This is a genomic window from Legionella maioricensis (assembly GCF_023618015.1).
GTDB lineage: Bacteria > Pseudomonadota > Gammaproteobacteria > Legionellales > Legionellaceae > Legionella > Legionella maioricensis.
Map to the genome: position 1 here is coordinate 1 of NZ_JAJKBJ010000013.1, position 57671 is coordinate 57671.

The following is a 57671-nucleotide window of genomic DNA, read 5'->3' on the forward strand; positions in this document are numbered from 1 at the left end:
GACGCTCGAGATGACGTAGCCAGGGCTCGAGATGACGTAGCCGGGGCTCGATGTGACGTAGGGAGTGGTTTGAGGCTGGGCAACGTCATCCTGAACGCAGTGAAGGATCTTCTGATGGTGGCACGGTGCCAGTTTGAGGAGATCTCTCGCTGACGCTCGAGATGACGTAGCCAGGGCTCGAGATGACGTAGCCGGGGCTCGATGTGACGTAGTGGGGGCTCGAGGTGGCGCAGGTTTCGCGGCAATCTAGCCTTAAACTGAGCCCCGATACTGTTTAATTACATGCCGTATAAATTGTGGGCTCAGAAGATGATTCTAAATCTTCATCAGGAGCTGTTTGTTCTACTCTTCGCAGTGGTTGACTACTAAAAAATGAAATGACGCTTCTTTCTCGAGTGTCTTCGGCGTTGATGCGAGCAAAAGTTTTAAATTCTTCAAAACACTCTCCAGCCTGATGTACTGCTGCTGCGAATAAGAGAGAGGTTCCTGCCGTGACCGCGAAACCGGTAAACGGTTCAAGAAACAATAAAGGGATTCCGGTGGTGATACACCCCACATAGGCAGCCGCTGCTACAGCGGTCCAGAAAAATAATTCACATACTTTAAGAATATTGTACATTACAATATTAAATTGTCTGTCGTCAGTTGTATCCGCTATTATGTCGTTGGCTCCATCGGCTGTTAATTGTCCTAATTTTACTTCAGTAGCAGTGATAATAAATTGCTCGTATTGTAAAGCAATTCTTAGTGCATTTTTTTCGTTTGAGGTTTTATCAAAAGCGCGTTGGTAAAAATATTTGATCTGCCCTAACTGCATCTTAAGAGTGCTGTTTATATCCAAATCAGCAAAAAGAGAGTCTAATTGAACATTACAGTCCGCTATTCTTTGTGCCAGTAATTCTGCATTATTATATGAAGGCATAATTTATCTCTTTATAGATTAAGGAAAATAGATGGGCAACCATTGTAAATGATTAGCAATGTGGCGTTTTATAGCATACATTATTTTAAAAATAAAGTTGCTTTTCGCCCAACTTTTCTTCTGGCCCGGAAGCACAATGGCCAACACTGTCGCAGGAAACACTCAGAAGAAAATTATTGTCACTTCCATGTGTCGGGGGGAGGGTAGTGGAGAGACTCCGGGTTGCTTCATGAGCACTAGTCAGCGAATCTATAACCCTCCTTGTTGCCAGTGGGCAATTTTTCTTTCTTGAATATTTGCGCCCGACTGGCTTTGCTAAATCGATGCCTGTTTTATAGGTTGTGTGCATTGGCACACAACCGTGTCATTCCTCCACTAAAGCCCGTTACCACTAACACCAAAAAGAAAATTAGCGTTACCTCCTTGTGGCAGGGGCAGGGTAGTAGAGAGACTCCAGGTTGCTCCATGATCACTGGAGGTATAAGTTAAGGGAACAGGCCGACTTCCATTGTTATAATATCCCACGGCTCCACAATGGCCAGTACCCTCGCAGGAAACACCAGATAGAAAATTGGAGGTACTACCCTGTGCTGGAGGCAGAGTAGTGGAGAGGCTCCAGGTGACTCCATGATCACTGGAGGTATAACTTAAGGGAACATAACGACTTCCATTGAAATAATTCCCCACGGCTACACAATGGCCAGTACCCTCGCAGGAAACACTCTGTAGGTTATTGGAGCTACTTCCCGGTGCTGGAGGCAGAGTAGTGGAGAGGCTCCAGGTTACTCCATGATCACTGGAGGTATAACTTAAGGGGGGCGCAGCCAGACTATAATATCCCACGGCTACACAATGGCCAGTACCTTCGCAGGAAACACTAGGTAGGTAATTGGAGCTACTTCCCTGTGCTGGAGGCAGAGTAGTGGAGAGGTTCCAGGTTACTCCATGATCACTGGAGGTATAACTTAAGGGAATATTCCGACTTCCATTGTTATAATATCCCACGGCTACACAATGGCCAGTACCCTCGCAGGAAACACTATATAGGAAATTGGTGCTACTACCCTGTGCTGGAGGCAGAGTAGTGGAGAGGCTCCAGGTGACTCCATGATCACTGGAAGTATAACTTAAGGGAACATAACGACCTCCAGATGGATAATATCCCACTGTTACACAATGCCCGGAACTGTCGCAGTTAATCCCCGAAAGGGTATTAGAGGCAATACCCTGAGCCGGGGGCAGGGTGGTGGAGAGACTCCAGGTTGTCCCGTTATCGCTGGAGGTATAACTTAAGGGAGCATACCTAATTCCATTGTTATAATATCCCACGGCCGCACAATGGTCCGCACTGTCGCAGGAAATACCTTGAAGATAATTATCACTCCCTCCTTGTGCCGGAGGGAGGATAGTGGAGAGACTCCAGGTGACGCCATTATCACTGGAGGTATAACTTAAGGGAATATTCCGACTCCCATTGTTATAATATCCCACGGCGGCTAAGCGTAAAGGAATGGGAGTAATTGAAGCGGTTAGCTGCGCGGTGGGGGTATTAGTCCCTTTAGCAGTTACGGTGTTTCCTGTACTCACGACAGAAGAGGTCAATGCAAAAGTACAGGAGTCCTGAGGTAAGAGCGTGTTGCCGCAGGCATTATTGACCAACATTAAATTCGTTGAGGGAGTAAGACTAAGGCCTGTTGCGGTCACCAAGGTGGAGGTATTGGTTAAGGTAATGGTGCTGCTTATCGTGCCGGCAACAAAACTTAGATTGGTGGGGGTAAGTGTTAGTGTGGCCTGTTGTGTTGTGGTCGTTTGGCTTACCTTTAACTGCTCTTCCTGTTTTGAGGGTTGATAACACTGGTTGAGATTAGGGCTGCCATCGGCGTTTGCCTGACATACTACAGGGCCACCGCGGACACCGCCTTGCGGTAAGGCATTGCTGGTAATCAGCAGGTTGAGTGTGCAGCTGCTGCCTGGTTGACCGTTTGGCGCCATGCGACAGGGAGTGGTTTGTTGAATCCCTGCTGTGGGTAAAAGTACCACATTCTTGGATTGTCTTGATTGGTTTTGAACCACGTAGTCCACGGTGGCTGTGCTGTTTTGGGGCACTTCCTGGGTAGGATTGGAGCCTGGGGCAGGGGTTAAGGTCCACAAAGGAGCTGCTGCCTGAGCTGTTGCCGCAGTAAGCAAGGGGAACAGCAAAAAAAATTTTAGCGTGATTTTGTAGTGTTGTCTCATTCATCTTGTCCTTAAGTTACCTGAGTGAGGTTCGAAAGAAATTTAATAAAAATACCTATAGGTATAGCCGCGATTGTGCTTCAGCGAAGCCTTTTTCTGACTTTTGTCACAGTCTGCGAACTCAGCCAGATTTTCTATCCAGTAGGCTATTTTTATTTTATTGTTGAAATCGGGATGAGACAAGGATTATATTTGTAACTTTTTGAAAAATATATTTTTTTTTCGCGATTCTACCCCATGGACGCTTTCAAAATCTTCATATGCTCAAACTTTGTTGAATGGCATCGTTCAAGTGACTCAACGATAGACTGGATTTAAGGCTTTGTTTTAATCGATCTATCTGTAGACGTTTTGACCCTTGCATGAACTCACGTTTCATTGGGCTGGCTCTTTCCCATGCTTGTTCCCAAGACTCATAGGGGGCTGGCTTAATCCCCAGGGCTTTAGCTACCTTCTTCTGGATGGTTCCCATAGGTTGGGGAGCACCATCGGCAATATTATAGAGCGTGTGGGGCGTTGGACACTGTGCCAACAAGTAAGAGATGGCTGCTAAATCTCTTACATAAATATGATTAGTATAAGGGGCTTTATCTTTTTCTATTATCGGCGTTTGAGCTTTAGCTGCCTCTATAGGTAAACGCTGAGGCCCGTAAATTCCTGCAACTCGCAGCAATACTGCTTGTATTGAATTTTGGTTGCAATAACTTAACCATTGCTGTTCTGCATCAAGCCGACGCAATTGACGTGCGTTGTTAATGACGCAGGTTGATTGTTCATTCACCCAGTTGCCTTGATGATTGCCATAAACAGCACTTGAGCCAAAATAAATTACTTTTCTAGCATTAACCCTATTGTGACTGAGAAACTGACGTAAAAAAATATCTCTTTCCCCTTGTGGCTGAGGTGGAATCAAGTAATAAACAATAGTATTGGATTCAGTCCAATTGAATGGTTGGTTTAAATCATGGGTAACGTGGCTTAATCCAGGCTGCTGTAACTCAGGATTCAAATGACGGGATAGGGCGGTAACTTGCTGATCGTGCTTTAATAACTCTTGGGCTAAATAGTAACCACAATAACCATAACCCAGAATTAAATGATGCATGATTCGTCTCTATTGGTTAATTTGAAAGCGGCAAAGATTTTGAAAATCGCATTGTTGACACACAATGGAGTTAACCGGGTTTGGTACGCTGTGTCCTTGTTGAAACTCGTTTGCCAGAAGAGTTAATTGTTGTTGCCAGTGATTCCTATACTCTTCCCATGTTTCGCCTTTTTTTAATGAGGAGAGACCACTGAGATCCAGTTTTTCCTCACTCAATCCGCTACAGGTAATTTTCCCTGTTTTGAGTTGCATCAATAACAGAGTATTGATGTGCTCATCCAATAAAGCATATAGCAATAATTGTGGTTCTTTTGGTCGGTCTTCGTTCCAGGGTTTACTCGCAGGGAGACTGCTTTTATAGTCTATGACCCATTTTTTGTCTGCGACTTGATCCAGGCGGTCAACACGTACTTTAAAATCCAAACCGGCTAAATTGATGGAGTAAGATTGCTCTATAGCTGCAATGGTAAAAGGAGGGCGTTTCTTTTCCCATTCCAGGCTTGCAAGTACCAGTCGTTTTAAACGGGAGTATTCGACTTCTTCAATTAAATTGGAAAAAGAATCGCGCTGCACCTGTTTGACAGGACTTAAGGCTGCATGAATTGCTTTTTCAATAAGGAGATCTAAGTCCTTAGGACTTAGATTGAATAATTCCTCCTGGCTTTGCAGAGTTTGCCAGAGTAATTCCATTACTTTATGAATGATCTGACCTTTTTCTTTATTATTCAGGCCATCGGATGTATAGGCGGAGGGCTTTGCTTTAAGCCGATGTTCTGCAAATGCTTTAAAAGGACATTTTGCTTGATTGGCTAATAAAGCAGTACCGCCTGAAACATGTTCCTCTGAACGTAAAGGTAGATTATAGATCTCTTCTCTGGCCATTAAAAAGGATTGCATTGCTGGTTCAAAGATTGGAGGCAACGGTACGAAATTGGGAAAATCAGTAATTAAAGCACAAGGCAGATTTGGGGTGTCTCCCTGGAGCCGTGAGTAACTAAATACTGTTTCGGCACTGCCTCTTTGTAATCGTTGCAGGGTTTGTTTGGCAAATTGTAATTCACGCGCCGGAACGCTATGAGGCATAAATAATTCACGTTGCAGTTGCGGCGGAATAAAAGCAGATAATCGCGTTTTTTGGGGTAGGCATTGATCGCTTAATCCCATGACCCAAAGACTATCGAACTCACAACCGGATGCTTCCAGCAAACCTGATATTTGAATGGGCGCATTCTTTTTTTGTGCCTGAAATATGGTGTTATCAGTCAAATGAGTGAAGGCAGCAATGGCTTCTTTGATATTTAAAGTAGCGCTGATGAGACTTAATTGACGAAACTCATCAAAGACTGCGGTAAAACGATTAAAGCATTGGTAGCTTTCTGAATCCAGTCCGTAGTCTCCCGGAAAACCCATAGAATTTAAGCGCTCTTGGAATAAGGATATCCATTCCTCAGGTGATGCTTTTGGGGGATAAGGAGTGATCTTTCCTAAAAGGGCTGCGAGTTTTGGGGCTGAAGTGTTTAGATCGGTAATTAGCGTTTTTAAGGAGCACTTTTGCTCCTGCAGTAATGTACTGTCTTGTAGATAGTGTGATCTCGCTATAAATTCCTCTTTTGCATTGCCAATATAAGGAGATTGAAGAAGTAATGATGTCTGGTGGTGATTAATGGTGGTACTCTCAAGATTCAACCAGGAAAGAGCATGGGCAACCAGAGGAAACTCACTCAGTGATTGGCCCAACGATATATTAAACACAGTAGGGTTAAAATGACGCTGTAATATTCTTTGTAAAGAACGGGATTCCTGTTCTAAATTTGGAACAACAACACCAATACGCTGTTCCCCTTTATCTATTTTTAAATTCAACCAAGACATTAATTGTTGGTATTCTTCTTTATTATCTTTTGCAGACAATACCTTAGGTATATTCGAGTGTTCTTTTAAATCATAACGATATTGGGTTAGTCCTTCATTATTTAAATAGTGCTGGAGTGTCAATTGTTGGGGGTTGAACTCGTCAAAACATACCCAAATAACCGGTTGAAAAAACAGGGGATGGGCAGCATCAATCAGATAGGGAATCAATTGGCGTTCCGTGATGACATTGAGATCTTTGAGTTGACTATTAAAGGTTCGCCACCACCGTTGAAACGTTTGGGTTTGTGGTGTGTATTGGAACGCTGGATTTTCGGGGGTAAGCTGCCATTGTTGACTGTATTCCCATGCTTGCATTACTGCTTTAAGCAGGCCTTCACTGTACGTAATATGAGTATCCGATTTTATAATGGTTTGCCATAAGTGACGACATTGAGCTTCATTTAATAAGGTAGGATAAGACTGTTCAGGCGTTAAAAATTTTAATCGCTGATAGGTATTAATGATTAACGTGTTATAAGGCAAACATATGGGTTTATCCACTGTTTTTTGATTGGAATAAGTAAAAAAATACTCTAATAGAGCCGCGCTTAATCTATTATTCGGGGTTATAACTGTGGCCCCTTGAGTTAATAAATCAAGAAGTTGATTCTTATTATCTAAATACCGCATTTATTAAATTTACCTACCTACGATTTGGAAGCCGACCTTCTTAGTGATGGGTGATACGCACCCGGTCAGAATGCTCTATTTTGTTTTTTTCAACAGGGGATTCCGGCAATTTTTCTATTTCTTCATTGGGCTGATAAGTGGATAAAATATCGTATACCAATTGGCCCCGTAAATACATAGCGGCTAATCCTGCACCTATGGCCAGTGCGATTCCGAAAAGAACGTAGCTGTAGGCCAGAACGTATAGATAGAAGTAAACCATATTATGCAGCTGTGCAACGTACAATATACTCGAATTTTCATGGTACATAAAGAAAACAAGGCCTAAATCAAAAATTGGTAAAGAGGCTATCACCATAAAAAAACCCATCCAAAAAGTTTTGACTTTGTATGGTTTTTCACAATGAATAATATGTTCCCCCATTACTGCTCCTGTGCATGAAGCGATAACCATTCCTAAAATTACTGCTTCAAAAACGGGAATTTTTTCTTCGACTCCTAGAGAGGTAAGAAAAGCATTAATGAGTATCGTGCCTACAACAGATAGTAATCCAAAGTAAATGGCGGAGATTAACCGTGGATTGGGGCAAGTAAGTGCTGGATCTGGTTTTTTCATGATGCACCTAATAGATTGGGTTTTATATCTATAATTTTAGTACATTATTGGAATGACAGATAATTATTGACCGCTATTTTTCGACCAAACGTCATCTTGAACGAGGTGAGAGCTCTCCTCAAATGAGTACCGTGCCCACAGTTGGAGATCCCTCACTTTGTTCGGGATGACGTTTGACCGGAACAGGCCATCGAATGAGGATAGTGTTCTCTTTAAATGAGTACCGTGCCCACAGTTGGAGATCCCTCACTTTGTTCGTGATGACGTTTGACCGGAACAGGCCATCGAATGAGGATAGTGTTCTCTTTAAATGAGTATCGTGCCCACAGTTGGAGAGCCTTCACTTTGTTCGTGATGACGTTTGACCGGAACAGGCCATCGAATTAGGATAGCGTTCTCTTTAAATGAGTACCGTGCCCACAGTTGGAGATCCCTCACTTTGTTCGGGATGACGTTTGACCGGGATAGGCCATCGAATGAGGATAGTGTTCTCTTTAAATGAGTACCGTGCCCACAGTTGGAGATCCCTCATTTTGTTCGGGATGACGTTTGACCGGAGTACGTCATCTCGAACGAAGTGAGAGATCTCCTGACATAAGCGGGAGAACCTTCACTTTGTTCAGGATGGTGTTTAGCTAAAGATGGGGGCATACTGGCTTTTAGCCCTCAAGAATTTTTTTAATTTTTTCTAAGCCTAATTCATGAAGGGTCTCAATATTTCTTTGTGGAATCATTTCTGTGTCACCATACGCGGAAATGGCTTTTTCCAGATTGTCTTCTCTCAACAAATGTAACATAGGGTAAGGAGAGCGATTGGTATAATTGGATACGTCTTCCGGATCGGTATCGGCAAAATAATAATCTGGATGAAAGGTAGCCAATTGATAGATACCCTCATAGTCTTGCTCTTGAAGCAGACGTTCGGCTATATCGACAAAATCCAGATAAGTAAAAAAAATTTTAAAGGAATTGGTAAAAACCAGCAGGGTGGTTTCTATTTCTGGATTGTTATCTAAAAATTGAACTTCTGTCATTAAATCTTCGAGAGCCTGGGCTTTTTTGGAGGTATTCGATACCGCTATTCTTAGTTTTCCTTTATTAACGGGCCCCTTAGCAAAGGGACAAAGATTGTATTTAACGATGAATGAGCGTACCCAGTCCAGGGTTTGTTGCGCGATTAAAGAGTCAGATTGGGGCATGGGTTTTGATTTGTTTTTTACATTGACCTTATTGTACAGGTCCATTAAGAAATGACAATTGTTTTTACAGTCTCTTATTTTATAAAAACCAATATCAAATTAGCCAATAATTTGTTTATACTGAAATAAAGCAACTATAGATTTTTATTATGGGAACAATTTGTCGTTTTATTTTAAGATTAATAGGTTGGAAGATTGTTGGGAAATTACCCAAAGATAAGAAATATATGGTTATTGTGGCGCCTCATACTAGTAATTGGGATTTAATCATTGGTTTATTAGGTCGTTTTGCCGTAGAGGTTAAAATTAATTTTTTAGCCAAGCACCAATTGTTTTTTTTCCCCTTGGGTAATTTGTTAAAGGCTTTGGGAGGTACCCCTGTTGATCGTTCCAAGAGGGCTAATAGAGTAGAGCAAGTGGCTGAATTATATCGTCAAAGTGATAAATTAGTACTTGCTATCACCCCAGAGGGGACTCGTAGTGCAGTGGTTCGCTGGAAAGAGGGCTTTTATCATATCGCTTTGCAAGCAGGTATTCCGATTGTGATGATAGGTTTTGATTATTCGACCAAGGAAATTCGAATTCGTGAACCTTTTTGGCCTAGTGGGGATATCAATAAAGATTTTCCCCAATTTAGTGCCTATTTTAAAACGATTAAAGGCCGTTATCCTAAAGAGATACCTGATTATCACTCTAAAGGATAAGGAATGATGCAATTTTAAATCAGAAGTGTTTGCGCAAAATCTCAAGTTCCCTGCGCATTTTTTCCATTTCCTCCAAAAGATCCAATGCTAAAGCAACTCCTGGGAGATTAATTCCCAAGTCTCTATGGAGGCGAAAAGCAGATTCTAGTCGGCGCAAAGCTTTTTGGTCCAACACGACTTGTTCTATCTGCGTGGTTTGATTGGGAAATAAACCTTGTTCTATCATTTCAATCAGTAGTTCTTTAGGAATATGATATTTTCGGCATACTTCATTGAAAGAAATAGTAGTGGTTTCTTCAATAAGCACGCCAATTAAAAGATCGTCTTTGTTCATGCTTATACTCCCATTTTTTCACGTGGGTTAAAGGGCATAACCTGCGCCATTTTTTGATACAATTCTTTTGCTGCTTCTGTTGAGGCTGGCGGGGTAATAATTTTTAAAAGTACATATTGATTTCCCGGAGTAGGTCCTGGTAAACCGCGGTTTTTGATTCTTAACTTTTGTCCGCCCTGGGAGCCTGCGGGAATTTTTAAATCAATTTTTCCACCCAGAGTAGGCACCACTATTGTAGCTCCTAAAGCCGCTTCCCAAGGAGTAATGGGAAGAGTGAAGTAGATATCATTGTCCATCACATCAAACCAGGGGTGTTTCATTACTTCTACCGTCAAATAGATATCACCTCGTGGACCGCCACTTATGCCTGGGGCACCTTGTCCCGCTAATCTAATTTGCTGGCCTGATTTAATTCCTGCAGGAACTTTGACCTTAAGGGTTTGCATCTTGGTTTCTGTGCCTTGCTCTACAGGGACTTGCAGGCTTTTTACTGTTCCCTGAAAGGCCTCTTCCAGGCTGATGGTGATTTTTCCTTCATAATTCTGACCTGCCATCGGGGGCTGTTGGCGGCGGGCATGACCAAACAAGGACTCAAAGAAATCACTGTCGAATTGACCTCCCTGGAACTGATAGGCTCTTTCTCCATGACCAGTTGACTGTTGGGTGTTTTGTCGGTTAATAAATTCGCGATTTTTAAGGTATTGATCATATTCGGCTCTTTTTACCGGATCTTTTAACACCTCGTAAGCTTCCCCCATTTCTTTAAATTGCTCTTCTGCATTGGGTTCTTTGCTAATGTCAGGATGATATTTTCGCGCTAATTTTCGGTATGCCATTTTGATGTCTTTTTCCGAGGCATCTTGGCTAACCCCCATTATTTTATAATAATCTTTTTCCATGTTTATTCTCTCAATCTGACACGTGCAAATCTTAACCCATAGCAGAAGCTGGTTTGCATTGATTCCGTACCTTCGCTGCATACGGATTCCATTTTATTATCATATCCCAATAAGAGCTAAAGTATGCATAGCCATCATTTTTTCTTCATTAGCTGGGATAACCAGCACAGAAAATGGTTGTAGGCATTGAATCCTGTTTAAGATATTAGTTCTAACTAACTCCGAATTTTCCCCTATTCCACCAGTGAATACAATACCATCAAGCCCTCCTAGAGCAATGGCCATCATTCCTATAAATTGAGCTCCTTTAAGACAGAAATAATCCAAGGCAAAATGGGCATTCGGAGCCTCGCTGTTTTGTAATTCTTTGACGTCATTGGTTAGACCCGATAAGCCTAAAAGACCTGAATCATCATAGAGTATTTTTTCTACTTCTTCTAAGGACAAACCTAAATTGCGCAGCATATAAATAATTGCCCCTGGATCCAGACTCCCACAGCGAGTTCCCATAGGAAGACCATCCAAGGCCGTTAATCCCATAGTCGTATCAATACTTATTCCATTTTGCATCGCACAAAGACTGGCCCCGTTACCCAGATGAGCGGTAATAATCCGGCCTTTAGCCAAGGTGGGATAATCTTTTTTTAAACGATGTGCTATCCATTCAAAAGAAAGGCCATGAAATCCATAACGCCTGACTCCGCGATCGCGTAGCGATTTTGGCAGTGCATAAGCAGTAAATAAAGAGGAGTGATGGGCATGAAAGGCGGTATCAAAGCAGGCAATTTGCGGCAATTCAGGGTGAAATTGTTGAATGATTTCTACGGCTGCCAAATTATGGGGTTGGTGTAAAGGCGCCAGAGAGTTGAACTGTTTTAATTGGTTCAGAATTGAGGGAGTAATTAATGTACTTTTAGTAAATAGTTCACCGCCATGAACAATACGATGAGCAACTGCTTTAATATCCCAATTTTGATTCTGGTTTATCCAGTCCAGTATCAAGTGAATTGCCTGCTCATGATTACATTCAGGATCAAGATCTTTAGAGGGGCTTTGTAGCCTTAGTTTTTCGTTGATTGCTGAAAATAATGGCTTCGTCCCTAAATTAGATATCTTCCCTCTGGCTAACAAAGAAAGTTCAGGAGTATTAGAGAATAGTTGAAACTTCACACTGGAAGAGCCGGAATTGATGATGAGTAAGGTGGAGTCGGTCATTTAATTTTTCCAGCGTTTCGTGCAGCAACAATTTTAACTGCTAAAGCACAAGACAACAGTCGAGTTCTTAACGAATCGGCTCGACTGGGTAAGATAATAGGCACCCGGGCTCCAAGTACTATACCTGCAGCATCTGCATGGCCCAGAAAGGTTAGTTGTTTGGCCAGGATATTCCCTGATTCAATCTCCGGTACTAATAATATGTCAGCATCGCCGGCTACTGCTGAGGTTATATTTTTTTCCGCTGCGGCTTCTTTGCTTATTGCATTATCAAAGGCCAAAGGACCATCTAGAATGCCATTAATAATCTGCCCCCGGTCAGCCATTTTACATAGTACAGCTGCATCAACCGTAGCCTGCATTTTGGGGTTAACCGTTTCAACTGCCGCAAGTATTGCCACTCTAGGTTTTGTTTTATCATCGAATAAGATTCGCCAAAGGTTAATTGCATTTTGACAAATGTCGGCCTTATCCTCTGCATTAGGAGCTATATTAATGGCAGCATCTGTAATAAAGAGCGGTTTATGATAGGTAGGAATGTTCATGACATAAACATGACTAAAACGATATTTGGTACGTAATCCTGAAGCGACTGGAACTGCAGCAGACATTAATTCATCAGTATGCAGGGAACCTTTCATAATGGCGTCCACTTTCCCAGTCGCTGCAAGTTCTACAGCTTTTACCGCGGCTGCATCACTGTGTTCGGTATCAATGATTTCCCAGGAGGTTAAATTTATTGCTGCTTCTTTGGCCGCTTCTTTAATGCGTGAAGCAGGGCCGATTAAAATTGGAATAATAAGTGCTGCTTGTACTGCATCAGCAATCCCTTTAATCACGTGTGCGGTTACCGGATGCACAATTGCTGTTTTTATAGGGGGTAAATTACGACATGATGCAATTGTTTCATTAAATTTATCGTGATTATGAATTTCAACATGAGGTGGTTCGGTTCGCGCGATACGAATTTTTTTAGTAGGGGCTAATACTTTAGCAAGTCCCTCAATGACCTTTTCTCCCTTTTGATTGACGCCTACGCAATTAAATTCAACTGTTTTTGTATCTGGATTTTTATTGCTGACTGTAATGGTGATAATTAAATTATCGCCAATATGTACCGGTTTTTTAAATTGAATGTCCTGCTCCAGATAAATGGTTCCTGGCCCAGGCAATACAGTACCCAATAAAGTAGAAATCAGGGCGCCAGACCACATTCCATGACCTATTACCCCATGAAAAACATCACTTTTAGCAAAATCGGGATTCACATGAGCTGGATTAACGTCTCCTGACATTGCTGCAAATAAATCAATATCATCCTGTGTTAAAGTACGACTTAAACTGGCTTGTTGTCCCAAGGTCAATTCATCAAAAACAGTATTTTCAAGAAACTCGTCACTCATTATTGAACCCTTTATTTTTGCAGCACGTAGGTTCCAGGCGCTGCAGGTAGTTTTTTATTTAGACTCGGTGGATTAACCAGTTTAGTGGTTGAATGTTTTACCAACCATTCCTCCCAGGCGATCCACCAGGAGCCTTTTTTTGATTGTGCTTCCTTTAACCAGGTATTCGGATCGAGATAGGCTGAATCTTTCTTTCGTTCACGAATATAATAACTGCGTCCTGCATGTCCCGGTTCACTGACTATTCCTGCATTATGTCCACCATTAGTCAGAACAAAAGTGATGTCGTTATTAATTAATAAATGTGTTTTATAGACTGATTTCCAGGGCGCCACATGGTCTTTTTCCGTACTTACCACAAAAGCAGGAGTATGGATGTTTTCCGCAACAATATGGTGTCCCTCAACAGTAAAGCGCCCTTCGGCAAAATCATTGTTAAGGAATAATTTTTCCAGATATTCACTGTGCATTTTATATGGCATACGCGTTGCATCCGCATTCCAGGCAAGTAGTGCTATCATCCCTCTTTGAGTGCCATGCATGTAGTCCTGAACCATTTTAGACCAAATAAGATCATACGAGCGAAGCATTTGGAAGCTTCCTGCCATTTGTTTTGTGTCCAAATACCCCTGTTCCCACATCATACTTTTCAGAAAAGATACTTCACTTTTAGTGATAAAAAGGAGCAATTCTCCCGCTTCAGTAAAATCGCCTTGTGCGGCAAGAAGACTTAAGGTTTTCAGCCGCTTGTCCCCATTTTTTGCCATGGCTGCTGCAGTTATCATCGCCAAGGTACCACCGAGACAATAACCCATTAAATGAATTTTGGTGTCAGGAATTGCTGCTGAAACTGCATCGATTGCAGCCATAGCGCCCATTCTGTAGTAATCATCCATTCCGAGATCTCGATCCTCACTTCCCGGATTAAGCCAGGAGACTATAAATACAGTATGTCCTTGTTGAACTAACCAATTCACTAGTGAGTTTTCAGGCAGAAGATCCAGAATATAATATTTCATAATCCAGGCAGGCAACATTAATATCGGTTCTTTATATACTTTTTTTGTTTGTGCTTCATATTGGATTAATTCAATTAAATGGTTTTTAAAAACTACTTTTCCCTTAGTCACTGCGACGTGTTCTCCTGGAATAAAATTTTCAACTCCTGCAGGAGGTGCTCCAGTGATTTTTTCAACGAAATCTTGTATGGCCAGTTCTGTTCCACGTATTAAATTTTGCCCATTTGAACGAATGGTTTCTCGGAATAAATCGGGATTGGTTAGGACAAAATTTGATGGAGATAAGGCATCAAGAATTTGCCGCATGCGAAAAGCTACAGTGCGTTTTACGGGAATGGGTAAACCAGGTACTTTAGTTGTGGCTTGTGAACACCAGTTTTCAAACTGGAGAAATTGTTCCGCCCATAAACGCCATGGATACATACTCCAGTTTTCAGTATGAAAGCGAACGTCTTTTCCATCTCCGGGTTTGTCATGATTGATCAGATTAGAGACATACTCTTCTGCATGTAATAGAGGATAAGAGGCAAGTCTTGTCAGGGTTCCTGGTGATTGGAGAAGTTGTGCCATCCATGAAAAATAGGAGGTGGCCAAAGCTGCTGGACTCACTCCGGCAGTCAGTTTTCCGAGATTAGCCTGATAGAATTTATCCATAAATCGAAACAGGCTATCCGTTTCTGGCGGTTCACTTTTTTTCTGCAAGGAATCAGCAGTTTTTTCTTGTTTTCTTTTAATATCGGGATGGGGGGTATTTTTTTCAACAGGCTTGCTTTTATTCGTTTTTTTCATATTCTACATCCTGTAGGCGTTTCATATATAGAAAATAGTATAGCAGTAAATGTTCCAAGTACACTCCAGCTTTTACTCCTCGGACTATTATATTAAGTATATTAAGCAGCGAATCAGAGACTAAAATATTCAATTGACTCCTTAATGATACCTAAGTATATAAAAAATATTGGTTGTGCTAAAATTTTCCTACGTTATTAAGAGGTCATTATAAGGGATTTGAATGCTTTGGATTAAACCCGATAAACTGCAAACAAAAGCCGAGGAAATTGGCAATGCTACAACCCATGCCTTGGGTGTTCTTCTGAGTTTGATTGCGATTACGCTATTTATAGTCTTTGCCATGAATCAAGAGGATGCCTTGAAATTAATTTCGAGCCTGGTTTTTGGAAGTACTTTATTGTTGATGTATGCCAGTTCTACTTTATATCACAGCTTCAAAGATCCTAAATTGAAACATTTATTTCGTATTGTCGATCATGCGTCAATTTACCTTTTGATTGCAGGCAGTTATACCCCCTTTATGTTAGTCACTTTAAAAGGAGGGTGGGGATGGACTATGTTTATTCTTGTTTGGTCTCTGGCGCTTGCTGGTGTGGTGTTTAAGATATTTTTTGTTCATAAATTTGAACTTTTATCAACGGCAATTTACCTTTTAATGGGATGGATGTGCTTGGTTGTAGTCAAACCTATTTACGAACTGTTACCATTAGGTGGATTGGAATGTGTGGTTGCTGGCGGACTGTGTTACACTATCGGCGTTATTTTTTATGCATGGGAAAGATTGAAATTTAGCCATCTGCTTTGGCATTTATTTGTTTTAGCAGGTAGTGTTTTCCACTTTTTTGCTGTGTTATTGTATGTGATTATTATTTAACCTGAGTTCAACACATTAGTCGCTCTTAATAGATTCAACGGTCGAATTCAGATTTTAGCCAGCAGGTAATAGCTTAGGCCCTCATTAGGATTTATTTATCCGCTTTTAAGGATAATAATTTAGACTTACTCTCTATGGAGACTTTGATGCAAAAATATTTAATCAACACAACTATTGCCGGAGCCTTGCTTTTATTGGCTGGTTGTCAGACAGGTAATGGGCCTGGTTTGTTTAGTTCTTATCCTTCCTTCCCGTCTTATTCGTCTCAGATGAGTTTGGCACAGTCAGTTCAAGAAGCTTTAATGCGAAATGGGGATCCTGTTATAGGCCAAGTTCGAGTTGAAACGAATCAGAATATAGTTATTTTAAGTGGTTACGTTAAAAAAATTCGCCAAAGTGATGTGGCGGAGCAAATCGCTCGTCAAGTAGCAGGACCACAAAACGTCCAAAATAATATTATCGTACGTCCATAATTTGGGTTAGTCATGCAGCCTTAGGCGTATAGGGAGCAAATCGTCCCTATACGCTTTGCATTATTTGGCTTTAGTCGCTTTAGGCGTTTTTGTTTCTCCATTAGAAGTACAGCAGGAACAAGCACAGCAGCTAAATAAATTATATAGCCAGGCAATCAAGGCACCAGTGATGAACGCATCAACAAAGCCTATAATTCCACCGATGAAGCTGCCTTTTATTGACGGGGCATAGCCTAGGTACAAAGTACTCATTGCCTCAACAAAAGGTTTTCCATAGCTATGAAAGTAGGCTAATAATCCTAATATTAGTACGGATAAACCCCATAGTACTCCTAAAGCAAGACCTAATCCTACAGGACTTAATTTGCAACCTTTCATACTATCTCCTTATAAGAATTTATATATAAATTATAGTCCATTCAATGATTAAAAATAAAAATAAGCCTGATAATTTGTTCTATTGCCTTCCCATAGTGACATAAAAATTGAAGATGCGGTACTGTGATTTTATTTGCATTTACTCATTAAATTTGTTTTGAAGTGGATGAGAAATTAGCAGCGCGTGATGACTGGGTCTACACTTAAATCATATGGACTCTTTTAGAAAAAATCATGAATGATTTAACAAAATATTGTTTGGGGATGGTGTTTGCTACTCATTGTTTTGCTGAATCTGCAAGTCCATCTTTACCTCCTGGTTTAATTAAAGTAACCGAGGAAAATAATCCCAAGTGCGTTGAATATATAACCTATCAGGGCGAAATGTATTGCAGTCAGGTTGCTTTGGATAAAATCCCGGTTGATCCACACATACTTTCCTATGAAAAACAAAATATTATTTTTGGTCATAGGCCTTGGAAAGCTGCCTGGGGTAAAAATACCCCCCAAATCTCTACAATTGAATATATTCCGATAGGAGACGATATTGAAAACTGGAATGAACTGATTACCACACAATTTATTCCGGGTTTAATCAATATTACGCCTACCCAATTCGGTAATCGTTTTCTGGATAATCTTAAAAAATCCCAAGCCACTTTTACTGTCCATGCCATAGAAAATCAACCTGATAGTCTTATTTTCGAATTTAAGGTAAGTAAACCATCTAATTTAAAGCAAGATGAAATTCAAAAAGTGGTAAAGGGTAAAGATGGGATGTACATTCTTCATTATGCCATCAAAAAACCAGATATGGGTGAAACGGCAAGACAAAAATGGATTGATAATATCAAGAAAAGTTCTCTCAAAGAGGACTAAAAGTAATTAGGTTTTTACTCGCTGATTGAAGCCGGGGCTCGACATTTAAAATTTCTTAAGTTCTCGTTTTTATTGAGTTTAATCGCTTCTTGACAAGTTCAAATATTAATCTTTACAATGCAAAGGGGCAAATAATTTCTATTTGCTTTCTTAAAAATTTAACTAATTATCAAAGGGAATTTTAATGAACAAATTACAATTAACTGGTGCTGCTCTTGCAGTAGGCGCTGCTGCTATGTTCGCTTTAGCTCCTGCTTTTGCTGCTGAAACTACTTCTGCTCCTATGGTTCAATGCAAAGGTGGTAATGCATGTAAAGGTCAAAGCGCTTGTAAAACTGCTGACAACGCATGTAAAGGCCAGAACGCTTGTAAAGGAAAAGGCGTTGCTCAAATGACTAAAGAAGATTGTGACAAAGCAGGTGGTACATCTGAGTAATTATTATTACCTTAAAATTCATTAGTTGAATTTAAGGCAATACCTGTCTTACTCCAGGCATGAGAATCATGCCTGGTTTTATCTCTTTATTTAGGTACAATATGGAAGTTCCTCAAAATAAAATAAAATCAAAAATGCCTTTTCTGGGCTTTGGATTAGGTTTAAGACCTGATTATTATGAAGAAATTTTAACTCAAAAACCTGCTTTGGATTGGTTTGAGATACTCACTGAAAATTATTTAGTTCCCGGTGGTAAGCCCTTATATTATCTCAATAAGATACGTGAACAGTATCCTATTGTGATGCATGGCGTCTCTCTTTCGATAGGCAGTACTGACCCTTTGGATACGGAATACCTAAAACAGCTAAAAGATTTAGCTTCCTGTGTTGAGCCTGCCTGGATTTCAGATCATCTGTGCTGGACTGGCGTTCAAGGACGTAATGTCCATGATTTATTACCCATTCCTTATACTCATGAGGCAATCAGTCATATCGTTTCTCGAATTCAACAGATACAAGATTTTTTAGGGCGCCCCATATTAATTGAAAATGTATCCAGCTATCTGACCTATAAACAATCGGAAATGTCGGAGTGGGATTTTATTTTAGAGATAGTGAAACAAGCTGGTTGTTACATTTTATTGGATGTGAATAATGTTTACGTAAGTTCCGTGAATCATCAATTTAATCCTCTCGATTACATAAAAGCCATGCCTGCCGATCGCGTTGCCCAAATTCACTTAGCTGGCCATTCAAATCATGGCGATTACATTATTGACACTCACGATGCTCCGGTAATTGAACCCGTTTGGGATTTATACGCAGCTACTATTCAACATTTAGGCAAAATATCTACTATGATTGAACGGGATGATAATATGCCTCCCTTGACAGAGCTGCTAACGGAAATTAATCGCGCAAAACATATGACAGAGCAATTACTCCTTGAAGAGGTGCTTGCATGACTGAACTGCCCCATACGCAAGAACAATTTCAAAAATTCATCTTTTCAGGTCAATCTGAAATTAATGATTCAATAGTTCAAACAGAGCGAGTTTCTGTTGATACGCGATTGGCTATTTATAGAGATGCCTATAAACTGAGATTAATAGAAAGTTTAACTACTACTTTTCCTGCGGTGCATGCTTATTTGGGTACGGAGGCATTTGAGGAAGTATGTAACAGTTATATAGACGCTCACCCCTCTTCTTACCGATCCATTCGATGGTTTGGAGATGTTCTGGCTGAATTTTTGCAGAATTATTACGCCAAAAAATATTCCTTTTTAGCTGAACTGGCTGATTTTGAATGGAAAATGACTTTAGCCTTTGATGCTGCGGATAAATCCGTGTTGCACATTGCCGATATGGCTAATGTGCCGCCTGAATCATGGGCAGGCATGAAATTTACGCTTCATCCTTCAGTGCAACGAGTGAATTACTTTTGGAATGCCATTCCATTATGGCAGACTCTTATAAACGATCATGAATTACCCGAGCTAGAGAATGCTTCTGTAGCTACCTCCTGGATCTTATGGCGGTCACCAGATTATATAATTCAATTTTATAGTTTGTCTGAAGAGGAGGCCTGGGCTATAGATGCACTAATCCAGGGTTTATCCTTTGGTCAACTTTGTGAGGGATTGTGTCAGTGGATCAATGCTGAAGAGGTTGGATTGCGGGCTGCCTCCTATTTGAAAAACTGGATTCAAAATGGAATGGTGTCTGAACTGTGTCTTTAAAATGCAGTTGGGTCGCAACCTTACTTAATGACTAACAGAAAAAACAAAATCGCAGGATAATGCATTTTGGAAAGTGAATAGATCCAAACATCGTACATAAAACACAAGGATAGGTTATGTTGAATCCCAGAGAGGTTAATACTATTGAGGATGCGAAACGCATCGTTGAAGAAAGACAACTGACTCATGTGAAAGTAGGCATTTTCGATGTAGATGGAGTGATGCTCGGTAAATACATGAGTCGCAATAAATTTTTTTCTGCGTTGGAACATGGTTTTGCCTTCTGCGATGTGATTTTGGGCTGGGATTCAAAAGACAAACTTTATGATAATGTCCAATATACGGGATGGCATACGGGCTATCCTGATGCGAGCGTTCGTATTATTCCCTCAAGTTGTCGTGACATAGTCTTTGAAGAGAACCAATTGTTATTTATGGCTGAATTTTCTGGAGAGGCGGAGTCCATTTGCCCGCGTTCTGTACTAAGACGTGTCCTTAATAAAGGCTTATCCATGGGCTACGATGCTTATGCTGCTTTAGAGTACGAGTTTTTTGTTTTTGATGAAACACCAGACAGTGTTCGTGCTAAAGGATTCCGTAATTTAAAACCTATTACTCCTGATAATTTTGGTTATTCAATTATTCGTAATACAGTCCATGCTGAACTTTACCACCAAATTCTTAATATGGGAGAGAAAATGGATTTTCCCATTGAAGGATTACATACTGAAACAGGTCCAGGTGTCATTGAGGCGGCCATTGCCGTAGACTCGGCTGAGGCTGCTGCTGATAAAGCGGCTTTGTTTAAAACCTTTATGAAGGTACTTGCTCAGCGCAATAATAAAATGGCAACTTTTATGGCTAAATGGTCTCCTAATCACCCAGGGCAAAGTGGACATATCCATATTTCCCTAAAGCACCGTGAGCAGGGGCGTTCTGCATTTTATGATCCGGGGTTAACTCACAATATGAGTAGAATCCAGCGTCATTTTCTTGCCGGTCAACAAAAATTAATGCCTGAATTATTAGCCATGTTTTCACCAACAGTTAATAGTTATTCGCGTTTAATTCCTGGGTATTGGGCACCTACAGATGCAACTTGGGGTGTAGAAAACAGGACAACTGCTTTACGTGTTATTCCAGGTAGTGAGAAGTCGCAACGTATTGAGTATCGACTTGGTTCAGCGGATGCTAACCCTTATCTTGCCTTAGCTGCAGCTATAGGCTCCGGCCTATATGGAATTGAACATGAATTGGAACCAGAACCCGAAGTGGAGGGCAATTCTTATGAGCAAACTCATAATCAGGAACTTAGTTTACCACGGACTTTATGGGATGCTGCTCAAAATCTAAGATCGTCCTATGCTGCTCGTTCTTTATTTGGACCAGAATTTGTAGCCCATTTTGCCGCATCGCGTGAATGGGAAGAAAGAGAGTTTAGAAAGTACATTACTGACTGGGAGCTGGATCGCTATTTTGAGATTATTTGATAGGGGCGGGCAGGCTGTAGCCCGGCTGCTTGCAGCCGGGATCGGTTTGAAGTTGCAAATTGACAAAATCCCGGTTGCAAGCAACCAGTCTACGCTGTGAACAAGTTCTTAGGTCGGACTTTTAAGAATAACCCAGTAATTAAAATAAAATGGATTTAAAATGACTCAAACATTAAAAACGTACTCGCCAATAGATAACTCTCTGTATGTGGAGCGCCCTTATGCCAATCAACATCACATTGATAATGCCTTAACCCAAGCACAAACAGCCCAAAAATTATGGCGCTTATCTTCTCTTGCAGAACGTGAAGAATATTGCACCGCGGCTGTTGATGCGATAGTGGCAAATAAAGAGGCTATCGCCGAAGAAATTTGCTGGCAAATGGGTAGACCAATACGCTATGCACAAGGAGAGATCAAAGGATTCGAGGAAAGGGCAAGGTATATGATAGCCACGGCAAAATCAGCTTTGACTCCAGCAGCGTTACCCGAAAAATCGGGTTTTATACGTTATATTAAGCGAGAGCCTCTGGGAGTGGTTTTTGTAGTTGCCCCTTGGAACTATCCATTTCTTACCGCTGTAAATGCTATTATTCCAGCGATTATGTCTGGCAATGCCGTGTTGTTGAAACATTCGGCACAAACTCCTTTAGCCGCTGAGCGCTTTGATCAGGCTTTTAAACATGCGTGTTTACCCGAAGGTGTTTTTCAATATTTACATCTGGATCATGTTTCTACAGAACATCTATTCCAATCGCCGGCCATTAATGCCATTACCTTTACTGGTTCTGTTGCCGGGGGGAAATTGGTCGAGCAGGCAGTGGCAGGACGATTTATGCATCTCGGTTTGGAGTTAGGTGGGAAAGATCCTGCTTATATTAGAGCCGATGCCGATCTGGATCATGCTGTTGAAACCTCTGTAGATGGGGCTTTTTTTAATTCAGGACAATCCTGCTGTGGTATAGAGCGAATTTACGTGCATGAAGATGTTTACGAAGAATACGTTAGAAAAGCAGTAAATCTGGTGAAACAGTATAAATTAGGGCGTTCTGATGATCTGGATACTACTTTAGGCCCCTTAGTACGTGCCTCGGCTGCTGATTTTGTAAGAGGACAAATAAAAGAAGCCATAGAGCAGGGTGCTGTAGCGCATATTAATAGCCAGGATTTTAAAATGGATGTTCCTGGAACTCCTTATATGGCCCCCCAGATTTTAACCCAAGTAACTCATCAAATGCGTATTATGACTGAAGAAACGTTTGGACCTGTGGTAGGAATTATGCGGGTGAAAAACGATGAGGAGGCCATTCGTTTAATGAATGACAGTGTTTACGGTTTGACTGCTGCTGTGTTTACAACAGATATCGATAAAGGAATTGCTATTGGTGAACAGCTACAAACGGGCACTTTTTTTATTAACCGCTGTGATTATCTTGACCCTGCTTTAGCCTGGACTGGCGTAAAAAACTCAGGGCGAGGATGTACCTTATCGCCAATGGGCTATGAAACTTTGACTCGACCTAAATCATTTCATATTAAAATAAATAGTTAAGAAGGAAGCATGAAAATGATAAAACAAACTTTAACTGCGAACTGGAATTATCCTACTCGAATTCGCGTTGGTGCTGGTCGAGTAAGTGAATTAGCCAATGCGTGTAAGGAGTTAGGCATGAAAGCTCCTTTATTGGTGACTGATCCGGGTTTAGCCAGCTCCTTATTAGTGGGTAAAGTGATGCAGCTTTGTCAGGAAGCAGACTTAAAAGTGGGTCTATTTTGCCAAATAAAAGCCAACCCCACCGGTGAAAATGTGAGTAATGGTGTCCATGCTTTTTGTGTCGGAAATCATGACGGCGTGATTGCTTTTGGAGGCGGTTCAAGTTTGGATGCTGCAAAAGCTATTGCTTTAATGGTCGGACAAAAACGTCCACTTTGGGATTTTGAGGATGTGGGCGATAACTGGAAACGAGTTGACGTTGCCGCTATGGCACCGGTAATTGCGTTACCTACTACAGCTGGAACAGGTTCCGAAGTAGGGCGGGCATCGGTTATTACTGATTCTGAACAACAAATCAAAAAAATTATTTTTCATCCTAACATGCTGCCTTCACTCGTTATTATGGATCCTGAGTTAACCATTGGATTACCTAAGCCAATTACTGCAGCCACCGGTATGGATGCCTTATCTCATTGTCTTGAGGCTTATTGCGCGACTTATTACCATCCCATGGCAGAAAGTATTGCTTTGGAAGGAGTCAGATTAATAAAAGAAAATTTAATACGAGCTTACCAGGATGGAACTGATCTGGAGGCCCGAACAAATATGTTGGTTGCTTCAGCGATGGGGGCAACAGCTTTCCAACGAGGCCTAGGTGCCATGCATGCCCTTGCTCATCCTTTAGGGGCTTTGTACGATGCCCATCATGGTCGGCTTAACGCTATTTTAATGCCCTATGTATTAATGAGCAATCGAGCTGCTATTGAAGAGAAAATCAATCGTTTGGCGAATTATTTGTCCTTAGATAATGGATTTAATGGATTTTTGGATTGGATACTGCAGATTCGTTTAGAATTAGAAATTGAACATTCTTTAGCTGATATAGGAATAGATGATGCACAAATTGACCGTGTTGCCCGAATGGCAACAGAAGATGCAGCTGCGCTTTCTAATCCGATAATATTTACTCAGGGGGAATATAAGCATATTCTTAAAACGGCCTTAAAAGGAAGCTCAATAACTAGTTGAGAGAAGGAGCGTTAATGAATCTTGGTATTTTGAAGTGTGATAGTGTCAGTGATATTTTTGTAGCCGAACATGGTCAATATACCGAAATGTTGGCGGCTCTTTTACGACCTGTTGCTCCATCCATTAACTTTACTGTCTTTGACGCAGAACAGGGGGAATTGCCTGGTGATATCCACGCGGCAGATGCTTATCTGATTACAGGAAGCCGCCATGGAGTGAATGATGGATTCCCCTGGATAACTCAACTTGAAGAATTTGTTCGTACCTTACATGCTGCCCAAAAAAAAGTAATTGGTATTTGTTTTGGTCATCAGCTGATTGCAAAAGCATTAGGGGGCAAGGTTATTAAATCACCTAAAGGCTGGGGGGTGGGTATGTCGCAAAATACTTTAGTTCAGTTTAAGGAATGGATGATCCCCCATCAGAAAACATTCAATTTGTTAGTAAGCCATCAAGATCAAGTCGTTGAGTTACCCAAACAAGCAGAGATATTAGCCAGCAGTGATTTTTGTCCTTTTTACATGATGCAAATAGGCAATCATTTTTTTTCCATTCAAGGTCATCCTGAGTTTACCAAAGCTTATTCTCGCGCTTTGATGACATCACGAGAAGATACCTTGAGTGAAATAGAGTTTGAGCGAGGAATGAACTCTTTAGAATGGCATGAAGATGATGGCTTGATTGCCCAATGGATCATTAGTTTTTTAAATGCCTGACAAAACATTCATTGAATATTATATTGACTTGTAGAATAATATATGAACATTTGACTGCTTAAGTAAAACTGTTAAGGAAACATAAATGACTGGGGTAATTCGTGCAACCGGAGATGGGGCTAGTTTATTTAATGGACTTGCTATTGGTCTTGGTATTGAAATATTGAGCGGAAGGCTGGATGCCCAAAAAGATACCCCGGGATATCAACGATTACTTGATGAATTTGCACTTCATCATCCTAATTTTTTACCAAAAAGTTGGCTAAATCTAAAAAAATGGCTTGCCTTTTATAATGACTCAAGAGATATGGAGCTTATTTTTGCTCCTGTACTATTTCGTTTAAATCAACAATATACAGAAGCCTTGGATGAACAAATTCTACAAGAATTAACTAATCTTGTATGGAAAAATAAAGCGCGAATTGAATCAGACTATGCCTGGTACCAACTCACTATAGTTGATGAGTTAGAGGTAAATTTACTTCCCAAAATTGATAATTTGGCATTAAAAGAGAGGCAGGAATTATTAGCGCAATTAAAAGAAATTCTAAAAAGATTCGCTGGAGGTCTGAGCCGATCTAATGTTAAAGAGTTTTTGGAACAGAATGCTAATGCACTTTTGGCCTCTTTGAAAACGCAAATTAGCAACGATCCAGCTGCGTTTCAAAGAAGTTACAATTGTGACGATCTAAAAGAGATGGCTACTGCTCTTAATCTGAGTTTAGTAGAAAATGGAGTGGTATCCCCTTCAGAGGGCAGAAGACAAATTTTTTTACAAAATAAAGAAGCGTATTGGAATGTACTCAGTGATGTTAAAGCTCGCTTTATTAATCAGGGCAATCCAAAACTTAAAATGACACCTTATGAGGCCTTTCAAGGGAAAAAGCATGTTGCAGCCCCTACTCAGGAAGAAATAGAGAGTTTAGCGCAACCTGGCATACTGATTAGAGAGGAAATTATTGATAACCCTGCTCGAGGTAATTGCGGTTTTTATGCTTTTGCTATTGATTTAATTGATAAAATCCAGGAAGAAAATATTTCTAATAAAAGAGTAATCTTTAACCAATGGATTGAGTTAGATCCCTCTCTTCATGAGCAATATGAGGCTATCTGCTCCTTTGATTTAGATAATCCGGATCCTGCGTTGTTAGATCAATTACAGGCCTCTTTACGATTAATAGTTCATCATGGTCAATTGGTTGAATTAAAAAAAGCGTGTGCTAACCCGGCAAATGATTATCAAGAATTAATTGGAAATGCTACTTATATCAAGTTTGCCGAGTTTTATCATAACCGGGAGGTAGACAAACATTTTAACGAGTTTGCTGCTTCGCCAGAAATTAGCATGGCTCTTGGGGAGCTTCAACTTAAGGTGATATCTAATTTTGAGCATTTGACTCTGGTCCCATTATTCCTGTCTTTAATGTATGGAAAAGATGTTGATCCTAAATCCATCACTTTAGAAACAAATCCAACTGAGCAATCGCCTGTAATTGCTGCAATGGCAAATATAACCCAGGATTATTTCTGGGGAGCTCACCACGACTTGAATTTTTTAGCCAGTATATTTAAAGTTAATTTACATTGTTTGCAATATGGCAGTGCTGCTTATGCACCTGTCGATCTTCCAGATCGCTATATAACCAAAATTAATCATGAAGGCATTCATTGGACAACTTCAATGGCTCGTGCCAGGGTAAGACCAGCTATTTCTTTTAATGAATCGGGCGAATCATTATTCCAGGAACCTTTAATGGATGATAAACCTCCAGCTACCGCTTCTAAGAAAAAAAAGAGAGCAAAAAGGAGCGCTAAAGAAGAGCTGAGTACTAGTGCACTTAAATCTTCCTCTTTAACCTCTGTAATTGATGAGCCATTAACTTTTACTTCAGAGGGGCATGACATTGTGCCTAAATTACCACCTGTTGTTGAACCGTCGCCATCTCCTACAAATGTAGAGCCACGTAAGAAGGCAGTAAGGTTTTATTTCTCTCCTTCCCAATTGGAGGGCCAAAGAAAACATAATCTGGAATTATTAGAGCAAGAGTTAGGTCAGGTTTCCAAAAAAACAAATAAACCGGATGAGGACATACAACAGCTTGAGTTTTTACGCGGGGCTGTTTCACGAGCTACCATTGCTTATACCGAGTATAGTGAGAGTATATGGTTTTCCTTGTTTCATCGACACGGAAACACAGGGAGAGTCAGAGCCAGGACTTTTCATGAGAGGTTCTTGGACATCGAAAATTCTACTGATGCCAAGAAGAATTTAATTTGCTTTTTATCCAATGATGATAACAATGGGAACACCCATCCCCATTCTTTTAGAACGATGCTTTTGCAAGAACTTCAGACAGAACCTAAAACACTACAATATACATCGGAACATTTTGATGACATGCTTGAGGAATTAGCTGCGGCTTTACGTGTGAATATAGATACGGTAAGACCTCAATGGTAATAGATTCTGTTTTGAGAACCAGACACAAACAATCGTCTTAAGGAAAACTGTAGCCTGGATGGAGCCAAGCGTAATCCGGGATCCAGGCTCGAATTAGTTTCGTCCTGGGTTGCGGCTGCGCCTTCGCCCAGGCTACATCCTCCATCACTGCAGTTGACGCCATTGTGTGAATACTTCCTGCTATTTTTTTATAGCTGGGGCCTTCTGAAGCACAAAAGTGAGTATTGGAGGTAATAAAGAGATAAAAACAACGCCATATATCATTAATGAAAAATGTTCTTTGATTATTGGCAGTGAACCTAAAAAATAACCGAGACTTAAGAGACTACCGATCCATAATAAAGCACTAATCAGATTATATAGAGAGAAGTGAAGCAACTCCATTTTTCCAATGCCTGCTATAAAGGGGGCAAAAGTCCGAATGATAGGGATAAATCGTGCAAAAATTATAGTTTTCCCCCCATGTTTTTCATAAAAGGCATGGGTTTCTTGTAAGTGTTTTTTATTAAAAAGCCTGGATTTTTTTGCTGTAAATATGCGCGGCCCTATTGCTCTGCCGACCAAAAAATTAATTTGGTTTCCTAATATTGAAGCCAGTAAAAGTAATACAAATAAAACTAAAATTTGCAATGAATTTCCTGGTTGCGCTGCAATACTTCCCGCAGCGAAAAGCAAGGAGTCGCCAGGTAAGAAGGGTGTTACTATGAGTCCCGTTTCGCAAAAAATAACCGCAAATAAAGCCAAATAGGTCCAAAATCCATATAGTGAAACAAAACTGTTTAAGTAAACATCTATATGGAGAATCATATCAAGAAGATGGTTTAAGTAATGCATTTTACCTCTGTTAATCTATTTAATGGATGAAATAAAAATACCAGGCATGTTGATAATTGCCTCACAAGCCCATGTGTCGCAACTTGTTCGCGGCATCCATTGCCGATCTGGCTAACTGTTCATCATTTCTGCTTTAATCGGGTATCTCCTAGATCCCGTAAACACGTCGCGGGACGTCGAATAGTAAATAGGCCTTAGTATTTTTTAAACCATAAGTGCGCTTATTTATTAGTTATTATTAACGAATTTTCTTAATAAGTCTAAATAAAATAAAAAAACTTGGCAAAATAGTTGTACAAACTATACAATTAAGGTACATGATGTGTCTGGCGATAGAGAATTAATCATTAGTAATGAATTCAGGGAGGAGGCAAATGGGAATTTGGAAATCAGTGACCCTGGGGGTTTTATTATCTTTATCCATAAACAATGCTAATGCTCTTGCCACAACGATAATTAACTTTCCTCAATTAGTCAGGGCTGTTGAGAATGGTGATGATGTTAAGGCAATTATTCATTTTGATAATTGTGACTTTATTGAAGGATCTCTTTCGAGTCAATTTCAGGGACAAATAAGAAGGACATTAGAAGGGGCTACTACTCGGTTTAATTTTACCACATATCTTCACTTTAAAGAGAGAATTAACGATCAATTAAAGGATACAGTCACAACCTCCATGATAGTTCATGTAGAGCAACCTTTAGGAGTTGGCGAATTGTGGACTATATTCGGGCGTTTGAGTGTCTTTGACGACAATACGGCGACCCTCCATATCAATTTATTTGATCCTCACCATAAAAACCGACTGGGTCTTGATTGGCTTTGTAACATTAGTAATGGCAGAGATGACAATGGCTTAGTATTGTTTGATTTTCCTTAACAACAATCAAGTGATTGGAATGTGAATCGAAAACAAAATCTCAGCCCCGGGTTTAGTAGCCTCGGGGCCAGAGCTATCCATTAGATACCGCGAGGCTTTTTATTCAGTGGTAGGCCAAACAATTCTTCTTCTGTTTCCTCATCAGACATTTCTTCTGTTTCCAGAGGTAGTGAAATGGGTTCAAATTTTCGTTTAATGCCTTGAGTAGATGGGAAAAACTTAAATCGATTCATAGAAGCGTCTGCTGCCAGGCTTATTGGAGAAGGGTAGCGACTTATTATTAGGTCACTCAGATTATCCCAACCAGTTTCTCTATAGTGTTTAAAAAGCACGACAGGATCGATAACAGGCGAGCGCTCATTAAGATCCAATAACAGCCCAAGACTATTATGGGTGAGCAACATCGGCTCCATACATAATTCACTAAATATTTCAGTAGACATATCCAATTCATTATTCAACGCGCACTTCAACAGTATATTAATTAATTCGCTCGATCTAAATTTGAAAGCCAGCTCAAAAAGATCCTTCGCCATTTTTGGTGTTTGACGGAAAGGGAACTTTTGGAGGATGTAAATACATTCCCAAGGGTTTTCTAATTCGATAAACGCTTCCAAAATCTTTTCAGTTGAAAATACTCTTTTTTCTAAAAGACTATGCAAACTATGGCGATGCGCTCTTTTATAGTGTTCCAACCAGGTATTTGTACATTTGAAAGACGCAGCCGCTAATAGTGGATTTTTTTCCAAAACTGAGGCATTTAAGATTTGGTATGCTGATAAGAATTTAATGGTCAAACCAGATTGTAACAGGAGCAATGCTGCTTCAGAGGATGCGGGTCTTCCTCTTAGAGGGAGTAAAGCTATTTCAAAGGGAGAATAAGATTTCATTTGAGGAAGATTTGAAGGGGGGCAAAATCTCCAGAAATGTATTTCTTGTTGCAGATTGACTCCGTTGTTTGCAAGTACTAGGAGGAGTTGGGGCCTAAACATGATCGCAAGTTTAATGACTTGTGAAAAATCGGTAGTGAGCACCTCTTCAGGAAAAAGTGACATCCATGGCTCAATGGAATCAAGAAATTGATTTATAGCATTAAGATCAATAAAATTCTCGGGCCAGCATTCAATGCGGGAAAAAAGTTGTAATTCCGATTCAATAAGGCGCGATAGTTTACCTGGCTGGTTGAAATAATTACACCTCATTTCTTTTCTTTCCAATAAAGAGGTTAATTCATGGACAAAATTGAGGTACTGCTCGGGATGAGTTATGTGCACCTGCAGTAACACTTCATGAATAACAGAAGAGAGATTAAATATTCTGTTTTTTGGCTTTTTGATTTTATCAATCAGGTAGGAGGCGACTTCATAATGCCCCCTTTGAAGGGCAGTTACTAAAGGGGTGTGAAATCGAAGAGACGGAGGCTGCTTATCTGTCGGAGTTGGATATCGCATTGTGTCATAATTATCATAGGGACAACCCAAGTCAACTTTAGCGCCGCAATGTTCTATAAGATATTTCACCGTAGCAAGATTACCTTGCCTGGCCGCTTCAATAAGTAATGTGGTTTCAGGCAGGTGTTTATTATCGACTCTATAAACTTGATTAGCGGATTTCTTTAAATCCAATTCTGTTGAGAGGTGAGTGAGTTTATCTAAGAGCCAAAAGGTGCATTTTGAGCCAGACCTTACAGCATCTAAAAGTAAGCTTTTAATCCTGACAATATCCAGTTCTCGTATACTACAAAGGTATTTCATGCAACGAAGGCTATTACTCTTAATGGCCAGTGCGATTAGTTCGTCAATGACTTGTTCATTCAAGAGTCCTTCATCTGATTTCATCCTTTCTTGTTCCAGGCTTTCTTGCAATAAAAGCAGTCTGTCATGACGTACAAATGCCATTTGAGCTGCCTTTAATTCGACCTGATTCAGGGCTGCGAGTTTATTCGGTAGTAAACTATTTGATCGTCTATTGCTTACGCTAAAAGACCGGGAATCAATTAAGCTAAAATTGTAAAAAAACTTTGCCTCGTCCGCTGGTTTCGGGCCTGATAGGCCTTGTAAAAAAATGGCGTCAATTACTTCAGCAGGCATAGTATTAAAGTCAGCAACCATTGATTGATCTGACTTTCCATGAATCAAAGAGCGTATGGACTTGATGTCGGAAAAAATAGCGCGTATCTGAGGAGTTAGTGCCTCCATAAAAAAACTCTCGTCCAATAATAAGAGATTTGAAAGACTAAACTCTATCAGTTGGATATGGCTGGTCAATTGCAGTTGCACTTCCTGATCAGCAATGTTCTGCATGTCCCTGACCAAATCGGTGCATTTCTCTAGCATGCCATGGATGTGTTCAACGTATTGTTCACGATTATAGTCATGATTGTTAGAAACCATCGTTTTTAAATCTTCTTCCAAAAGAGCAAGCTTTTGCTTTATCTTTAGATATTGTTGCAAATCAGTTTGATCCATTTGGTCGGTGTTAAGTTGGCTTCTAACCTGTTCTTCGGAGAGCATAGATAAACCTTGTATTAGGGATCCAGTTAGATCGAAAAAGGTGTTATCATAACACTTTTTATACAGAGCGGCAAGAAATGGACCATAAGATCCACTGCTCAGCAAAATTCCCGATTTCTCTTGGTGAATTTAAACGATAGTTTTCATAACCAGAGTGACAGTCTTTAGAGGCAAATCATTACACCCAATACAGGTATAACCTTGCGCAGGGTAAATCTGGTACTCTGTTGATGCCGATTTCGTTGGTAAGAAATTATATAATCAGACTTAATTTTATCTGAACACCTAGGCCGCGCATAAAACGCGGCACTTAGGAGGCGGGGGAACACCTGTCATCAGCCCCTAAAACTTGTTACAAGAGGAGTGATTCAATTTGGGTATTTTAATGATCTAATTTAGTACCATAGAGTCTATCACCAGCATCCCCCAAACCTGGAACGATGTATCCTTTATCATTCAATTCTGTATCGACCGCTGCGGTATATATAGTGACGTCGGGGTGTTCTTCATGAAATGAGGAAACTCCCTCGGGGGACGCCAGCAAACAGAGGAACTTTATCGATTTGGGATTCATGGCTTTGATTTCTTTGACCGCTGCTATGGCTGAATTGCCCGTTGCCAACATGGGATCGACTACAATGACATCGCGATCGTGCGTATGTTCTGGTAGCTTAAAATAGTATTCAACAGGTTCTAATGTTTTCGGATCACGGTACAGGCCAATGTGTCCTATTCGCGCTGTAGGAACTAATTGTAACATTCCATCCACCAGACCATTTCCGGCCCGCAATATGGAAACAAAAACCATTTTTTTACCTTTTAATACCGGGGACATCATGGTTGCTAGCGGGGTTTCAATTTCTTCATATTCAACTTCTAAATCACGAGTTACTTCGTAGGCTAATAGCATACTGACTTCATGCATTAAAGCGCGAAATTTGACCGTGCTGGTTTCCTTTTTGCGCATAATCGTTAGTTTATGTTGAATTAAAGGGTGAGTGACGACAACAATTTGAGACATATCCATTATCATTCCTTATTAAAAGACAGTTCCATCACTAATAATTTGGATGGGGGGAGTTCCTTGTGTTCGATTTCTTTTTGCAATTCTTCGTCCAGCTTCCCAGGTACCACCTTGTAAAATTTTAGCCAAAGGGAGGGAGGTCGTATCTTTATGGAGTTGTTTTCTGATTAATTCAGCAAGTTCATCCAGAAGGGCTACAGTCAAAGCTCGCCATTCGACTATGGCTTCAGAGCCTGGATCCTGCGGTTGTAATAAAAGATTTTTATTTTTTATCTGTAGTAATTCAGTATCGATCAACAAACCACCATTTCTATATTCGGGTAGTCCTGTAAGCTGATCTAAATCAGTTACAGTAATTCCTGCTTCCTCAAGCGGTTCAATTAAGGAATAGGATAGCCATTGTGACAATTTATGGAAAGGGATGTATTCAGACCCTGGACTGTTTGTTTTTAATGCATTATGAATCCATACATCGCCTAATGAAACATTATGCAGTAACAATCTTACTGGCCATACATCACTGAAACCATTTAGTACAGCCTGGAAAATTGTTGTTGCTGAAAGAGTGTTACTTATTTTTAAAGAACTGAGGTAAGAATAAAAGTCACCCAGACGGCCATGAGTACCAAAGTATTGAGTATTTTGGTTGATGGCAGTACCTAATCGGTTGAGTAATGCGACGCGTCCTTTAACGCCTTCAAGTGAATTAGTTGGCGTGACTTGAAATCCTTTTAATAAATCTTCTTCGGTAAATTTTAGCAAACTTCGGGCATCAACGCGCAGAGGTTCTTGGGGATTATTACTAAATGTCCCATTTTGATAAAGAGCTAAACTGGCGAGTGCCAATCCTTCGGAGCGACTGTACTCTTTCCTTGTATCTGTATCCATATAACGCCAGGATGAGCCAGCACCAGCATCCAGAAAAACACTAATAATAACCAGTTCATAAAGAATTTTTCCTTGCTCCTCAGGAGAAAGTTGAACCAGTTTTTTTTTCATGTTGTTAATCCGGTCAATACCTCCGACCTCGAAATGTCGCCATCGACTGTGATAAGGAATATTGAGATCAGGATATTGCTCTCTAATCACATTAATGACAAAAGAAGCAGTTGATGTCATTTTTTCGGGATCGAGGGCAAAATGTTGCAGACGATCTTGCTTTGCCAGATTTAAAAGACGATGGGCCTGTAAACGAATAGTGGCTGGATCACGAAGCTTTATTATTATCTGGTCTTCTTGTTGTTCTTCGTTATTCATGAAGCCCCCGTCCTTTGGGCTGAGCCAGTTCGTTAATGTCGAGAATGCCATCAGGAGAGTAGTAACCTGCTGCACGTTTGGCGTCCATCTCCACCTTAGCATCAAGAGGAATCAGCTCGTCCGGAATTTTGACTCGTTCTACAACATTTATTCCTGATTTTTGTAAGGATTCAAATTTCATGTTGGACATGGAAACAAAGCGATGAATTTTGGTAATTCCTAACCAATGCAATATATCAGACATTAATTCCTGAAAGCGCATGTCTTGTACTCCAGCAACGCATTCAGTCCTTTCAAAATATTTTGCAGCAGTATCACCGCCTTGTTGCCTTTTACGGGCATTATAAACCAGGAACTTGGTGACTTCTCCCAAGGCTCTTCCTTCTTTACGATTATAAACGATAAGGCCTGCTCCCCCTCTTTGAGCGGACTCGATACACAGTTCAATTCCATGAGCGAGATAAGGTCTGCAAGTACAGATATCTGAACCAAAGACATCCGAACCATTGCATTCATCATGAATTCGGCAGGTTAACTCGATTTTAGGATCGTGAATGGTGGTTACATCACCAAAAAAATAAGCGGTTAATCCTCCTATAGGAGGTAAAAAGACATCCAGATCGCTGCGGGTGACTAATTCGGGAAACATGCCAGCAGTTTGTTCAAATAAGGTTCGTCGCAATAACGACTCTGAAATTTGAAATCGTTCTGCAATACCCGGTAAATACCAAACAGGCTCTATTGCCGCTTTGGTTACTACGACGTCCCCTGACTCACTCAAAATTTTCCCATCGGGTTTTAACCGTCCTTTTTGCATTGCTGTATGCAATTCAGGAATATTAATATGGGCTCGAGTCACTGCTATGGTGGGTCTAATGTCATAGCCTGCTTTTATTTCATCGGCGAACACCTCTGCGACAAGATGTCCCCAGGGATCAAGGGAAACAATTTTACCGGGTTCGCTCCATTGTTTATGAGGACCTATGCTTACTGGGGGCGTCGTGTTTGTTAAATCGGGTACGTGTTCGGGATCAAGTACGCCTGCAGCTACTGCAAGAGCGCGATAAACAGAGTAAGAACCCGAATGGGTACCTATCGCATTACGGTTTTTAATATTGGTAAGAGACGCTATCACCGGACCACGTTCTTTAGGATTCTCCTCACCCCATTTAATTTTTAATGGTGCGGCAGTATGGCCTGCAGGATGGGAGGATAAAATGATATGTCCTTTGGATTTTTTCTTTAAATCATCTGGTGTCATAGTACTAATCCCTTTAGTTTCAATGAACTTGGAATACTTGAATTCGGAGTTTCTAATTTAATCATAGCAGAAGAGTTTGGGGAGAAGATAGTCAATGTCCCTGTTTTGAAAGACGCCGTTTATCGAAGACAGTCGTCTAAGAATTATAAATTGAACTGGATTTGGATTCTCGTTATCATAGCTGAACCAAAGTGTGCCATTCGTCAGGAAGATTCGTATCATGACTACTCTAATTATTTGTTTGCTTATTGCTATTATTTTGCCTTATCTGGCCAAGCTGCCCGTGGGATATGCGATGCAAAAAGCAAAAGGGGGGTATGATAATAATCATCCACGTGAACAACAGGCGAGTTTGAAGGGATTTGGGGCTCGTGCCGTTGCTGCGCATCAAAATTGTTTTGAATCATTAGCTATATTTTCTACGGCAGCATTAACTGCTTTGGTAACCAATCATGTTTCTCTAATCATCCAGACTCTAGCGGTTATTTATATTGTTTCTCGTTTTATTTATGTTGTTTTGTATTTAATGAATTTGGCTGCTTTAAGATCAACTATTTGGTTTGTTGGAATTATCTGTTGTCTTTCCATTATGTTTTTATGCCTTTCTTAATCCCTGGTCAGATATCGATTTTCCAGTTTAGCGCACTGCCATTTTTTAGGCTTGGTCTGGGTGAAAGCGAATGCTGTAACTCGGGGATCTGATAACACATCATCTCGAGTTACGACTGCGTCTCTACCCAGGCAAATATCATATTATTTATTCCCTGAGCGAATTACGTCATCTCGAGCACCGCCAGAGATCTCATGGTTAGGGCGCATCGCCATATTCCGGAGATCTCTGGCGGTGATCGAGATGACGGTATTCTGATGAGCTCAAGAGAGCCTGGGGGAAAACGCGAGCTGTAACCAGGGACTTGTGGTACTTATACCGAGTTACAAATGCGTCTTCACCCAGGTGACTGAGTTTAAGAAATATCATCTTGATTTCTACATAAATCAAAAAGTTATGTTAAATTGGAACACTCCAATTTTAAAAAAGGAATCAACGGATGAAATATCTTTTATTAGGAGTAGGAGTTTTAACGCTAATGTCGCAGGGAGTCGTCGCAAAAACGTCACAACTCCCCCATATTCAATCGCCTGCTGTCGCCCAACCCACTGCTTGTATTGGTTCGCAATTTAGCGCAACAGGAGATGAATATTGGAAGTCAGTTACTTTAAAGTTAACTAATAATTGCGATAAAGCGGTTGATTTTCAAAATGCCACGATATCTTTTAAGAGTAATACTGCAATAAGTACCGCATTTTGGGGTGATTTTTCCCCATTATCCTATCCGGATAATGCCTTAAACATTACTTCGCAAACACAAACGGATGGAACTTTTTTAGCTACCCTGAATCTGCATTTTCCTTCGTATCCTGGGGCCAATAGTAAATTGCCAGTCGGGAGTTCGTTTCAAATACAATATGGAGTCAGTTCTGATGATCATATCTCAGGCAGTCTTAATGTTTATCTGAGCACCCCTGTAGCCACAGGTACTATCACTTTAAGCAATACCTCGAACCAACCAGTCAATGTGACTCAAAACTATGCTCTTGTTCATTTAACGATGAATGGTCAGCCGGTAAATGATGTGCAAGTACCTTGGAAAGGCACCATGATTTTAACCGGTTTAGCCGCAGGCAATTATAATGTAACACCGGAAAACATTTCAGATAGCAATGGTAATAGTTATCAAGGAAATGCAGTTCCTAGTTCTATAGCCTTATCTGCAAATCAAACAGTTACTTCCAATTTGACTTATACTATGGTAAATCCGACAGGTAACATTAGCATTAATCTGCAGGCCTTGCCCGGAGTCTTAAGCGGATACAGGAATAATCCAATGGTTCTTGTATCGCAAAGCCCGAACGGAAGTTCACTTTCTAAGTCCTTAGCCTGGAATACGTCTACCACCATTTCTAACCTGGTCAACGGCAGCACGTACAGTTTTTCTACGCCATCGATCAGTTACAATGGTTATAATTGCATGCCCACTTTTAATCCAACAACTTTAGTGGCGAGTGCAAAGAGTACTCCATTGACTCACTTGACTTATCAATGCGTGCAAAGGCAGCAAGACTCAGTGACTTTGGATGTTCAGGGAGCTCCCTCAACACTGACTTCTTTAAATGTTACTTTGACACCTAATGATAATTCTGCCCCAATAACTCAAACCATCAATTTAACCAATGGCGCCGGATCAAGTATTATTTCTTTAACTGACGGAGTTATTTATACGGTTAAAGCCGATGCTGTTGCTGGTTATGCAGCTAGTTTCTCACCGCAGCCATTGACTGCAACTGCCAGTGCTGTCGAGACCATTACTTTATCCAAAACAACTCAAAGTAGCGGTCGTATCATTGGTTATGTACCTGGCTGGAAAACTCCGCCGACAGCCCAATCCCTGGCCAATGCAGGTTATACTCATGCTTTAATTGCCTTTGGAGTGTTTAGCACTACTTCTCCTGGAGCAATCACTCCGGCTTTTGATACCATCACTCCAGCCTATATTCAATCTCTGCACCAGGCGGGGATTAAAGTCCTCCTTTCTCTGGGCGGTGCATCAACCAGTATTGCTAATACCACAGTTGATTTTCATCAGGTTTTAACTGCGGCATCTTCTCCATCTGTTTTCCAACAAACCTTTATTAATTCCTTACAGGGGCTAATCACTCAATATGGTTTTGATGGTTTTGATATTGATATTGAAAGCGGTCTTACTGCAGGGGGCACTTTTGCTCAACCCAAAGGAGATATTGCCGTATTAGCCAACATTATCAATACTATGTATAGCCAAAATCCGTCGTTGCTTATTACTATGGCTCCGCAAGTTGCCAATGTTGCAGCGACCAGCGGTTTTGATCAAACCTGGGGTAATTATGCTTCTTTAGTAATGCAAACTCATAATTCTTTAGCCTGGGTAGGTATCCAGCTTTATAATACCGGTTGTGCTTTTGGTATTGATCAGATTTGTTATGGTCCCACTCCAACGACTACTCCTGATTTTACTGTGGCTATGGCGACTGATTTGTTAGCGGATTGGCCTGCAACCGTCAATGGTCGTGCTACTGGGTTTCAACCTTATATTAGCTATCTCAAACCCTCTCAGGTCGTCATAGGTTATCCTTCACCCAGTGCAAATGGAGCCAGTGATGGAGCGCCAGTTACTCCGACAACAACTATTATTCGTGCTCTTCAATGCTTAAAAACAGCAGTTGCCGGAGCTAGCAGTTGCGATACCTACATTCCACCTAAAGCTTATGGTTCTATTGGTGGCGTGTTTAATTGGGAAGTAACTTATGATCAGAATAATAATTTCAAATTCGCTACCGATCTCAAAAATTGCGTTATAAATGGAATCTGTAGTTAAGCTGTGTCCTTAATATTAGATTAATGTAGCCCACATTACGCTTCGCTAATGTGGGCTACGGTTTTCTCGCAAAGACGATATTGTTCCCTTAAGTAAGCCATGTAGCCTTGATGCAGCACAGCGAAATCAAGGTCTCTGCCCTGAAAAACCTCTTCTTTTTTACATCGCTAAAGAAGGCGAAGTCCTTGATGAACCAATATTGAAAAGCAAGTAATTACTTGCAAAAAATAACAAGCCAGCACTTAGGGCTAATAGCGGGTTATTCGCTAATAACTCCAAGCTGGTTATCACTACAGTAGTTCGTATTATTTCAATCAGCCGTATGTTTAGATTGCCATTGGCAACCCTTCCAAGACCATAGATAGTAAGCAGAATTAATGATCCTGTCATCCAGGAGCTCAGTGAATGATTATTAAAAGTAAAAGATACGTAGACATATAAAACAATAATCAGGGCCAGATTTAAAAGCATATATAATTTGGGGGAATCACTATTTTTTTTACAAACCTGTTGTTTTGCAAAAATAGCACCTTCTTTTTTTAATTGATGAACAATCCATTCTGGCGGCATAAAGAACGCACGAAGCAGATTTAATTTATTTTTTAGATGCCTGCCATAATAGAAAAGATCTTTAATCACTTTAATATTGGCGTAGAAGGGATTCCATGAATCCAGAGGCTCTGTTACTCCATATTCAACAGGAGTATTTTCTGCTTCAAAAGTACCAAATAACTTATCCCAAATAATCAAGCTTCCCGCATAATTTTTATCAATATACTGCGGATTTTTACCATGATGCACTCGATGATGAGAGGGGGTGTTAAATACGTGTTCAAACCAACCCATTTTCTTAATGGTTTGGGTATGGATCCAGAATTGATAAATGCTGTTTAAAGAAGCCATAGTGACAAACATTGTGGTTGGAAAACCAATCAGGGCCAAGGGTAAATAAAATATCCATGAGGTTAGCGTTTGTAAATATCCCTGACGCAAAGCTACTGACAGATTATAGAGCTCACTTTGATGATGAACTGAGTGACCGATCCAAAAGAAATTAACTCTATGACTGGAACGATGAAACCAATAATAACAAAAATCCACAGCAAGCCAGAGCAGAATCCAGGAAATGATGGAAAATGGGCTGAAGTGGAAAAAGGCATGATGTTCATACAAATAGTAATAGCTATAAATAAGGAGTCCTCTTATTGGAAGAGCGCCGATTTGTTCAAGAATACCACTGCAAAAATTATTTATTGAATCATTAAAGTAATATAAAGAGGCTCTTTTGTATCGAGATATAAAATATTCGAGTACGATTAGAATAAGGAAAACTGGAGCAGCTAAAACGATAAAATTAATGCTCATAACATCCTTTTAATAAATTTTAATGAAAGTTTTTATACTGATTTTTATACAATAACAGATGATTTGTAAATGTAGCGATTGATTTTTAAACTCAATTTAAGGATAGGTGATGCACCAGCAAAAAGATGTTCAGCAAAACAATCAAGTAGTCCAGCCTCTTGTAGTTTTTGTTATTTTACTGCTCATGACTTTGATGCAAATGACTACAGATCAATATGTTCCTTCGCTGCCTGCGATCACGAAAATCTTTCATAGTAATCCTGCATCCATTCAATTAACACTTTCGATTTTTATGTTGGGCTTGAGTATTTCTCATGTTTTTTACGGGCCATTATCCGATAAGATTGGTCGAAAACCACCACTAATGTTTGGCGTGGGATTAAGTGTGTTTGGCACTCTGTGTTGTTTCCTGGCCCCCTCGGTGAGTGTGTTGATTCTAGGGCGATTTTTACAAGGTTTTGGTATTGGTTGTTGTAATTCTGTAGGGCGCTCCCTGGTTCGTGATTTATTTACAGATAGAGTGTTGGCTAAAATTGGTTCCTATGTAGGCATCATCAGTATTTTTATAATGGCTGCTTCACCTACCTTGGGTGGATATATTCAAGAACAGCTGGGGTGGCGTGCCAATTTTTTATTTTTACTTATCTTTGGCATCATTGTTTGGCTTTTAGCGTTTGCTATTCTTCCGGAAACGAATAAAAACCTTAATCCTGATGCAATTAAAATGAGGGTAATGGGCCGCAATTATTTGAGTTTATTACGCAGCAAGATTTTTTTAGGTTACACCCTCTGTGCTTGTTTTGCTTGTGCGGGTTTAGTTTCTTATCTCACTATTGCTCCTTTTTTATTTCAAGATATTTTAGGCTTAACACCGCTGGAGTTTGGGCAATTAACCTTTTTTATTGCAGGGGCTATTTGTTTTAGTGGGGCTCTTAATAGCCAATTAGTCATGCATAAAGGCGTTTCTTATATGGTATTTATTGGCGTATTGTTTATGATCGTGGGCGGTTTCAGTATGCTCATTGCGGCTCTATGTGGAGTAAAACAAATTCTGTATATTATGATTCCTATGGCTTTGTTTAGTGTGGGCGCTGGTTTTACTTTTATCAATGCATTCGCCGGAGCTTTTCATCCTTTCCCCCAAATAGCGGGCACTGTAGGTGCTTTATACGCCAGTATGCAAGATTTAAGCGCAGCATTTGCTAGTGGTATTATTGCCTTGTGTAAAGACCACGGACAGTATTCGTTAGCTATAATATTACTTATTTTAGGTTTAAGTTCCTTGGCTGCATGGTATTATCTGGTTTTTAGAGAAGAGAGAGGAATTGATGAAAATAACAGATAGTGAATTAAAAGATATCGTTTGCAAATTATCTGGCTCAAAAATAGATGAAATCCAGGGTGACACGGCACTTATTGAAGATTTGCATCTGGACTCTCTAAAGATTGTAGAATTATTAGCCATTCTCAGTGAAGAATATAATTTGCCGGTGACTGAAGAGGATGCAATGAATTTTCATACTTATAAAGATTTGTATGATTTTACCCAGGCCTAAGTCAGTAGGCCAGGCAGGGCAGAAAAGATGTAGGTTGGCTCTGAAGCATCGCGAAGCCCAACAGCAAAGCTATCATCTACTACACGCCAAGATAATGCCACGATTCTAATTTGTTGTTGGGCTTCGCCTAAGCTCAGCACCAACCTACACTCCATTCTGCACTCAGGGCAGAAAAGATGTAGGTTGGCGCTGAAGCACCGCGAAGCCCAACAGCAAAGCTATCCTCTACTACACGCCAAGATAATGCCACGATTCTAATTTGTTGTTGGGCTTCGCCTAAGCTCAGCACCAACCTACACCCCATTCTGCATTCAGGGCAGAAAAGATGTAGGTTGGCGCTGAAGCATCGCGAAGCCCAACAGCAAAGCTATCCTCTACTACACGCCAAGATAATGCCATGATTCTAATTTATTGTTGGGCTTCGCCTAAGCTCAGCACCAACCTACACCCCATTCTGCATTCAGGGCAGAAAAGATGTAGGTTGGCTCTGAAGCATCGCGAAGCCCAACAGCAAAGCTATCTCTACTACACGCCAAGATAATGCCACGATTCTAATTTATTGTTGGGCTTCGCCTAAGCACAGCGCCAACCCACACTATTTATTTAGATAACCTCTAATAAAGCACAGGCGGCGATACCTCCACCTCCTGCTGCAACTAGAAGGACTTTGTCTTTAGGCTTTAGTTTGGCGTGTTGTCTTAGATTATCTAGAGCAATGCCAACACTGGAACCCGAAGTGTTACCTGTTTCTTCCACTGTTTTGACTACTTGCTCATCAGAAAAACCTAATTGTTTTGCTACGGATAATACTAAATTTTTATTGCCTTGATGGGGCACAAGCCATTGAATATCGGCAGGAGACATATTTAATTCTTTTAAGAAATCCAGGGCTGTGTCTACCATGCCATGCACTGCTTTAACAAATAACGCGGTGCTTTCTTTAATAGTGATGTAAAATTGTTCGGGGTTAGTGCAATGTGCGGCAGGGAGGCGGGAACCACCTGCCGGAGTAGAAACCGCATCACTGACCTCTCCATCGGCAAACAAGGAAGAGGCGATAAAACGAAACTCTGCTTGTTCCGGATCTTGAGATACAATGCAGGCTGCTGCGCCATCGCCAAATAACACACTGGTGGTAAAATTGTTTTTATTTAAAAATTTAGAACGAATTTCACTGGCTATGAGTAATACCGAACCTAAACTTGCTTGGGCAATTGCAGCACTGGTATGTAAGCCGACTACAAATCCTGCGCAGGCCGCGCCTATATCAAAAGCGCCAGCATTTTGCAGTCCAAGACGATATTGGATTAAAGGACTGGTCGGTGGCGAGATATAATCTCCAGAAATCGTCGCGAGAATAATTTGAGTTATTTTATTTTTTTCCCGGGATTTTTCAGCAAATAAATTTTCGGCGGCAAGAACAGCAAGATCACTACATGCTTGATCTTCATTAACCCAACGCCTGTTCTTAATACCTGTTGAAAAACCAATCACTGCAGGATTTTGCGAGCTATTCATCCAATCCAGTACGTCCTGATTACTCATAATTTTTTCAGGAAGAGCGATGAAGGGACCTTTAAGATAAATGGGTTTTTCTGCACGTAATAAATTCACGATAATAATCCTTCTGAACGCATCAAAGGTAAACCTCCACTGACTGTTACCACTGAGCCGGTCATAAATGAACTTTTAGAAAGAAGGGGATCTGTTGTTTCAGCAACTTGCTCTGGTTCTCCCATAGCGCCTTGAGGGATAATTTGTGCCATTTTTTCTTGATAGAGTGGTTTTGTCCAGAACTGTTCTGTTCTGGAGGTTTTGATCAAACCGACGCGAAGAATATTGGATAAAATATTGTTGGCACTATAATCTACGGCCAAATTGAAAAATAAGCCTTCCAACGCTGCCTTAGCCGTGCAATAGGCACTATATCGGCTGGTTCCGGTGATGGATGACAGGCTTGAAATTAATATCAATCTACCAAATTTATTAGCCAACATGCCTGGTAGTAAGCGATGAATCAGCCAAATATTGCCGTGAAGATTATTATCAATGTAGGTACGCACTGCATTATAGGGCAGGGCGTGCAATTTACGCAGTTGAGTCACTCGAGTGAATGCATTGAGAATTAAACCGTCTATCGGTTCTTGCATTATTTTTGCCAAATTCTCTTCACAGGCTTCGGGCTCAGAGAAATTATAGACAAAACCGGTTACTGCCATCTTTTGTTGTTGGTAGTGTTCCAGAGTCTGCTGGAGACTTTGTTCACTGGAGCAGGTAATGATGATTTGATCGCCTGCGTGAATACGTCTTTTGGCTATTGCCTGGGCAATGTCGGATGAGCCACCGGTAATTAATAGATTCATTTTGCCCCCAATTCAGTCAAGTGTTTTTCTATGGTATCAATAGATTCATAATGTTCTTTAACTAAGGGCATTACAGGGATTTTAATTTTGAACTCTCGTTCCAGCTCTATAATTAACAGCGCCAGCATCAGGCTATCCAGTCCTCCTTGTTCGAGGGTCACATGCTTGTCTTGAGGCAAGTTAATGAGTCCCACACGCTCTATAGCATTGCGAATTCTTTGAGTTAATGTCATTTTTTTTCCTTATGGTCATCGCTGCGAATAGTTAAAAGCAGTGTTTTCCTATCCGGTTTGCCATGTTGATTACGAGGTATTTTTTCAAGAAAACGAACTGAAATGGGTAGTTTTCTAGGTAATAGGTGACGTTGTATTCTCTCCAGTAATTGTTGTTCAGTCACAGAAACCGCGAGCATATTCTTTTCAAGACAGGCTAATAAACGAACGCCATAAAGTGCATCTTCTAAAGGCAAAAGAACAATTTCCTTAATCTCATCGAGAAGACACAGTTTTTGTTCTATTTCAGTAAGATTTACTTTTTCCCCACCTATATTGATCAAATTATCACGGCGTCCTTTAATGGCAACCAACCCTGAGGGTAATATCTCCGCTATATCACCAGTGTATAACCAGCCATTTTGCACCTTTGAATTTTCTTCTTCGCCAAGATAACCCAACATCGTTTGACTGCCATGGATTAATAGTTCTTGATCTTCTGATAGCTTTATCTGCCAATCTCCGACTGGATATCCGGCATACTGTTCCATAAAAAGAGGATCGTCACTTGAATAGGTAAGTACTCTGGGGGCGGCCTCGGTTAAACCATAGTTATTATAAATAATTGCATTGGGAAAAGTATGTTTTAAATCAGCACGTAAAGAAGTAGATAGCGGCGCGCCAGCAGAAATAATGGCTTTGATTTTGGCGGCGCTGTCAGGATAGAGGCTTGCCATTTTATTGATTGCTACCCAATGAGAGGGTACTCCGCTCCACATTTGCGGAACCTGATTTGTTTCCAACAGAGTTTTAATATCAGTAAACTGGGTAATCAAGTGGGTCGTTAGCCCGGTCATTAATCCCGGTAATAGTTGTCCGAGAAGGCCAAACGAGTAGGAAAGAGGCAAAAATAATAATTGCTCTTGAACTTTGGAAAAGTCTAAGGCCTTAATCACTGCCAGGCAATTTGCTTTAATATTTTTTTCAGACAATTGAACGGCTTTTATTTGGCCAGTGGTTCCTGATGTGAAGAGGACCAACGCTAACTGGGGATGATGTTTAAGCTCATTATTTTCATAGTGCTCTAACAATTCCCCCTGAGCATTAACGGTCATGGCATGACCCAAAATGGCGATTCTGGTTTGTTTTTCTTCCTCAGACCACTGATTGGCAAAAAGAGCCACGGGGATCTTGTTTTTTAATGCGGCTAATAATTGAATAATGAATTCGATGTCAGGAGTTGCCTGAAGGATGAGTATGGCTTTGGGCAGCATTTGCAATTGATGAGAGAAGCGCTCAATTTTTTGCTCCAGGAGAGCATAGGTAATGGAGAGGTCTCCCAGTTTTATGGCTATTTTTTCAGGAACATCATTGGATAGAAACTGCATCATTTATTCCTTACTTTTATCTTCCAGTTTCCAGATAGCAACTACAGGTAATGTACTATCTAATAAATGGCTGCGGCAAAAATTTCTGCGTATTTTACCACTGGTGGTATGGGGCATTGCTTTCAGGGGAATGAACACTATAGTATGCACTTCCAATTGATGAATTTGATAAATAAGCTCAAAAATGGAGTTGAATAATTCTTCTTGCGTGTCCTTGTCCATAAACCTGTCTTTTACTTCGCACATTACCGTGAGCTTGTATTCATGATCCACTTGCATCACAAAAGCGGCGCATTTACCCAGACGATGATGAAGTGGTGAATGAAGTACACTGTATTCAATGTCTTGAGGATAATGATTTTTCCCGTAGAGAATAATTAAATCTTTGATACGGCCTGTAACATAGAGTTCTCCTTCATGGATAAAGCCTAAGTCTCCGGTTCTTAAATATAAAAGGTTACTTTTATCCCCTTTGATTTTACCATTAAAAGCATGCTTTGTTTCTTTATCTTGTTGCCAGTATCCCTTGGGTACACTTTCACTACGCACCCAAATTTCACCTACCTGATCGCTATCACAAAGAGTATGTGAATCCGGATCAACAATCTTGATCGTTTGAATCATCTTGCCACTACTGACCAGACTATGGCTGTCCGGGCTTTTTTCCTCAGCAAAATGAACCCGATGATCTTGATACTCATCTTTAGCCAGAGTAACCGTGCGATAAAGTGTTCCTGGGGTTCCGCCGCTAACAAGTAGCGTGGCTTCTGCCAAACCGTAACAGGGATAAAAGGCTTCTTGGCGAAATCCATAGTCTTTAAACGCTTGATAAAAATGCTCCAGAGTTTCTTTTCTAATCGGTTCCGCACCATTGAAAGCGACGAGCCAGGAGCTTAAATCCAAACCTTCTTTCTTTTCTTCTTTAATTCGTTTAACACAATAATCATAAGCAAAATTCGGACTACCACTGATAGTGACTTTATATTGAGTAATATTTTTTAGCCAGGAAAGGGGATTTTGTAAAAATGAAAAAGGGGACATCATGATGACAGGAAGCCCAGCAAAGATAGGGGTCAAAATGCACCCGATTAGTCCCATATCATGGTGCGGTGGTAGCCAACTGAATATAACTGTTTCTTCATTCATGGAAAAAGAGGTATAAATTTTATGCAGATTATCCAGTAAATTATGGTGACCGATCATTACCCCTTTAGGGTGCATGGTTGAGCCAGAAGTATATTGAAGAAAAGCAATTTCAGTTCCAGAAATAGCGACTGGATGCCAGGCGTTACGGCTTGATAATTCAATTGCATCAATAGCGACGCAAGGAATTTGAGCAAAAGTAGGGGGGAATGTTTGTTCCTGATCAGCAAATTTAGTCAGATGATCCGCCGTCATAAAGACTAATTTAGGCCGAGAGTTCTCAATAATTCTCTGCGCTTTATCTAATAGTTTTCCCTGAGCGGGCGGGTAGATGGGAACGGCAATGCATCCAGCATAAAAACAGCCTATGAGTGCTTGAACTAACGGCAAACCCGGTGAGAATAATAACAGTACTCTTTCTCCTGGATTGACTCCCTGGGCTTGAATGGTCGCTGCTATTGCTCTTGCATGATGATCCAATGTCTCATAAGTCATGCGTTCTTCTAAATCTCTGTTTAGAAAAATACAACTAATTTTTTCAGGGGTTTGGTACGCCCTGAGTCTTACTACATCGACTAAGGACGAACATTGTTGTATTTCTTTTTGTATCATAAACTCCTCTAAATTTAGTTTTATGCTTTGTGATAGTGCAGTACCTGAGCTGCATAAGACAGGCCACCGCCCACGCTCATTAAGAGAATTTTTCCAGGTCTATCAAAAATTTGCTCCTCCACTGCTCTTGCCAAAGTATACACAATGGAGGCTCCGCCTATGTTTCCTATGTTATCAGCATCCCAGATTATTGTTTTATTGGTGAGTTGATTCTCATCCAGTACCTGATCTATCAATTTGCGATTTACTTGATGGGCAATAACCCAGGTTATTGCCTTTTTATCTTCTGCACTTGGTAATAAATGTTGGAGCATTTCTGTGTATCTGGAATAAGCTAATTCTTTTAATAAGGTTTCATCACCGATTAAATGATAGCCTACGGTTTCCATTTGTTGTTGTGTGGGAGGAAACACACCTCTGGTGGTGTATGCATCCACATATTGACCGTCTGTGGAAAAAAAAGTTTTTTCAACGGTGAAAGAGCCGGTGGTGCTTTTTTCCAAAAATAAAGTGGCGGCGCCATCAGCCAGTCCTATCCAGGTTTTTTCATTTTCAGGATCGATGACCTTGGATAGGGTTTCTGCACAGCTTAAAAGGACATTTTTATAGCCCAAAGCCATTAATGCATAGGCGAGATGTAATGTGGATAAAGAAGTAGAGCAGCCTGTTTTTAAATCATAGGCGGGTGCATTCAAACCCAGTTCTCCCAGCACTGCAGCTGCCTGAGAACCAGTAAATCGTTTATTTGTTGTGGAGCCTAACAGATAGGCATCGATGGTTTGGGGTTTATAGGTTGCCAATAATTTCTTTACACAGCGAATTGCTAAAGATTCAGCAGTTAATTCACGGGATGCATCTAAAGATTCCCAAGGTTTATGGCACCAATAGCGTTGATGAAATCCGAAGTCTTCGCCTATTTTTTCAGCAAATTTTTCAAGAAACGCTTGTGTTCTATCTGCCATTCTTGGAAAATTTTGCAAAATTTCCAGATTAGTAATCGGTTCTGATTCAGGGAGTACTCTGGAGGCTGCAGAAATTTCAAAGCGTATATTGGGTTGTAGAATTTCCATAAAGTCACCTGGATTTATTCAGCGAAATTGTCAGTCGAAGTTACACTCCTTTCTGGGAGTAGAACAAGTATTTTTTATTATTTTAATACAAAATGACTTAAATTTATTATGTTACTATAGTCTATATTTTAATTAATTACTCAATCTATGAGTTTTTAGGGAGTGGTGATGTCTTTACAGCCTACCGATAAAACCACGATGAAGTGGATAGAAACTCTTATCGATGAGCACAGCTTTCTTCCTTTTAGTCCTGATTATATTGTGAATAATCAACACCATTCTGTTGGTTCCGAGGTGATTACCGGTTTAGCCAAGGTGAACCAAAAACCTGTTGCTGTATACGCACACAATCCTTCAGTCAACCGCGGCTATGTGACCCGGGAAGGGGCTATAAAAATTATTCGTTTAATGGATAAAGCCAGAGACTTACGTATTCCAATCATTGCGTTTTTAGCTTCTCCTGGAATCTCCCTGGATTTATTAAGTGGCGATGAATACACCCAAATTATCAGTCGTAATATCAATTTATCAGGAATAGTTCCCCAATTAGCGGTAATTACTGCACCCACTCTTGGTGCACCCGCTTATTCCGCTGTGTTAATGGACATGTTATTTTTTAATAAACATCGCAGTTATCTGATGGTTACCAGTCCTATGGTGGTGCAGCAAGCTATAGGTGAAAAAGTCACCATGAGTGAATTAGGTGGAGCTGCTGTTCATGCTACAACAACAGGAATTGCTGATTTTGTTGATGACAGTACAACCGCACAAATACATCACGTTAAAACCATATTAGGCTTCTTGCCTTCCCATACCGACGAACGTCCCCCGAAATACGCGGTGCATGAACCGCTATACCCCATGCCAAACATCCCTGCCAATCCCCGCTTGCCATTTAACATGTTGGAATTGATTAATGCCGTTGTTGATAATTCTACAGTTTTGCAATATAAACGCTCGTTTGGGCAGGCCATGATTTGTGCCTTTGCCCATATCAATGGCTATGCAGTTGGTTTAGTCGCTAATCAAAGTATTCGCATTAGCGGGGCAATTGATTCGGATGCCGCTCAGAAAACATCTAAATTTATCCGCATTTGTGATGCTTACTCTATTCCGATTCTCACCTTAATTGACGTCCCAGGTTTTATGCCAGGGAAACGGGAGGAGCAAAAAGGATTATTACAGCATGGGGCGAGATTATGTGTGGCCATGCAGACCCGCGTGCCAAGATTAAGTGTCGTCGTGCGAAAATGCTATGGCGCAGCCGCTTTTTTATTAATGCAAACCAAATCCCAACATGGGGATTTGGTTTTAGCTTTGGAAACGGCAAGCCTGGGAGTAATGGGTAAAGAGACAAGCAAAAAAGTTCAAACCCATGACGGACAAATTTCCGACAAACAAAAGCCACAAGATCAAGTTGCTGAAGGGCAGATTGAGGAGTCATTAGCTGAAGCCTATTCTTTAGGATTGATTGATGAAATCATTAAGCCCACGCAAATGCGTAACCGCTTGGCGCAACATTTAGAGTTTTTATATCGAAAAATGGAGCACTTGCCACCCGCCAGCCATTCAATAGTATAAGGAAAAAAATGCCCTCACTTGATGATTTACTTTTACTTACCGGGTCATTTGAAGCTTATTTGGGTAATCCTGCAAAACAAAATACTCCGGTGAATTTCCAGGAAAGTTTAATTGACGATGAGCAAGAGTCATTGCCTTGGTCGCAGTTAAAATACATTCAGCAATGGGGTTATATGGATTATTTAATCCCTGTTCACGCTGGAGGAAAACTTAGCTCACTGGTTAATATTCATTTTTTGACTAAATCAATAGCGCGACGCGATATTACTACGGCTATAGCTATAGGACTTGCTTTCTTTGCGGCTCTTCCTGTCTGGATAGCGGGAACCGTGGAACAAAAAGAGCAGTTAGGCAAGCGTTTGCGTCAAGGTGAGATTGGTGCTCTTGCATTAACAGAAGAAGAACATGGAACCGATTTAACCGCTAATGAAATGGTTGCTATTCCTGTTGAAGACGGATGGGAGCTGACCGGACGAAAATGGTGTGTTAATTTTGCTACCCATGGCCAAACCACTTCTGTTCTTTGCCGTACTCATGAAAAAGGAGGACTGCTCGGTTTTTCCTTGTTTTTTATTGATAGGGCTTTGGCTGGCGATCATTATCAACCTATACCTAAACTACCCACTCATGGAGTAAGGGGGTTGGATATAAGCGGGTTTATTCTGAACAAGCTTCACGTGCCTAAAGAAGCGTTAATCGGTAAAGAACAAAGGGGGTTGGATATTACCTATAAAGTATTTCAAATTTCCCGAACGCTCTGTGCCTGCTTGTCTTTAGGAGGAGCTGATACTGCTTTACGTCTAGCACTGTCTTTTAGTTTGAAAAGACATTTGTACGGTAAAACAGCCTATGAAATTCCTGCCGTGAAACAGCGTCTTGGCGAGCTCTTTGTGCAACTGTTAATTGCTGATTGTACGTCTTTGGCAGTCATTCGAGCCTGTTCCGTGATGCCAGAGAAAATGAGCTTTTGGTCTGCGATTATTAAATTTCTCATTCCTAAAATTGCTGAAGACGTAGTAGAGCAATGCGCCATCATTATAGGCGCAAGGGCTTATTTACGTACTACCGAATGGGCTACCCTGCAAAAAATCAGGAGAGATATTCAAGTAATTGGTTTATTTGATGGCAGCAGCCAGGTGAATTTGGCTCTTATTGCCGGGAATTTATTACCGCAAGCGAGCATGCGTGGAACAAAATCATCGCAAGATTTAAAAAAATTGGAGCAAATTTTTAATATGAACCAGGATTGTCCTGATTTTGATGCAGAACAATTAAGACTATTTACTCATGAGGAAGATGATATTCTTGCCGGTTTGTCTGAGATTAATTCAGAGCCTATCGATCATTTGGTGGCGCTTATTCGAGAGGAAATGGTGAGATTGGATCAGCAGTTGGTGCATTTAAAAGAGCGGAAGCTATTCGATCCTCGTGGTCTTACTGCGTTTCGTCTGGCGGAGCGATACTGCTGGATTTTTGCTGCCAGTTGTTGCCTGCACATTTGGTTTTATAATCAAGATTCCCTTGGCGAAGAGTTAAAAAGCACCACGTGGCTCAATTTGGCTATCCAATTAATTCTTGATAAATTACATGTAAATCATCCCGTAGATGCTGCCATGCAAGAGATTATGGCAGAGCATTTGTGCACTTTTCATCAACAGAACAAATTGTTTTCGGTGATCCCAACAAAAATAGAGGGTTAATCATAATGAATTGGAAGAGGTTATTAATCGCTGCAGTAACCCGTGGAAAATACAAGGCATTTCTTGATGATACCCGTTATCCGGAACTTGCCAAATTAAGTCTATGGACCGATGAAATTTTACCTTTATTAGAAAAATCTCCTTATTGGCAGCCCTTACTTCAAGATAAAAATACGATACTTCTGGATGATTTTGACATCACCACTTATGAGGATTATGAACAGGGATTGTTGGAGGCGCAAAACAGTCATATTCAGCCTTTTAATGGAGAGAAGATCATTTTTTGGTCCGAAACATCGGGTACGGCAGGAGTCAGAAAATTTTTTCCCATTACTGCTTCTTTTCAGCTTCAGTTTCAACGGACCATGGCTCCTTATATTTACAATCTAACCCAACTTTTCTCCGGATTTTTTAAAGAGAAAATTTTATATTTGGTTGCGGTAGATGCTAATAAGACTACCCCTGCAGGGACTCCTTCGGGTTGGATTAGCAATTTTAATTATCGTAATTTACCGGCGTTTATTAAACGATTTTACGCCATGCCCGATGAAGTATTCGCCAATACGGAAGTTTATACTCAATGGGCTCCTTTATATGCTTTAGCCACTGATTTAAGTGCATTATTCGCAGTGACTCCTATGGTCATTGAGGCATTTTATGAACGGTGCTCCAATGAATTCTTGCATTATCTGCCTTATTTAACAGGGGAGCAGTCAATACCTTCTGAGCTTCCGCCAGTTAAAATGACCAGGAAGCGTCGACGCTATTTGCAAGGATTAGCTAAAAACTCCAAGCCTGCTTTTAAAGAATTATGGCCCTCATTACAGGTAGCTGGCTGTTGGACTTCCGGACTTTGCGAATATCCTGCTCAGCAATTACAAAAACAGATGGGGGCAGATATTAGTTTGGTCGATGGAACTTATTCGGCAACAGAAGGTTGGCTTACCGTTCCATTGGATACCGGAAAGGGTGGCATTCTTCATCCTGGTGCTCATATTTTTGAATTCATTGAGGAGGGGCAAGCAATTGATAAAGACAACCTGTTGCAATGTTGGGAGTTGGAAGTCGGTAAACGTTATGAGGTTTTTTTGACTACGGCCATGGGATTTGTTCGTTACCGACTTAAAGACATAGTGGAATGTACCGGATTTCTAAATAAGGCTCCAAAACTGGTTTTTTGTTACAAAACGCAATTATTAAAATTAGAAAGTTGCGCTATTACAGGCCAGGAACTGCAGGCGATGTTAAAGGCAGTGCACTTTAATATGGAGCCTTACTGGTATTTTGCCAGAAATAGTTTAGGAAATATGATTGTTTTAGTGACTGACAATACGGTTGAAATACCTGATTCTATGCTGCCCCAAATGCATGAGCAATTGATCCAAATCAGTCCCACGTATGCTCATAGCGTTGACACTGGAGAGGTCCTGCCCATAGTCTTATTACAGGTTCCTAAGGACACTTTATTAGCTGACAGTCATGCGCAAACCAAACCTAAATTGATTTCGCAGCAAGTTATTAGTGAGCGATAAAACATCTAAGCTCTCTCTATTTCTTTTTTAATGATATCTATCTGGTACCCAAAAAAGCGCACTTGTCCGTGTCTTTAAATCCCTGAAAATTCTTTTCCAAACATGGCCAACAGCAAGCCAATTAGTAGATAAAATACACCATCTCTTATAAAAAATTAAAACTAAAAGATTAAGCGGCCCTCCAGAATTATGGGTAAATATACCCATTTACAGCTAAGGTCATTTAACACACAATGATTGATAATTGAACGCATTGTGTCAATTTTATTTTGTGAGAATTGATTTAAGTTTGGAACACCGCTTAGTTCAATTGAAAGTGCAGAATGCTTCGTTCAAGACTCCAGAACTTAGGGGGAGCCCATTAGAACGTAGATTGCTAAAACTTAACGATAAGAGAGAATAGTATGAGATTGAGTGACGATGGTAAAACTCTAGAGTGGGTCGCTCCAAGCGACATTAAAGAGGATGGTTCTTTTGAAATCCCGGCTGGGGTTACCTCTATTGGTAAATCTGCTTTTGAATGGGATCGTAAATTAAAAACCATTACCATTCCTGAAGGGGTTACCTCTATTGATGAATCGGCTTTTCACGGTTGTAGTGGATTGCAAACCATTACTCTTCCTAAAGGGCTCACCTCTATTGGTAAATCAGCCTTTCTCTGTTGTAGTGGATTGCAAACCATTACTCTTCCTAAAGGGCTCACCTCTATTGGTGAATTTGCTTTTCACGGTTGTAGCGGATTGCAAACCATTACCCTTCCTAAAGGGCTCACCTCTATTGGTGAATCGGCTTTTAGCAGTTGTAGCGGATTGCAAACCATTACCATTCCTGACGGGGTCACCTCTATTGGTGAATTGGCTTTTGACGGTTGTAGCGGATTGCAAACCATTACCCTCCCTAAAGGGATCACCTCTATTGGTGAAAGGGTCTTTTACAATTGTAGCGGATTGCAAACGATTACCATTCCTGACGGGGTGACCTCTATTGGTGAATGGGCCTTTTACAATTGTAGCGGATTGCAAACCATTACCATTCCTGACGGGGTGACCTCTATTGGTGAATGGGCCTTTAACGGTTGTAGCGGATTGGAAACCATCACCCTTCCTGAAGGGATCGTCTCTATGGGTTATACAGCATTTTTTGATTGCACCAACGTGAAGAAGATCTTGATTGCTGGCAAGGATAATGCCTCCATACAGCGGATTACTGATTTATTACGCGATGAACTAAAAGACAAAGTTATTTCAAAAGAGGTGGCGGACGCTATTTTTCAAATGCGCAACACTCAACTTTCCAGAGTAGCTGTAATGCCAGAAATAAATCCGCTATACCGCTATTTTCACCATCATACACCGTATATTTCTAAGGTGACAGTAAAGAATGAAGATGGAGAAAGCCTGGAAGAAGAATGCAGCAAGCTTCCAGACGATATTTTTCAGCATATGAACGGTTTTTTACTGAGCGAGAATCATTATTACCAGAAAGCAAAAAATCTCATGAATCGGGTGAGCTGGCCTAAAGATAAAAATGAAATGCTAATCTATGAAAATGAGTTGAAAAATATAGCAGATACAGTCATAAAAAAAGCAAAAGAGGTTAACAAACAAGCACCAACACAAAGCGAAAAGATAAATATTTCAAATACAAAGATGCTTTTTTGGGCAGAACCACATGGCTTTGAAGGTGAATCATTGCTCGATGAAAAGAGGGAAGACATGCAATATAGACCAATATAGATAAGGTTAATCTTTTTTGCCTCAAGCAGGGAATTCTCCAAAAAGCCAACACCAGGCATCAGAACCGCAGAGCCCCATCAGGGCTTTGCTCATTAAGAGTAATTGGTGTGGAAGACTCCATCACAGCATGACACGTAAGTTACTAGTTGGGAGTTTGGCATTTTCCTGGGTGCCTCGAACAAGCCGAGGCACGTAGGTAGTGGGAGCCAGCTGTTAACCCACCTAATAACTCTCTAAAGTCTTTCTTAATCTTTTGCAAATTCCCTGATTTCCTGGCTTATTTGCATGGAGCAAAATTTAGGTCCGCACATAGAACAAAAATGGGCTGTTTTTGCGTTCTCTTGTGGCAAAGATTCATCGTGATAAGCGCGTGCGGTTTCAGGATCCAATGCCAAGTTAAATTGATCTTCCCAACGAAATTCAAAGCGTGCTTTGGAAAGAATATCGTCGTGCATTTGAGCAGCAGGATGACCTTTGGCCAAGTCAGCAGCATGAGCCGCTATTTTGTAGGCAATTAACCCTTGTTTCACATCTTCTTTGTTGGGAAGTCCTAAATGTTCTTTAGGAGTGACGTAACATAATAATGCAACGCCATACCATCCCATCATGGCGGCGCCAATGGCACTGGTAATATGATCATAGCCTGGTGCTATATCAGTGACTAACGGGCCTAAAGTATAAAAAGGCGCTTCATTGCAATAGTGCAATTGCTTATCCATGTTTTCTTGTAATAAATGCATGGGAACATGTCCGGGACCTTCTATCATGACTTGTACGTCCTCTTGCCAGGCCAATTGTGTCAATTCACCTAAAGTTTTTAGTTCTGCAAACTGGGCTGTATCATTCGCATCAGCAATACATCCCGGTCTTAAGCCATCCCCTAAAGAAAAACTGATATCGTAAGTACGCATGATGTCGCATAATTCTTTGAAATGAGTATAAAGAAAATTCTCTTGATGATGAGCCATACACCATTTAGCCATAATCGATCCCCCTCGAGACACAATTCCGGTAACTCGATTGGCAGTCAATTGGATATAAGACAGTAAAACACCTGCATGAAGCGTAAAATAATCAACACCCTGTTCTGCTTGCTCAATTAACGTATCGCGGAACAAGCTCCAACTCAATTCCTCAGCAATACCATTTACTTTTTCTAAAGCCTGATAAAGGGGAACTGTGCCAATGGGTACTGGCGAATTACGGATAATAAAATCGCGGGTAGTGTGGATGTTTTTTCCTGTGGACAAGTCCATCACGGTATCAGCACCATAGCGAATGGCGTAAATCAGTTTCTCTACTTCATCTTCTATCGAAGAACATACAGGCGAGTTGCCAATATTAGCATTTACCTTGACTAAAAAATTGCGACCAATGACCATAGGTTCAAGTTCAGGATGATTAATATTGGCTGGAATAATGGCTCGTCCTTTGGCAATTTCACTGCAGATAAATTGTGGAGTAATCAGTCGATGATTTTTACGGTTTTGATTTTCTCTGATTGCGGCAAATTCCATTTCAGGAGTAATGATTCCTTTTTTAGCGTAGTGCAATTGAGTCACATTAAAACCGCTTTTGGCTCTTCTCGGTTGTCGTTGTAATGTTAGGGCACGTTCTTGTGACTGGTTGTTATCTTTGTAGCCATTGTCCTGAGCAGTTAATGCTCTGGCATTATATTCTTCAGTGTCTTGCCTTAAGTTAATCCAGTGAGACCTGACATTGGGTAATCCTTGATTAATATCTCCTGAATATTTGGGGTCGGTATAGGGGCCAGACGTGTCATAAAGACATAAAGAGCTGGAGTTACTTAAAGAAATCTCTCGCATAGGTACTTGGATATCAGGATAAATAGCTCCTGAAATATAGATTTTTTTTGAAGTGGACTGGGGTAATCGATCATTCATTTGCATGTAAGACTCCTTTTTATAAAAACTTAAGGCGAGCCTATGCAAGGATAAAAAATCAAAAAATAATAATGGCATGATTTCACATTCCCTACGCAGGCCTTAACCTGATCAGGTTCAAAGGGACTCTCTCAACCTTTCGGTACCCCTAGTGAACGAACTTGGAAATTTAATCACAAATTGAATAGAGAAGCTAAAGTTATTTATAATCTTTTTTGCCTAAATTAAATATATGCGAACATTTTATTCGTTCTTAATATTTCGTTAATAAATTGTTAATATTTTGTTAATAATGACTATATATAATCAGCCTCAATACCAAAACTTAAAATAGAAAACGGGGCTTATTATGCAATCCAAAGACGATAAAACAACTACGAAAAGAGGGATCTTTGGTTTTTCACGAGAAGAAATGCACCAGATGGCGTGGGGGTTTTCTAATTTTACTGCTGTTGCTGGGGTAACCAGTGCCAGTATTGTAGCAGTACAGAGTCCAGCAAAAACGATTCTTGTAAATCTCACTAAATATGGAACAGCCATGCCTGTCTACTCTGGCGGGACTATGGGATTCTTTCGGGCGTTCTATGCTGGAACGAGCGCTTCCTTATCGAGCTCAGTAGCAAGAACTGCTTATGTCACCAATGCAAAAAATCATAAGCCTGTTGAAGTAATCTCAGAAGAGATGGCTAGGGAAGAAGGAAAGTTGAGCAGACAAAAAATAGGCTATGTTATGGCTGCCGCGTTCGGTGATATTGTGGTAACCCAAATTCCCGAATCGCTTTCAACGTTGAAAAAAGTACAGGGACTTCTTCCTGAGAATTTTAAATGGCACACACCTTTGAATATGGTGGAGTTAATGAAAGGTGGCTTTGGAGCTAGATATACTTCTGGTATGGTTAACTTTTCAGCCTTATGTGTTGTTGAGGATATGATTGCACAAAAACTGCCCGATAGCAGTGCCAAGCATTTCTACGCTGGTGCTTTAAGTGGGGCTACTGCTGCTGTTATTTCCTATCCTTGCACGGCGCTTAAAGATCTTACTTTGGTTAAATCTACAGTTTCTCCTGAGGGACAGTTATCTGTTCCTTCGACATCCTCAGTGGTGCAAGGGTTAGTAAAGGATTTTAAAGAAAATCCCGCACAAGTAG

The 57671-nt window shown here is 40.6% G+C and carries 49 protein-coding genes and 1 riboswitch (1 of these 50 running past the window's edge); of the genes, 22 read left to right on the top strand and 27 right to left on the bottom strand.

Features of this window, described 5'->3' with window-relative positions; genetic code table 11:
• Positions 1–274: 274 nt before the first annotated feature.
• The 6 genes from LOX96_RS11240 to LOX96_RS11265 all read right to left on the bottom strand — a co-directional run bounded on the left by LOX96_RS11240 (position 275) and on the right by LOX96_RS11265 (position 8621).
• Positions 275–922 carry a DUF5638 domain-containing protein gene (locus LOX96_RS11240; protein ID WP_250421880.1) on the bottom strand — a complete coding sequence of 216 codons (648 nt, stop codon included), beginning with the start codon at positions 920–922 and terminating at the stop codon, positions 275–277.
• 375 nt (positions 923–1297) lie between these two features.
• A complete protein-coding gene (locus tag LOX96_RS11245; protein ID WP_250421881.1) occupies positions 1298–3157 on the bottom strand; it encodes a sialidase family protein in 1860 nt (619 codons plus the stop codon).
• 256 nt (positions 3158–3413) lie between these two features.
• Positions 3414–4262, bottom strand: coding sequence for an SDR family oxidoreductase (locus LOX96_RS11250; RefSeq protein ID WP_250421882.1), 849 nt, complete (start codon positions 4260–4262; stop codon positions 3414–3416).
• Positions 4263–4271: 9 nt separating this feature from the next.
• Positions 4272–6806 carry a PD-(D/E)XK nuclease family protein gene (locus LOX96_RS11255; RefSeq protein ID WP_250421883.1) on the bottom strand — a complete coding sequence of 845 codons (2535 nt, stop codon included), beginning with the start codon at positions 6804–6806 and terminating at the stop codon, positions 4272–4274.
• 40 nt (positions 6807–6846) lie between these two features.
• Positions 6847–7422: a hypothetical protein gene (locus LOX96_RS11260; protein ID WP_250421884.1), complete on the bottom strand. Its 576-nt coding sequence runs from the start codon at positions 7420–7422 to the stop codon at positions 6847–6849.
• 659 nt (positions 7423–8081) lie between these two features.
• Positions 8082–8621 carry a DUF1415 domain-containing protein gene (locus LOX96_RS11265; RefSeq protein WP_250421885.1) on the bottom strand — a complete coding sequence of 180 codons (540 nt, stop codon included), beginning with the start codon at positions 8619–8621 and terminating at the stop codon, positions 8082–8084.
• Positions 8622–8770: 149 nt separating this feature from the next.
• Here LOX96_RS11265 and LOX96_RS11270 point away from each other — a divergent pair, with 149 nt between their 5' ends.
• Positions 8771–9325: a lysophospholipid acyltransferase family protein gene (locus LOX96_RS11270; RefSeq protein WP_250421886.1), complete on the top strand. Its 555-nt coding sequence runs from the start codon at positions 8771–8773 to the stop codon at positions 9323–9325.
• 19 nt (positions 9326–9344) lie between these two features.
• On the opposite strand, the gene LOX96_RS11275 is transcribed toward LOX96_RS11270, so the two are convergent.
• From LOX96_RS11275 to LOX96_RS11295, 5 genes are all read right to left on the bottom strand, one after another.
• Positions 9345–9659: a chaperone modulator CbpM gene (locus tag LOX96_RS11275; RefSeq protein WP_250421888.1), complete on the bottom strand. Its 315-nt coding sequence runs from the start codon at positions 9657–9659 to the stop codon at positions 9345–9347.
• Between the two features lie 2 nt (positions 9660–9661).
• The gene (locus tag LOX96_RS11280; RefSeq protein WP_250421890.1) at positions 9662–10558 is read right to left on the bottom strand and encodes a DnaJ C-terminal domain-containing protein; all 897 of its coding nucleotides are present in this window, start codon (positions 10556–10558) and stop codon (positions 9662–9664) included.
• Between the two features lie 99 nt (positions 10559–10657).
• Positions 10658–11773 (bottom strand): acetate/propionate family kinase, encoded by a 1116-nt coding sequence (locus LOX96_RS11285; protein WP_250421892.1) that lies wholly within the window; start codon positions 11771–11773, stop codon positions 10658–10660.
• Positions 11770–13176, bottom strand: coding sequence for a bifunctional enoyl-CoA hydratase/phosphate acetyltransferase (locus LOX96_RS11290; protein ID WP_250421893.1), 1407 nt, complete (start codon positions 13174–13176; stop codon positions 11770–11772). Before LOX96_RS11290 ends, LOX96_RS11285 begins: the two co-directional genes overlap by 4 nt.
• A gap of 11 nt (positions 13177–13187) precedes the next feature.
• Entirely contained in the window at positions 13188–14984 is a 1797-nt protein-coding gene (locus LOX96_RS11295; protein WP_250421895.1) for a PHA/PHB synthase family protein, read from the bottom strand.
• Between the two features lie 223 nt (positions 14985–15207).
• Between LOX96_RS11295 and trhA the strand changes: the two genes are divergently transcribed.
• Together trhA and LOX96_RS11305 are read left to right on the top strand one after the other, a co-directional pair.
• Positions 15208–15861 (top strand): PAQR family membrane homeostasis protein TrhA, encoded by a 654-nt coding sequence (gene trhA / locus LOX96_RS11300; RefSeq protein ID WP_250421896.1) that lies wholly within the window; start codon positions 15208–15210, stop codon positions 15859–15861.
• A gap of 146 nt (positions 15862–16007) precedes the next feature.
• Positions 16008–16334 carry a BON domain-containing protein gene (locus tag LOX96_RS11305; protein WP_250421898.1) on the top strand — a complete coding sequence of 109 codons (327 nt, stop codon included), beginning with the start codon at positions 16008–16010 and terminating at the stop codon, positions 16332–16334.
• Between the two features lie 60 nt (positions 16335–16394).
• On the opposite strand, the gene LOX96_RS11310 is transcribed toward LOX96_RS11305, so the two are convergent.
• Positions 16395–16712 (bottom strand): bacteriophage holin, encoded by a 318-nt coding sequence (locus LOX96_RS11310; RefSeq protein WP_250421900.1) that lies wholly within the window; start codon positions 16710–16712, stop codon positions 16395–16397.
• Between the two features lie 234 nt (positions 16713–16946).
• Here LOX96_RS11310 and LOX96_RS11315 point away from each other — a divergent pair, with 234 nt between their 5' ends.
• The 9 genes from LOX96_RS11315 to LOX96_RS11355 all read left to right on the top strand — a co-directional run bounded on the left by LOX96_RS11315 (position 16947) and on the right by LOX96_RS11355 (position 27178).
• Complete coding sequence (locus LOX96_RS11315) at positions 16947–17591, top strand: hypothetical protein (protein ID WP_250421901.1); 645 nt, start codon at positions 16947–16949, stop codon at positions 17589–17591.
• Positions 17592–17775: 184 nt separating this feature from the next.
• Positions 17776–18027 (top strand): BufA2 family periplasmic bufferin-type metallophore, encoded by a 252-nt coding sequence (gene bufA2, locus LOX96_RS11320; protein WP_250421902.1) that lies wholly within the window; start codon positions 17776–17778, stop codon positions 18025–18027.
• A gap of 101 nt (positions 18028–18128) precedes the next feature.
• Entirely contained in the window at positions 18129–18992 is an 864-nt protein-coding gene (bufB, locus tag LOX96_RS11325) for an MNIO family bufferin maturase (protein WP_250421974.1), read from the top strand.
• Positions 18989–19768: an HvfC/BufC N-terminal domain-containing protein gene (locus LOX96_RS11330; RefSeq protein WP_250421903.1), complete on the top strand. Its 780-nt coding sequence runs from the start codon at positions 18989–18991 to the stop codon at positions 19766–19768. The genes bufB and LOX96_RS11330 overlap by 4 nt, the downstream gene beginning before the upstream one ends.
• Before the next feature lie 116 nt (positions 19769–19884).
• Positions 19885–21258 carry a glutamine synthetase family protein gene (locus tag LOX96_RS11335; RefSeq protein ID WP_250421904.1) on the top strand — a complete coding sequence of 458 codons (1374 nt, stop codon included), beginning with the start codon at positions 19885–19887 and terminating at the stop codon, positions 21256–21258.
• A gap of 160 nt (positions 21259–21418) precedes the next feature.
• A complete protein-coding gene (locus tag LOX96_RS11340) occupies positions 21419–22810 on the top strand; it encodes an aldehyde dehydrogenase family protein (RefSeq protein ID WP_250421905.1) in 1392 nt (463 codons plus the stop codon).
• 15 nt (positions 22811–22825) lie between these two features.
• Positions 22826–24001, top strand: a complete 1176-nt coding sequence (locus tag LOX96_RS11345; RefSeq protein ID WP_250421906.1) for an iron-containing alcohol dehydrogenase — start codon at positions 22826–22828, stop codon at positions 23999–24001.
• A gap of 14 nt (positions 24002–24015) precedes the next feature.
• Entirely contained in the window at positions 24016–24717 is a 702-nt protein-coding gene (locus LOX96_RS11350; RefSeq protein WP_250421907.1) for a glutamine amidotransferase-related protein, read from the top strand.
• A gap of 85 nt (positions 24718–24802) precedes the next feature.
• The gene (locus LOX96_RS11355) at positions 24803–27178 is read left to right on the top strand and encodes a hypothetical protein (protein ID WP_250421908.1); all 2376 of its coding nucleotides are present in this window, start codon (positions 24803–24805) and stop codon (positions 27176–27178) included.
• Between the two features lie 180 nt (positions 27179–27358).
• Here the strand turns inward: LOX96_RS11355 and LOX96_RS11360 are convergent, their stop codons facing one another.
• Positions 27359–28012, bottom strand: a complete 654-nt coding sequence (locus LOX96_RS11360; RefSeq protein WP_250421910.1) for a DedA family protein — start codon at positions 28010–28012, stop codon at positions 27359–27361.
• Between the two features lie 374 nt (positions 28013–28386).
• Here LOX96_RS11360 and LOX96_RS11365 point away from each other — a divergent pair, with 374 nt between their 5' ends.
• Complete coding sequence (locus tag LOX96_RS11365) at positions 28387–28893, top strand: hypothetical protein (RefSeq protein ID WP_250421911.1); 507 nt, start codon at positions 28387–28389, stop codon at positions 28891–28893.
• Between the two features lie 80 nt (positions 28894–28973).
• Here the strand turns inward: LOX96_RS11365 and LOX96_RS11370 are convergent, their stop codons facing one another.
• The 4 genes from LOX96_RS11370 to LOX96_RS11385 form a co-directional block, all read right to left on the bottom strand.
• A complete protein-coding gene (locus LOX96_RS11370) occupies positions 28974–31406 on the bottom strand; it encodes an ankyrin repeat domain-containing protein (protein WP_250421912.1) in 2433 nt (810 codons plus the stop codon).
• A gap of 382 nt (positions 31407–31788) precedes the next feature.
• A complete protein-coding gene (upp, locus tag LOX96_RS11375; protein ID WP_284498359.1) occupies positions 31789–32433 on the bottom strand; it encodes a uracil phosphoribosyltransferase in 645 nt (214 codons plus the stop codon).
• Positions 32434–32445: 12 nt separating this feature from the next.
• Entirely contained in the window at positions 32446–33687 is a 1242-nt protein-coding gene (locus LOX96_RS11380) for a URC4/urg3 family protein (RefSeq protein ID WP_250421913.1), read from the bottom strand.
• A complete protein-coding gene (locus tag LOX96_RS11385) occupies positions 33680–34948 on the bottom strand; it encodes a GTP cyclohydrolase II (protein ID WP_250421914.1) in 1269 nt (422 codons plus the stop codon). The genes LOX96_RS11380 and LOX96_RS11385 overlap by 8 nt, the downstream gene beginning before the upstream one ends.
• Before the next feature lie 220 nt (positions 34949–35168).
• Between LOX96_RS11385 and LOX96_RS11390 the strand changes: the two genes are divergently transcribed.
• Together LOX96_RS11390 and LOX96_RS11395 are read left to right on the top strand one after the other, a co-directional pair.
• Positions 35169–35558 (top strand): MAPEG family protein, encoded by a 390-nt coding sequence (locus tag LOX96_RS11390; RefSeq protein WP_250421915.1) that lies wholly within the window; start codon positions 35169–35171, stop codon positions 35556–35558.
• 439 nt (positions 35559–35997) lie between these two features.
• Complete coding sequence (locus LOX96_RS11395; protein WP_250421916.1) at positions 35998–38361, top strand: glycosyl hydrolase family 18 protein; 2364 nt, start codon at positions 35998–36000, stop codon at positions 38359–38361.
• Positions 38362–38520: 159 nt separating this feature from the next.
• Here LOX96_RS11395 and LOX96_RS11400 read toward each other — a convergent pair whose 3' ends face one another.
• A complete protein-coding gene (locus LOX96_RS11400) occupies positions 38521–39726 on the bottom strand; it encodes a sterol desaturase family protein (protein WP_250421917.1) in 1206 nt (401 codons plus the stop codon).
• Positions 39727–39835: 109 nt separating this feature from the next.
• Between LOX96_RS11400 and LOX96_RS11405 the strand changes: the two genes are divergently transcribed.
• Together LOX96_RS11405 and LOX96_RS11410 are read left to right on the top strand one after the other, a co-directional pair.
• Positions 39836–41071: a multidrug effflux MFS transporter gene (locus LOX96_RS11405; RefSeq protein WP_250421918.1), complete on the top strand. Its 1236-nt coding sequence runs from the start codon at positions 39836–39838 to the stop codon at positions 41069–41071.
• Positions 41055–41282, top strand: a complete 228-nt coding sequence (locus LOX96_RS11410) for an acyl carrier protein (RefSeq protein WP_250421920.1) — start codon at positions 41055–41057, stop codon at positions 41280–41282. Before LOX96_RS11405 ends, LOX96_RS11410 begins: the two co-directional genes overlap by 17 nt.
• On the opposite strand, the gene LOX96_RS11415 is transcribed toward LOX96_RS11410, so the two are convergent.
• The 8 genes from LOX96_RS11415 to LOX96_RS11450 all read right to left on the bottom strand — a co-directional run bounded on the left by LOX96_RS11415 (position 41279) and on the right by LOX96_RS11450 (position 48070).
• The gene (locus LOX96_RS11415; protein ID WP_250421921.1) at positions 41279–41422 is read right to left on the bottom strand and encodes a hypothetical protein; all 144 of its coding nucleotides are present in this window, start codon (positions 41420–41422) and stop codon (positions 41279–41281) included. The two genes, LOX96_RS11410 and LOX96_RS11415, sit on opposite strands and share 4 nt — an antisense overlap.
• On the bottom strand, positions 41416–41571 hold the full coding sequence (locus tag LOX96_RS11420) for a hypothetical protein (protein ID WP_250421922.1): 156 nt from the start codon (positions 41569–41571) through the stop codon (positions 41416–41418). Before LOX96_RS11420 ends, LOX96_RS11415 begins: the two co-directional genes overlap by 7 nt.
• Before the next feature lie 314 nt (positions 41572–41885).
• Complete coding sequence (locus LOX96_RS11425; RefSeq protein ID WP_250421923.1) at positions 41886–42896, bottom strand: 3-oxoacyl-ACP synthase III family protein; 1011 nt, start codon at positions 42894–42896, stop codon at positions 41886–41888.
• Positions 42893–43645, bottom strand: coding sequence for an SDR family NAD(P)-dependent oxidoreductase (locus LOX96_RS11430; RefSeq protein WP_250421924.1), 753 nt, complete (start codon positions 43643–43645; stop codon positions 42893–42895). Before LOX96_RS11430 ends, LOX96_RS11425 begins: the two co-directional genes overlap by 4 nt.
• The gene (locus LOX96_RS11435) at positions 43642–43878 is read right to left on the bottom strand and encodes an acyl carrier protein (protein ID WP_250421925.1); all 237 of its coding nucleotides are present in this window, start codon (positions 43876–43878) and stop codon (positions 43642–43644) included. Before LOX96_RS11435 ends, LOX96_RS11430 begins: the two co-directional genes overlap by 4 nt.
• Positions 43875–45245: a class I adenylate-forming enzyme family protein gene (locus LOX96_RS11440; RefSeq protein WP_250421978.1), complete on the bottom strand. Its 1371-nt coding sequence runs from the start codon at positions 45243–45245 to the stop codon at positions 43875–43877. Before LOX96_RS11440 ends, LOX96_RS11435 begins: the two co-directional genes overlap by 4 nt.
• A 3-nt stretch (positions 45246–45248) precedes the next feature.
• Positions 45249–46997 carry a fatty acyl-AMP ligase gene (locus tag LOX96_RS11445; protein WP_250421980.1) on the bottom strand — a complete coding sequence of 583 codons (1749 nt, stop codon included), beginning with the start codon at positions 46995–46997 and terminating at the stop codon, positions 45249–45251.
• A gap of 23 nt (positions 46998–47020) precedes the next feature.
• Positions 47021–48070 carry a 3-oxoacyl-ACP synthase III family protein gene (locus LOX96_RS11450; protein WP_250421926.1) on the bottom strand — a complete coding sequence of 350 codons (1050 nt, stop codon included), beginning with the start codon at positions 48068–48070 and terminating at the stop codon, positions 47021–47023.
• Between the two features lie 168 nt (positions 48071–48238).
• Between LOX96_RS11450 and LOX96_RS11455 the strand changes: the two genes are divergently transcribed.
• The 4 genes from LOX96_RS11455 (at position 48239) to LOX96_RS11470 (ending at position 54619) form a co-directional block, all read left to right on the top strand.
• Positions 48239–49651 carry an acyl-CoA carboxylase subunit beta gene (locus tag LOX96_RS11455; RefSeq protein WP_250421927.1) on the top strand — a complete coding sequence of 471 codons (1413 nt, stop codon included), beginning with the start codon at positions 48239–48241 and terminating at the stop codon, positions 49649–49651.
• A gap of 8 nt (positions 49652–49659) precedes the next feature.
• Entirely contained in the window at positions 49660–51351 is a 1692-nt protein-coding gene (locus LOX96_RS11460) for an acyl-CoA dehydrogenase family protein (RefSeq protein WP_250421928.1), read from the top strand.
• Between the two features lie 5 nt (positions 51352–51356).
• Positions 51357–52883 (top strand): GH3 family acyl-acid amido synthetase, encoded by a 1527-nt coding sequence (locus LOX96_RS11465; RefSeq protein WP_250421929.1) that lies wholly within the window; start codon positions 51357–51359, stop codon positions 52881–52883.
• Positions 52884–53287: 404 nt separating this feature from the next.
• Entirely contained in the window at positions 53288–54619 is a 1332-nt protein-coding gene (locus tag LOX96_RS11470) for a leucine-rich repeat domain-containing protein (protein WP_250421930.1), read from the top strand.
• A 245-nt stretch (positions 54620–54864) separates the two neighbouring features.
• On the opposite strand, the gene thiC is transcribed toward LOX96_RS11470, so the two are convergent.
• The gene (gene thiC, locus LOX96_RS11475; protein ID WP_250421931.1) at positions 54865–56529 is read right to left on the bottom strand and encodes a phosphomethylpyrimidine synthase ThiC; all 1665 of its coding nucleotides are present in this window, start codon (positions 56527–56529) and stop codon (positions 54865–54867) included.
• A gap of 64 nt (positions 56530–56593) precedes the next feature.
• A riboswitch (TPP riboswitch) is annotated at positions 56594–56683 on the bottom strand.
• Between the two features lie 189 nt (positions 56684–56872).
• On the opposite strand from thiC, the gene LOX96_RS11480 reads away from it, so the two are divergent.
• Positions 56873–57671, top strand: partial view of a hypothetical protein gene (locus LOX96_RS11480; RefSeq protein WP_250421932.1) — the 5' portion only. 263 nt of this gene lie beyond the right edge of the window; only the first 799 of its 1062 coding nucleotides appear in the window; the start codon lies at positions 56873–56875; its stop codon lies off the right edge, out of view.

What these genes read in the sequence shown, in the direction of transcription:
- LOX96_RS11240 (WP_250421880.1), bottom strand. Translation starts at nt 922, where the DNA reads ATGCCTTCATATAATAATGCAGAATTACTGGCACAAAGAATAGCGGAC.
- LOX96_RS11245 (WP_250421881.1), bottom strand. Translation starts at nt 3,157, where the DNA reads ATGAGACAACACTACAAAATCACGCTAAAATTTTTTTTGCTGTTCCCC.
- LOX96_RS11250 (WP_250421882.1), bottom strand. Translation starts at nt 4,262, where the DNA reads ATGCATCATTTAATTCTGGGTTATGGTTATTGTGGTTACTATTTAGCC.
- LOX96_RS11255 (WP_250421883.1), bottom strand. Translation starts at nt 6,806, where the DNA reads ATGCGGTATTTAGATAATAAGAATCAACTTCTTGATTTATTAACTCAA.
- LOX96_RS11260 (WP_250421884.1), bottom strand. Translation starts at nt 7,422, where the DNA reads ATGAAAAAACCAGATCCAGCACTTACTTGCCCCAATCCACGGTTAATC.
- LOX96_RS11265 (WP_250421885.1), bottom strand. Translation starts at nt 8,621, where the DNA reads ATGCCCCAATCTGACTCTTTAATCGCGCAACAAACCCTGGACTGGGTA.
- LOX96_RS11270 (WP_250421886.1), top strand. Translation starts at nt 8,771, where the DNA reads ATGGGAACAATTTGTCGTTTTATTTTAAGATTAATAGGTTGGAAGATT.
- LOX96_RS11275 (WP_250421888.1), bottom strand. Translation starts at nt 9,659, where the DNA reads ATGAACAAAGACGATCTTTTAATTGGCGTGCTTATTGAAGAAACCACT.
- LOX96_RS11280 (WP_250421890.1), bottom strand. Translation starts at nt 10,558, where the DNA reads ATGGAAAAAGATTATTATAAAATAATGGGGGTTAGCCAAGATGCCTCG.
- LOX96_RS11285 (WP_250421892.1), bottom strand. Translation starts at nt 11,773, where the DNA reads ATGACCGACTCCACCTTACTCATCATCAATTCCGGCTCTTCCAGTGTG.
- LOX96_RS11290 (WP_250421893.1), bottom strand. Translation starts at nt 13,176, where the DNA reads ATGAGTGACGAGTTTCTTGAAAATACTGTTTTTGATGAATTGACCTTG.
- LOX96_RS11295 (WP_250421895.1), bottom strand. Translation starts at nt 14,984, where the DNA reads ATGAAAAAAACGAATAAAAGCAAGCCTGTTGAAAAAAATACCCCCCAT.
- trhA (WP_250421896.1), top strand. Translation starts at nt 15,208, where the DNA reads ATGCTTTGGATTAAACCCGATAAACTGCAAACAAAAGCCGAGGAAATT.
- LOX96_RS11305 (WP_250421898.1), top strand. Translation starts at nt 16,008, where the DNA reads ATGCAAAAATATTTAATCAACACAACTATTGCCGGAGCCTTGCTTTTA.
- LOX96_RS11310 (WP_250421900.1), bottom strand. Translation starts at nt 16,712, where the DNA reads ATGAAAGGTTGCAAATTAAGTCCTGTAGGATTAGGTCTTGCTTTAGGA.
- LOX96_RS11315 (WP_250421901.1), top strand. Translation starts at nt 16,947, where the DNA reads ATGAATGATTTAACAAAATATTGTTTGGGGATGGTGTTTGCTACTCAT.
- bufA2 (WP_250421902.1), top strand. Translation starts at nt 17,776, where the DNA reads ATGAACAAATTACAATTAACTGGTGCTGCTCTTGCAGTAGGCGCTGCT.
- bufB (WP_250421974.1), top strand. Translation starts at nt 18,129, where the DNA reads ATGGAAGTTCCTCAAAATAAAATAAAATCAAAAATGCCTTTTCTGGGC.
- LOX96_RS11330 (WP_250421903.1), top strand. Translation starts at nt 18,989, where the DNA reads ATGACTGAACTGCCCCATACGCAAGAACAATTTCAAAAATTCATCTTT.
- LOX96_RS11335 (WP_250421904.1), top strand. Translation starts at nt 19,885, where the DNA reads ATGTTGAATCCCAGAGAGGTTAATACTATTGAGGATGCGAAACGCATC.
- LOX96_RS11340 (WP_250421905.1), top strand. Translation starts at nt 21,419, where the DNA reads ATGACTCAAACATTAAAAACGTACTCGCCAATAGATAACTCTCTGTAT.
- LOX96_RS11345 (WP_250421906.1), top strand. Translation starts at nt 22,826, where the DNA reads ATGATAAAACAAACTTTAACTGCGAACTGGAATTATCCTACTCGAATT.
- LOX96_RS11350 (WP_250421907.1), top strand. Translation starts at nt 24,016, where the DNA reads ATGAATCTTGGTATTTTGAAGTGTGATAGTGTCAGTGATATTTTTGTA.
- LOX96_RS11355 (WP_250421908.1), top strand. Translation starts at nt 24,803, where the DNA reads ATGACTGGGGTAATTCGTGCAACCGGAGATGGGGCTAGTTTATTTAAT.
- LOX96_RS11360 (WP_250421910.1), bottom strand. Translation starts at nt 28,012, where the DNA reads ATGCATTACTTAAACCATCTTCTTGATATGATTCTCCATATAGATGTT.
- LOX96_RS11365 (WP_250421911.1), top strand. Translation starts at nt 28,387, where the DNA reads ATGGGAATTTGGAAATCAGTGACCCTGGGGGTTTTATTATCTTTATCC.
- LOX96_RS11370 (WP_250421912.1), bottom strand. Translation starts at nt 31,406, where the DNA reads ATGCTCTCCGAAGAACAGGTTAGAAGCCAACTTAACACCGACCAAATG.
- upp (WP_284498359.1), bottom strand. Translation starts at nt 32,433, where the DNA reads ATGGATATGTCTCAAATTGTTGTCGTCACTCACCCTTTAATTCAACAT.
- LOX96_RS11380 (WP_250421913.1), bottom strand. Translation starts at nt 33,687, where the DNA reads ATGAATAACGAAGAACAACAAGAAGACCAGATAATAATAAAGCTTCGT.
- LOX96_RS11385 (WP_250421914.1), bottom strand. Translation starts at nt 34,948, where the DNA reads ATGACACCAGATGATTTAAAGAAAAAATCCAAAGGACATATCATTTTA.
- LOX96_RS11390 (WP_250421915.1), top strand. Translation starts at nt 35,169, where the DNA reads ATGACTACTCTAATTATTTGTTTGCTTATTGCTATTATTTTGCCTTAT.
- LOX96_RS11395 (WP_250421916.1), top strand. Translation starts at nt 35,998, where the DNA reads ATGAAATATCTTTTATTAGGAGTAGGAGTTTTAACGCTAATGTCGCAG.
- LOX96_RS11400 (WP_250421917.1), bottom strand. Translation starts at nt 39,726, where the DNA reads ATGAGCATTAATTTTATCGTTTTAGCTGCTCCAGTTTTCCTTATTCTA.
- LOX96_RS11405 (WP_250421918.1), top strand. Translation starts at nt 39,836, where the DNA reads ATGCACCAGCAAAAAGATGTTCAGCAAAACAATCAAGTAGTCCAGCCT.
- LOX96_RS11410 (WP_250421920.1), top strand. Translation starts at nt 41,055, where the DNA reads ATGAAAATAACAGATAGTGAATTAAAAGATATCGTTTGCAAATTATCT.
- LOX96_RS11430 (WP_250421924.1), bottom strand. Translation starts at nt 43,645, where the DNA reads ATGAATCTATTAATTACCGGTGGCTCATCCGACATTGCCCAGGCAATA.
- LOX96_RS11435 (WP_250421925.1), bottom strand. Translation starts at nt 43,878, where the DNA reads ATGACATTAACTCAAAGAATTCGCAATGCTATAGAGCGTGTGGGACTC.
- LOX96_RS11440 (WP_250421978.1), bottom strand. Translation starts at nt 45,245, where the DNA reads ATGCAGTTTCTATCCAATGATGTTCCTGAAAAAATAGCCATAAAACTG.
- LOX96_RS11450 (WP_250421926.1), bottom strand. Translation starts at nt 48,070, where the DNA reads ATGGAAATTCTACAACCCAATATACGCTTTGAAATTTCTGCAGCCTCC.
- LOX96_RS11455 (WP_250421927.1), top strand. Translation starts at nt 48,239, where the DNA reads ATGTCTTTACAGCCTACCGATAAAACCACGATGAAGTGGATAGAAACT.
- LOX96_RS11460 (WP_250421928.1), top strand. Translation starts at nt 49,660, where the DNA reads ATGCCCTCACTTGATGATTTACTTTTACTTACCGGGTCATTTGAAGCT.
- LOX96_RS11465 (WP_250421929.1), top strand. Translation starts at nt 51,357, where the DNA reads ATGAATTGGAAGAGGTTATTAATCGCTGCAGTAACCCGTGGAAAATAC.
- LOX96_RS11470 (WP_250421930.1), top strand. Translation starts at nt 53,288, where the DNA reads ATGAGATTGAGTGACGATGGTAAAACTCTAGAGTGGGTCGCTCCAAGC.
- thiC (WP_250421931.1), bottom strand. Translation starts at nt 56,529, where the DNA reads ATGCAAATGAATGATCGATTACCCCAGTCCACTTCAAAAAAAATCTAT.